This is a genomic window from Alteromonas infernus, assembly GCF_902705815.1.
The window spans coordinates 57672-101298 of record NZ_CACSIG010000068.1; the positions used below are offsets into that span (position 1 = coordinate 57672).

General features: G+C 45.8%; 33 protein-coding genes and 2 pseudogenes (1 of these 35 running past the window's edge). 19 read left to right on the forward strand and 16 right to left on the reverse strand.

Features of this window, described 5'->3' with window-relative positions; all coding sequences use genetic code 11:
• Positions 1-1223: the 3' portion of a protein adenylyltransferase SelO gene (locus tag ACX5J7_RS16670; RefSeq protein ID WP_441296394.1), read on the forward strand. Its footprint begins 556 nt before the window's first position; the window shows 1223 of its 1779 coding nt (coding positions 557-1779); its start codon lies beyond the left edge, outside the window; its stop codon occupies positions 1221-1223.
• Positions 1224-1249: 26 nt separating this feature from the next.
• Here ACX5J7_RS16670 and ACX5J7_RS16675 read toward each other — a convergent pair whose 3' ends face one another.
• The 3 genes from ACX5J7_RS16675 to ACX5J7_RS16685 all read right to left on the reverse strand — a co-directional run bounded on the left by ACX5J7_RS16675 (position 1250) and on the right by ACX5J7_RS16685 (position 5524).
• Positions 1250-2455: a M24 family metallopeptidase gene (locus ACX5J7_RS16675; protein WP_498707580.1), complete on the reverse strand. Its 1206-nt coding sequence runs from the start codon at positions 2453-2455 to the stop codon at positions 1250-1252.
• Positions 2456-2595: 140 nt separating this feature from the next.
• Entirely contained in the window at positions 2596-3714 is a 1119-nt protein-coding gene (locus ACX5J7_RS16680; RefSeq protein WP_498707581.1) for an adenosylhomocysteinase, read from the reverse strand.
• Positions 3715-3781: 67 nt separating this feature from the next.
• A complete protein-coding gene (locus ACX5J7_RS16685; protein ID WP_498707582.1) occupies positions 3782-5524 on the reverse strand; it encodes a sensor domain-containing diguanylate cyclase in 1743 nt (580 codons plus the stop codon).
• Positions 5525-5797: 273 nt separating this feature from the next.
• Here ACX5J7_RS16685 and ACX5J7_RS16690 point away from each other — a divergent pair, with 273 nt between their 5' ends.
• Positions 5798-6730: an AEC family transporter gene (locus ACX5J7_RS16690; RefSeq protein ID WP_498707584.1), complete on the forward strand. Its 933-nt coding sequence runs from the start codon at positions 5798-5800 to the stop codon at positions 6728-6730.
• A 142-nt stretch (positions 6731-6872) separates the two neighbouring features.
• On the opposite strand, the gene pedF is transcribed toward ACX5J7_RS16690, so the two are convergent.
• From pedF to ACX5J7_RS16705, 3 genes and pseudogenes are all read right to left on the reverse strand, one after another.
• On the reverse strand, positions 6873-7370 hold the full coding sequence (gene pedF / locus ACX5J7_RS16695) for a cytochrome c-550 PedF (protein ID WP_015067999.1): 498 nt from the start codon (positions 7368-7370) through the stop codon (positions 6873-6875).
• Between the two features lie 296 nt (positions 7371-7666).
• Positions 7667-9453: pseudogene (locus ACX5J7_RS16700) on the reverse strand (PQQ-dependent methanol/ethanol family dehydrogenase).
• Positions 9454-9826: 373 nt separating this feature from the next.
• Positions 9827-10735, reverse strand: coding sequence for a substrate-binding periplasmic protein (locus ACX5J7_RS16705; RefSeq protein WP_015068001.1), 909 nt, complete (start codon positions 10733-10735; stop codon positions 9827-9829).
• Between the two features lie 184 nt (positions 10736-10919).
• Here ACX5J7_RS16705 and ACX5J7_RS16710 point away from each other — a divergent pair, with 184 nt between their 5' ends.
• The 15 genes from ACX5J7_RS16710 (at position 10920) to ACX5J7_RS16780 (ending at position 28028) form a co-directional block, all read left to right on the forward strand.
• A complete protein-coding gene (locus ACX5J7_RS16710; protein ID WP_498707586.1) occupies positions 10920-12269 on the forward strand; it encodes a type 1 periplasmic-binding domain-containing protein in 1350 nt (449 codons plus the stop codon).
• The gene (locus ACX5J7_RS16715) at positions 12266-13243 is read left to right on the forward strand and encodes a PQQ-dependent catabolism-associated beta-propeller protein (RefSeq protein ID WP_498707587.1); all 978 of its coding nucleotides are present in this window, start codon (positions 12266-12268) and stop codon (positions 13241-13243) included. The genes ACX5J7_RS16710 and ACX5J7_RS16715 overlap by 4 nt, the downstream gene beginning before the upstream one ends.
• Entirely contained in the window at positions 13234-13956 is a 723-nt protein-coding gene (locus ACX5J7_RS16720) for an ATP-binding cassette domain-containing protein (RefSeq protein WP_498707589.1), read from the forward strand. The genes ACX5J7_RS16715 and ACX5J7_RS16720 overlap by 10 nt, the downstream gene beginning before the upstream one ends.
• Positions 13956-14738 carry an ABC transporter permease gene (locus ACX5J7_RS16725; protein WP_015068005.1) on the forward strand — a complete coding sequence of 261 codons (783 nt, stop codon included), beginning with the start codon at positions 13956-13958 and terminating at the stop codon, positions 14736-14738. Before ACX5J7_RS16720 ends, ACX5J7_RS16725 begins: the two co-directional genes overlap by 1 nt.
• 156 nt (positions 14739-14894) lie before the next feature.
• Entirely contained in the window at positions 14895-16571 is a 1677-nt protein-coding gene (locus tag ACX5J7_RS16730; RefSeq protein ID WP_498707590.1) for a leucyl aminopeptidase, read from the forward strand.
• 104 nt (positions 16572-16675) lie between these two features.
• On the forward strand, positions 16676-16747 hold the full coding sequence (gene pqqA, locus ACX5J7_RS16735; protein ID WP_071953288.1) for a pyrroloquinoline quinone precursor peptide PqqA: 72 nt from the start codon (positions 16676-16678) through the stop codon (positions 16745-16747).
• A 72-nt stretch (positions 16748-16819) separates the two neighbouring features.
• Positions 16820-17740: a pyrroloquinoline quinone biosynthesis protein PqqB gene (gene pqqB, locus ACX5J7_RS16740; RefSeq protein WP_498707591.1), complete on the forward strand. Its 921-nt coding sequence runs from the start codon at positions 16820-16822 to the stop codon at positions 17738-17740.
• 2 nt (positions 17741-17742) lie between these two features.
• A complete protein-coding gene (gene pqqC, locus ACX5J7_RS16745; RefSeq protein WP_020746571.1) occupies positions 17743-18498 on the forward strand; it encodes a pyrroloquinoline-quinone synthase PqqC in 756 nt (251 codons plus the stop codon).
• Positions 18498-18902, forward strand: a complete 405-nt coding sequence (pqqD, locus tag ACX5J7_RS16750; RefSeq protein WP_015068009.1) for a pyrroloquinoline quinone biosynthesis peptide chaperone PqqD — start codon at positions 18498-18500, stop codon at positions 18900-18902. The genes pqqC and pqqD overlap by 1 nt, the downstream gene beginning before the upstream one ends.
• The gene (gene pqqE / locus ACX5J7_RS16755; RefSeq protein ID WP_474376827.1) at positions 18892-20052 is read left to right on the forward strand and encodes a pyrroloquinoline quinone biosynthesis protein PqqE; all 1161 of its coding nucleotides are present in this window, start codon (positions 18892-18894) and stop codon (positions 20050-20052) included. Before pqqD ends, pqqE begins: the two co-directional genes overlap by 11 nt.
• A gap of 74 nt (positions 20053-20126) precedes the next feature.
• Positions 20127-21911, forward strand: coding sequence for an insulinase family protein (locus ACX5J7_RS16760; protein WP_474376828.1), 1785 nt, complete (start codon positions 20127-20129; stop codon positions 21909-21911).
• Between the two features lie 120 nt (positions 21912-22031).
• Positions 22032-24524, forward strand: coding sequence for a TonB-dependent receptor (locus ACX5J7_RS16765; protein ID WP_498707593.1), 2493 nt, complete (start codon positions 22032-22034; stop codon positions 24522-24524).
• 281 nt (positions 24525-24805) lie between these two features.
• Positions 24806-26035: a porin family protein gene (locus tag ACX5J7_RS16770; RefSeq protein ID WP_020744234.1), complete on the forward strand. Its 1230-nt coding sequence runs from the start codon at positions 24806-24808 to the stop codon at positions 26033-26035.
• Between the two features lie 200 nt (positions 26036-26235).
• Positions 26236-27096 (forward strand): hypothetical protein, encoded by an 861-nt coding sequence (locus ACX5J7_RS16775; protein WP_498707595.1) that lies wholly within the window; start codon positions 26236-26238, stop codon positions 27094-27096.
• 272 nt (positions 27097-27368) lie between these two features.
• On the forward strand, positions 27369-28028 hold the full coding sequence (locus ACX5J7_RS16780) for a response regulator (protein ID WP_014950680.1): 660 nt from the start codon (positions 27369-27371) through the stop codon (positions 28026-28028).
• A gap of 56 nt (positions 28029-28084) precedes the next feature.
• Here ACX5J7_RS16780 and ACX5J7_RS16785 read toward each other — a convergent pair whose 3' ends face one another.
• The 8 genes from ACX5J7_RS16785 to ACX5J7_RS16820 form a co-directional block, all read right to left on the reverse strand.
• Positions 28085-29356, reverse strand: coding sequence for a sensor histidine kinase (locus ACX5J7_RS16785; protein WP_498707596.1), 1272 nt, complete (start codon positions 29354-29356; stop codon positions 28085-28087).
• A complete protein-coding gene (locus ACX5J7_RS16790; RefSeq protein ID WP_498707597.1) occupies positions 29340-30599 on the reverse strand; it encodes a PAS domain-containing protein in 1260 nt (419 codons plus the stop codon). The genes ACX5J7_RS16785 and ACX5J7_RS16790 overlap by 17 nt, the downstream gene beginning before the upstream one ends.
• Positions 30586-31776 carry a nitric oxide-sensing protein NosP gene (nosP, locus tag ACX5J7_RS16795; RefSeq protein ID WP_498707599.1) on the reverse strand — a complete coding sequence of 397 codons (1191 nt, stop codon included), beginning with the start codon at positions 31774-31776 and terminating at the stop codon, positions 30586-30588. The genes ACX5J7_RS16790 and nosP overlap by 14 nt, the downstream gene beginning before the upstream one ends.
• The gene (locus ACX5J7_RS16800) at positions 31745-33841 is read right to left on the reverse strand and encodes a 4Fe-4S binding protein (RefSeq protein ID WP_498707600.1); all 2097 of its coding nucleotides are present in this window, start codon (positions 33839-33841) and stop codon (positions 31745-31747) included. Before ACX5J7_RS16800 ends, nosP begins: the two co-directional genes overlap by 32 nt.
• A gap of 39 nt (positions 33842-33880) precedes the next feature.
• Positions 33881-35398, reverse strand: a complete 1518-nt coding sequence (exaC, locus tag ACX5J7_RS16805; protein WP_020746578.1) for an acetaldehyde dehydrogenase ExaC — start codon at positions 35396-35398, stop codon at positions 33881-33883.
• A gap of 136 nt (positions 35399-35534) precedes the next feature.
• Entirely contained in the window at positions 35535-36218 is a 684-nt protein-coding gene (locus ACX5J7_RS16810; protein WP_024016921.1) for a response regulator transcription factor, read from the reverse strand.
• Positions 36215-37474 (reverse strand): sensor histidine kinase, encoded by a 1260-nt coding sequence (locus ACX5J7_RS16815; RefSeq protein ID WP_498707602.1) that lies wholly within the window; start codon positions 37472-37474, stop codon positions 36215-36217. Before ACX5J7_RS16815 ends, ACX5J7_RS16810 begins: the two co-directional genes overlap by 4 nt.
• A gap of 144 nt (positions 37475-37618) precedes the next feature.
• A complete protein-coding gene (locus ACX5J7_RS16820) occupies positions 37619-38503 on the reverse strand; it encodes a LysR family transcriptional regulator (protein WP_498707604.1) in 885 nt (294 codons plus the stop codon).
• Positions 38504-38601: 98 nt separating this feature from the next.
• On the opposite strand from ACX5J7_RS16820, the gene ACX5J7_RS16825 reads away from it, so the two are divergent.
• Together ACX5J7_RS16825 and mmsB are read left to right on the forward strand one after the other, a co-directional pair.
• Entirely contained in the window at positions 38602-40101 is a 1500-nt protein-coding gene (locus tag ACX5J7_RS16825; protein ID WP_020746581.1) for a CoA-acylating methylmalonate-semialdehyde dehydrogenase, read from the forward strand.
• 14 nt (positions 40102-40115) lie between these two features.
• Entirely contained in the window at positions 40116-40991 is an 876-nt protein-coding gene (gene mmsB, locus ACX5J7_RS16830; protein WP_498707606.1) for a 3-hydroxyisobutyrate dehydrogenase, read from the forward strand.
• A 138-nt stretch (positions 40992-41129) separates the two neighbouring features.
• Here mmsB and ACX5J7_RS16835 read toward each other — a convergent pair whose 3' ends face one another.
• Together ACX5J7_RS16835 and ACX5J7_RS16840 are read right to left on the reverse strand one after the other, a co-directional pair.
• Positions 41130-43160, reverse strand: a complete 2031-nt coding sequence (locus ACX5J7_RS16835; protein ID WP_498707607.1) for a BCCT family transporter — start codon at positions 43158-43160, stop codon at positions 41130-41132.
• Positions 43161-43347: 187 nt separating this feature from the next.
• Positions 43348-43627: pseudogene (locus tag ACX5J7_RS16840) on the reverse strand (D-lactate dehydrogenase); the annotation flags it as partial.

A 43627-nucleotide genomic window follows, 5' to 3' on the forward strand; every position in this document is an offset into this window, starting at 1 on the left:
CAGACGGTCGCGCCGTATTGCGCTCTAGCGTGCGTGAATTTTTAGTGCAAGAGCACATGCACGCCTTGGGAATCCCCACATCACGCTCGCTGAGCTTGTTTATGTCTGAATCAAACACGGTAGACCGCCCGTGGTATCGCGAAGGCTCTCACTCCTATGAACCGGAAGTAATGGTCGAAAACATAACGGCAATCTCCACCCGCGTTGCACCGTCATTTTTACGCGTCGGGCAAATTGAGCTTTTTGCACGACGTGCTCGCTGTGATGAACATGAACATGCACGAGACGAATTAAAAGCCATCGTGATGCACCTTATCGAGCGAGAGTACGCGAAAGAAATTGATACAACTGCTCCGCTAGAAGAGCAAGTGATTAGGCTTGCTGAGCTATTTCGAGACCGATTAACCAACCTTGTCTCACAGTGGGTGCGCGTGGGTTATTGCCAGGGCAATTTTAATAGCGATAACTGCGCAGCCGGAGGGTTTACGCTAGATTACGGGCCATTTGGTTTTTGTGAATTTTTTGAAGCAGACTATCAACCATGGACAGGCGGCGGCCGCCACTTCTCGTTTTTAAACCAGCCGATAGCGGCGCAAAAGAACTTTGATATGTTCTGTCGCTCACTGATGACTTTACTTGAAGAGAACAGTGCTCAGCTATCACAGCTTAACGCTATTAATGATGGCTTTTCCGGCGTGATGGAACGGGCGATGGAGCGCATGTGGGCAGCGAAGCTCGGCCTAGAAGCCTATGATCATGATTTGCTGATCAAACTTCTGCAGTTAATGCTGCGCACTGGCGTCGACTACACTCTGTTTTTTAGAGAGCTATCGTCGATACCTCGCGATATGTCAGGTTTAACCAAGAGCTTTTACTACCCGCCGAAAGCAGAGGTAATGACAGAATGGGAGGCTTGGTTGCAAAGCTGGCGTGAGCGGATTGAAAAGGACGCAGAAGCACAAGGCAATCAAACAAACGCTATTGCTACTATTGCAGAGAACATGCAGCAAGCAAACCCTAAATTCACATGGCGTGAATGGCTTATCGTACCTGCTTATAAAGCCGCAGAGAAAGGTGACTTTACTCAAATACACGAACTTCAGAACATCCTCACCGCGCCTTATGATGAGCAATCAGAAGAGGTAGAGAACAAGTATTACCAACTGCGCCCACTTGAATTTTTCAGTGCTGGCGGTGTTGCACACTACAGCTGCTCTTCGTAATAAAGAGCAGCTTTAATTTAGTTTACTTACAAAGAGTCGATAGATTCACTAGGCTCAGTAAACCATACTGGGCCCTCGTCGGTCATATAGAAGTGGTCTTCTAAGCGAATACCGAACTCGTTTGGCACCACTATCATAGGCTCGTTACTAAAACACATGCCAGGTGCTAACGGATGAGGATTGTCTTTAAGCAAATACGGCCATTCGTGAATATCCATACCAATGCCATGCCCTGTTCGATGGGGCAAACCCGGTAAATTATAATCTGGCCCTAAGCCGTCTTTCGCTAAGCTATCTCGGGCGGCTTTATCCACGTCACCACAAGGTACACCGACCTTTGCAGCGTTAAATGCCGCAAGCTGAGCGCGCTTTTCGCTTTCCCATAGTGCACGCTGTTTATCTGTCGGCTCACCGAAACAATAGGTTCGAGTGATATCAGAGAGGTAGCCATGTACTTTACAGCCAGTATCAATCAATACTAAGTCGTTTTTCTTTAATACTTGCGGGTCTTTAACGCCGTGGGGAAACGAGGTTGCTTTACCAAACAGCACAATGCAAAAATAGTTACCGCTGGCCCCCACTTTCTTATGCGCATCGTTAATAAATGCTTCAACTTCTGTGGTGGTAATACCTTCATAAAGCATACTGGCAGTGGCTTTGTGCACAGCAAGGGTCATGTCCATGGCCCGCTGAATTAGCGCAAGCTCATTTTCTGACTTGTGCATGCGGCAATGCGCGGTAACCTCTGAACCATTCACAATTTGCCAAGGTTCATTCAGCACCTTGGTAAACCCATCAACAATAAAAAATTGGGTAGATTCATCAACGCCTAATTTTATGCCACCCGCCGTATTGACGGTATTCAGAATAGACATGGCAAGTGCGTAAGGGCTTTCGTGCTCTTGCCAACCGATAATTTCCCCTTCCACTACTTTGCGTTCGTTCAAAGAGTCAATTTCAAACGCAGGAGCTAGGTAAACAACGTTCCCCTCTGCGGGTAGAAGCGCCCCCACTAAACGCTCACTGGCGTACCACTGCATGCCTGTAAAATACGCTAAGTTAGTGCCCGCGTTTAAGTAAAGCGCGCCTATGTCATGCTGTTGCATGTAATGCTGTGCTTTGGCAATTCGGGCCTGATACTCAGCAAGAGTGATGGGTGTTAGGTCGCCTGTCATGTCGACAAGACTATCTAGTGCTTGTTGTGCTGTCTTTGTGCCGATAACTGTGTTCATCAAAGCCCGCCTTAGGTCTGAAATTTTAAAACGGGCTCACTTTACAACACTCAAAAATAATGTCGAGATAGCAGTCGCTCCCCCGACAATTCGTTTAGTTCTTGCGTATTAATTAGATTACACGCCTCACAGCTTGAACTTTAAAGCGCGCCTTTCCATGCCTTTTCAGGCAGTAAATAAAGGCCCTTTTCACTCTTCGCACCTTCATTGACGATAAAGCCTATACCAGCAGCCATAACCGCTAACGTCACGTCAAACGCATTGATGCTGTCGCCATAGCCCGCGGTTAAGTTAAACATAGAACCATCAGCCAGCAAATAAAGCGTTTTATCACCCAGTTTATAAGCATTTACATAAGGCATTGGCTCGCTGTGGGACGCGTTGTTTTTAAGGTACGGCACATCGATTTCTTGCGCTACATGACCTACGTTTAAAATAAACGCCCCGTCTTTCATGCTGTCCAGGTGTTTCGAATTTACTACGCCGTAGGCACCTGTTGCTGTGGCAATAACATCAGCTTGGCTAGCAGCCTCGTCTAAACCAACCACTGGCCAACCGTCGTATTTCGCCTGAAGCGCTCTTGCAGGGTCAAGTTCCGCTACTTGAACCTGTGCCCCGAAAGCTTTGGCCGATGCCGCCACGCCCTGCCCAACTAAACCATAACCAATTACGACAACCAGCTTTTCGTGCAGCGTTAAATGGGTGGTTTGGAAAAAGGTTTGCCATGCGCTTAAACCCACCATGTGGCGATTGTGAAGGCCTTCTTTTACAGGCAAATCGTCCCAGTTAAAGATGGGGTAATTGGGCGCCATACCGTTTAGTCGGTTAATGCCTGATCCCGTTGCCTCCAAGCCCGATACTATGCTTGGAACTGGCTTATTGGCTTTGATATTTTCATGCAGTCGGGTAGTGAGGTCCGCGCCCATTTCACATAAATGGGTAGGCTGCCACGCCAGTGCTTTATCGAATGATTCAGACCAGTCAGCGTCACTCATATCACGCCACGCATGAGCTGTTGCGCCTTTATCTACAAGGTAAGACACAACGTCATCTTGTACTGTAGTAGGGTTGCAGGTAGTAAGGAATATATCGCAGCCACGTGACAGCAGCCCTTCAACTAAAGGCGCCATCTTTAAGTCTAGGTGCATGTTACAAGCAAGTTTTACGTTAGACAGGTCAGGTAAAGAAGCGATAGCGTGGCGAGTGCGCGGCATATGCAGGCTGGCCCACGCCAACTCTGCTTGAAAATCTTTGTACATGAGAGACTTACCTAGAAAAAAAGAAAACAGAATAATACGTGAGATTTCTGTTTTTATAAATCAGCGATTACTCTTTCCTCTCATTCCAAAGCACAACCTTATTTCGCCCTTGGGCTTTGGCTAAGTAGAGCGCTTGATCAGCCTCTTTTATCAAAACGTTCAGATCATCTTCTCCCGGGTACGAGCCAGAAACGCCAATACTCACTGTCACCCTAACCAACTTATTAATATCATGGCTAAATAGGTGTAGCCTTAAGTTCTCTGCAATTTGCTTGGCGTAATTAGCTCGGGTATTGGGTAAAAACACCAAAAATTCTTCACCGCCCCAGCGAAAGGTTATGTCCGACCCTCTCACTTGGCCCTTTATTTCTTTAGCCACGTTTTGCAGCACTTTATCGCCCATATCGTGGCCAAATTTGTCGTTGATACGCTTAAACCAGTCTAAATCGATAAGTAAAACCGACATGTGTTTATTACTGCGCTTTCCTAATTCCCAAATGGGATAGACCAAATCTTCAAATGCCCGTCGGTTATAAAGCGAGGTGAGCGGGTCTAATCGCGCATCTCGTTCGGCACTCAAGCGTGCCTGTTGTACTTGCTTGTAATTGAAGGCCAGAGAAATCGACAGCAAAGACATTTCTAAAACCATACCAATTTCGATACCGCGAAATGCCCATTTCGAATAGCTCACTAGTCCCCACGTAGCGAGACTTGATACCGTCGCGCCCCCAGTTCCACAGAGTACCGCAGGCAGAAAAAACTTAGCCAGTGTATCGCCATTTCTGTAAGCAAAAATACCGATAGCTAACATCCAAAGTGAAATTGTAGTTAGCACAACAAGTTGTGACATAACAGCGAAAGAGCGACTACCGACTAAAACAATCAATACTGCCAGCGCCCCTAACCCTCCGTAAATGTACTTCCTGTTTCGGTAAAGCTTAGGTAAGTAAAGTTGAGTGTTGAGAAACTCAATGGTGAACCGTACGGCGCTAAAAAGGTAAAAGAACATTAGCGTGGGCATAAGCCACTGCTGAAGGAATACAGAGTCAGACCATACCCACCAAAAACCGTGCCCCGTATAGGTGAAATTAAAAGCCAGAAAAGAAAGAAGGTACAAGGAATATAGTAAATACCTTCGCTCTTTTAGGTAGCTATATAAAACCAAGTTGTAAACCAAAAGAATAACCAATGAACCATAAAGCGCACCATAGAAATAGGCGTTTTCAGTAGACTTGTCGTTGGCGATTACAGGCTGGCCTAGATAAACCGGAATGGTCATGGGGTCTTGAGATGAGAACCTGAAAACAACGATAGTTTGTTGCTGGGTAAATAGATAAAAAACGGAAGGCATTCTAGCGCGCTCGGCCCGCGCGCTGTGTATTTGGTTATCGCCCAATGTAACGTGATGCTTTCTTTCGCCGTTTTCAAAGAAATACACGTCAATATCGTCCAACCAAGCGTTGTCTATTTCTATGACTAAAGGCAAGAAAGGAAAACTTTCTGATAGATTATGGGGATCGCTTGTTACGGGTTCACCGTAGGTATTGATATCAACAGGCAAAACACCCCATATAGTGTTGTTCGTAAACCCATAACTCACTTGCCCTGCGGTGTTTTTAGTGAGCAACCGGCCTTCATATTTAGCCATAACCTCTTCGGCAGTGAGTGCACTGCCACTTTCCTGCAACATCCACAGCTCGTCATTAACTAGCTGCATCCCTCCTGAAGGGTCTATGCTTTTCGCATGCGCAAGTTTGCACAATAGGATGCTAATAACAACAAAACCAGCGAAGAAAAGAAAAGCTCTCATATATCTATTCTTTCTAATGTCGGGGTAATTTGCAGGACGATTCTCAATAACAGCAAATCTAACTCTGAATAAATATTAACTTACGCTTATTAAACACGTTTGTGAATACTTATAAATCACAAGATGCGGGTCACTGCGCATTTTTCTTATCGTATCTTGAAATTTGTCTTATGCATCAAAGAAGAACGTTGGCATACTGTGTTATCACGCGCTGCACTTCAGTTCAGCCCCAGATCATTCATTTTGAAAACAATAAAAGGCCTGGTTCTTTTTATGCTCAGCTTTGTCACCACTACGCTTATTCCTGTCCTTATTTTGCTGTTAATGGGGTGGCTTTTTTTTAGAATTAAATGGCTCAATGAAGGTTTTATTGAAGCAGGCTCAAAGCTTGTCTTTAACGTCGCCTTACCGGCCTTGCTATTTTTGTCTATCGCGAGGGCAGACTTTTCCAAGGCCGCCAACCCAACCCTTATTGGTGTAGGGGTAATAGGTACACTACTTGTGTTTATTGTCTTAATGATAACTTCCCATGTAGCGGTTCAGCCCTATAAAGCACGAGGCGTTGTGGTTCAGGGAGGCTTTAGGGCTAATATGGGCATTATAGGTCTTGCGTATTGCGCCAATACCTACGGACAAGAGGGCCTCGCTGTAGCCTCGGTCTATATGGGATGTATCACCATATTATTTAACGTATTGTCAGTCTTTGTCCTTAATTTTTACCAAGGTACGTCACGCTCATTGCTCGGACAAGTATCGGGTATGGCAAAGAACCCATTAATTATCTCCATTGCTGCTGCCCTGCCCTTTTCCTATTTTGAATGGCAGCTTCCCGAAATGATTGTTAAAACCGGTGAGTATTTTGCGCAGCTTACCCTGCCCCTTGCTCTCATTTGTACCGGCGCGTCATTGCAGTTTCGCTCATTTTCCAGTGACTGGTTTAATATTGTATTGAGCACCACGAGCAAATGCGTCATTTATCCTACGGTGTTAGTTTCTATTGCCTATGCTTTTGGTTTTAAAGGGATGGAGCTTGGCATTGTTCTTTTATTAGCCATCTCACCAACCGCTGCGGCAAGCTATGTCATGGTGAGGAACTTAGGTGGTGATTACCGCTTAGCGGCAAGTATTATCGCAGTCAGCACATTGGCGTCTTTACCGATTACCGCCCTCGCCTTTGGGGTACTGAGTAAATTACAGTTAGTTTAAAAAAGACGCATCTTCGCTAGACGTACTGCGGGGCTAAAAGGTTAACAAACAGCTGCGGTGAACCCGTTGCCACATAGCTTAGAAACGAAAAGCGCCGGGCAACTTGACGTTAACTCGGCGAAAAAGCGTAACAGACGCCGCCTTAATCTGCTTCTATCTCACCCTCTTCAATGGCCACAACACGGCGTGCTTCAACGTAGGTTTTAATAGCCCAAAGTGTCTCTTGATCTAAGATAGGATCGGTTTGACCTTCAGGAATACCGCCAAGTGCAGGCATGCCTTTCGCCGAACCGAAGCGCAAGCGCTCAACGAACCATTCGTCGTCTTCAAAGCTTTCAGGATCAAGTTCACGAAGGTCTGGGTTTATTCCGCCAGACTGCGCGTGCAAGCCGTGACAACCTGCACAGTTATTTGCATAAGCTGATTCACCAAATTTGATAACTTTTGTTTTGGTGTCGTCGTCTAGGCTTCGGTAGGGGTTTTCAAACACCCAGCCATTTTCAGACTCATCGCCATCGGTGATTGGCGGCATTTCTGAGCTATCTGCTCCTTGAGGGATAACATTTCCGTGTGCAAGCACGTGGCCAGACAAGCCCGTTACCACGAGTGCAGCAAACAACATCGATATTTTTGTTTTCATAATTCATACATCCTCAAAAGACTATGAATTAAGTATACGTACGAGGAAATAAGGGGTAACTCTACTTTGGTTTTGAAAGGCTCCTCCTTTGGTAGGAGGCCACAATGATAGTCCCTGGAAACGCCTGGCTTACTCTTGCTGCTTCAACATTAATACTAAAGTTAGAGTCGAAATAACGCTCATAAAAATGATGAAGACTTACCTTGCCAACAGATGAATGAAAAGGTGATGAATAAAATGGCCAGCGCACGTTGGCGCAGGCCATGTATTAATCACTATATACTGCTCAGCTAAGGTTAGTTTTTTGCCACCTGCTGATAGCGCTTGGGCAATTTAAACGTCCACACGGTGCCGCCTTGGTTGAAGTGCTTAACGCGTTTTGCAACTTCACCGCCCCATAATGGCACTGCGCCGCCCCATCCAGATAGTACAGAGATGTACTGCTCACCATCCATTTCCCATGTCACTGGAGAGCCAACAATACCTGAGCCAGTTTGGAACTTGTAAACCATTTCGCCGGTTTTGTCGTCAAAAGCCATAAGATAACCTTCAGGGTTGCCAGTCCACACTAAGCCACCGCCTGTGGTTAACACACCGCCCCATAGTGGAGAGAAGTTGTTATAGCGCCACACCGTTTTACCTGTTTTAGGGTCAATCGCTTTAAGTACACCAATAAAATCTTCATCCACTGATTTAATGGTGAAACCCGCGCCTAGGTACGCTGCCCCTTTTTTGTAAGCGGTAGGCTCATTCCAAATATCCATCTCCCATTCATTTGAAGGCACATAAAACAGCTCTGTGTCCTTAGAGTAGGCCATTGGCATCCAGTTTTTTCCCCCTAAAAATGCAGGGCGCGCTACAACTTGCTCCCCCTGTTTGCCATCAGCAGATTGTGCAGGGCTTCCTGGGCGGTTAGCGTCAACGTAAATGGGTCGCCCTTTTTCATCGAGTCCCTTTGCCCAGTTTAGCTCGTCGACAAATGGAAAGCCGCGAATAAAATCACCGTTCTCGCGGTTAAGGACGTAGAAAAAGCCGTTTCTGTCGGCGGTTGCTGCCGCTTTCACTGTCTTGCCGTTTTCTTGGTAATCAAACGAGATAAGCTCGTTTACACCATCGAAGTCCCAGCCATCGTGTGGCGTAGTTTGGAAGTGCCACACAATCTTCCCTGTATTAGGGTCGATAGCTAAGCGTGACGACGAGAAGTAGTTATCGCCAGGGCGTAGGTGAGAGTTCCACGGTGCAGGGTTACCTGTTCCAAAGAAAGTAAACCAGTGTCCGAATCGTAAGTGCCGCCTAGCCACGTTGCTGCACCACCGGTTTTCCATAAATCAGCAGGCCATGTTTTACCTGGCGCGCCACCTGAAATACCATTCTCGGTTTTCTTACCGTCTTTCCATAGATAACCCATGTGCCCTTCAACGGTAGGTCTAACCCACAGCTGTTTGCCAGACTTCGCGTCGTAAGCATACACTTTACCGACGATACCGAACTCACCACCGGAGATGCCTGTAATGACTTTTCCGTCAACAACAATAGGCGCCGCAGTAATGGCGTAGCCCGCTCGGTAGTCTTCAACTTTTTTCTTCCAAACAGTTTTACCCGTGTCTTTATCAAGTGCTACTAACTTGGCATCCAAGGTGCCGAATATGACCAGATTATCGTAAAGCGCAACGCCACGGTTTATAACGTCACAGCAAGGCATAATGCCGTCTGGCAAACGCGCCTCATATTGCCATAGCTCTTCACCAGTTCTCGCATCGATGGCCCACACACGAGAGTAAGATCCGGTTACATACATCACGCCATCTTTGACCATGGGCTGGGACTCTTGCCCCCGCTGCTTCTCACCGCCTAACGAAAAGGCCCATACAGGACGCACCTCTTCTACGGTATCGCGGTTAATAGCGGTTAACGGGCTATAGCGCTGAGCTTTTAAGCCCATTCCATACGTCACTATATCGTCAGTAGTATTGTGGTCATTTTGAATATCTTTGTCGGTGACAACAGCATGGACAGGAGTTAACGCACTTGCACAAATCAACATTGATAGGGCAAGTTTTTTAATTGGCATATTATTATTCATAACGGTTCCTAGTTGCATGTAGGCCATAAATGGTCTGTTTCAGACTATTCGTTAGGATTAGCATAGCTAGGGGGGATGTCGATGCCTATGCAACAGCGGAGTGATTTGACTCCTCCTTTAGGAGGAGGAATGAAGGGCTATTTTCCCTTTCGTTTAACGCTTTTACGCTTTCATGTTTTTTAAAGTAATACGTTTTTGATAACGGCGCTAGAGGTAAGAAGGCAGTTGGCCATAGAAGTATTGCCTAAAGTGCTACCGGTTAACATACTATTGTTCGAAAAGCTGTAATTCGAAGCCTGTTAACCAGAGTGCTATTGCTTAAAGTGCCATTGTTCTGATCGCTATTGGTCAGATGCCTTTATACTGAATTATCTTATTCTGAACTTTCATTCCCCGCAAAATAGGGCGGCATCTCATAAATGGTTTTGTATTTCTCAAATAGCCGCTGCATATCGCCCTCTACCACCATTCGCGTAATTACATCACCAATTTCATAGCCTAGCGCGCGATAATTAGTATGAACAGCAAGTCCTATATCCCACTTTTGCTTTCCAATAAGCGGAAACGCGTTGCTTGCAAGGCGATATTGCTCGTTATCAACAAACTGACTGAGGTAGGATATTTGCGAGCGCAATCCCATTACCGCTTCGACGGTTCCCGCTTTCATCGCGTCAAACGCTTCTGCGTTTGAGCCATAGTGCGATGTTTTTTCTCGCAATCGGCCGCCAAACGCTGACGTTAGGTAAAAGTGGGGAATGCTGTCTATTTCCGCACCAATCGTGTGATACTGAAACATGCCCATGGTTTCCACTTCGGGCAAGGTTTGCGTGTTGTGAATGATTTGCCAGCTTTCACGCTGATAGGGGGCAAACATATGAACGAGCTCATTAACCAACAAGCCCACATCGTCACGTTTTTGAGAAAAACTGGGGTCGTAAGGCGCGCGCATCATCACATCAGCCTTAATGCGGTGGATAATATGGCCCTTCCATAGGTAATTTCTGAAATCGTCTTCTGTCGTTTCACCTGGTGTCATCCATATCAGTTCTAGCTCAACATCAAGGGCGCTCGCGATTTCACGGGCGATATCAATATCAATACCTGTGGGGCTATCGTTTTCAATAAATGAAAATGGAGGATAGTCGGTGTACACCGCAATTCTAATTAAACCGCTGTCTTTAATATCGTCTAACGATCTTGCTTCCCCGAAGGCAGAAAGCGCAGAACCCGTTATCAGGCAGAGTAAAATGAAAATAACTCGAAAAGGTTTAACTAACTGCACAGCTTACCCACTTATTCAATCGAACTTCTTAAGCATACTAAGGGGTTAGCGTGATTTTACTAATGCTACTTTAGCGCCATAGCATTCCTCCTTTAGGAGGATGTTCTTCGGGAAAATTGCCATATACCCTTATGTCAGACAAACAGATATCAGCAAAAGCATGCAGCTGAGCTCGGGGTGGTATATGGCAAAGGGTGTAAAAAACACGGTTGAAAGGCGATTAACCGGTAAGCGCTATCAAAAATGTGTAGCTTCACTTATTTGTTGCGTTCTGTTGTCGTTTTTTAACAGCGCGCTCGCGTTTAATGAAGTACAAGCTTCACAGTCTCAACAAGCTGCACTACAGGCCTCTTTTGCCACTATTCCGGTCATTTACATAAAAGTTGCGGGCACATCTCCACCAGGCACACCAGACTATTTAAAGTCCCCCAGCAATGAGGGGACAGCTGGCGCAAGTGTGGCGATAAAGGATGCCAATATCACGGGAAAATTTCTTGGTTATCAGTTTGAGTTAACTGAAATCAGTGTGCCTTCTATCGGCGAACTGCAAGCTTCTTTAGCTAAAACTCGCCAGCACCCTGCTTCAGGTGCTAACACAAATCACAAAGCAAAAAGCAGCAATCAGCAAGGCAGCATTGCACCTGTTGTTCTACTGGATATTCAAAGCAGCGATGAGGTAAAGGCTGCCTCAATTGAGCAGTTGATTGCCACTATTCAAAGCACGCTTCCTAATGCCGTATTTTTTAACGTAGCTAATAGCGATGATCTACTGAGGCAAAATTCATGTCGCCTGCCCTTGTTTCATACAATCCCCAGCTATCAGATGAAAGCCGACGCGCTAGCCCAATGGTTTCGCACTAAGCGTATTGGCGAGATATTCGCAGTTTACGGAAAAACCGCTGACGATGCTGCATACCTAGCCGCGTTCAAACGCAGCGCTAAAAAATTTAAGCTTTCACTTGTTGAAACTAAACAGTGGCAGGACAGTTTTGATTTACGCAGGGCTGCCTTTGCTGAAATTCCTCAATTTACGCGAACAACAGAAACCTATCTGGCTGTTTTTACCGCCGATAGCGCGGCACAATTCGCGTATAGCCTACCCTTTAACACCTATTATCCCGTACCTGTGGTAGGCGCTGCCGGCCTAAAAGCACTAGGTTGGCACTTTACCCACGAACAATGGGGCGCCCGTCAGCTTCAAAGCCGTTTTAACGACGGGTTTAACAGACACATGAATGAAGTCGACTTCGCCGCGTATCTTGCGGTAATGGCCGTAGCAAATGCTGCGCAGCAAAGAAGCGATTTAAAGCAGCAGGGAATACTTAACACCTTGCTTAGCGACGACTACACGCTGGGTGCCTATAAAGGCCGCCCTCTTTCTATTCGCCCCTACACCCACCAATTTCGTCAGCCTATTGCGCTGGCTCACGAAGACGCACTGGTGACTCATGCGCCCCTTGAAGGCTTTCTGCACCGAACCAACGAACTGGACACATTAGGCGCAACACACACTACCTGTAAGGACAAGTTATGAGCTATCGCTTTGCACTCTTGCTTGGCAGTTTAATGGCAGCCTTTGCACTTCCTCAAGCATTTGCACTTCCTCAAGCCTATGTCACTAACGAAAAAGACAACACGCTATCTGTCATTGATATGACAACATTTGATGTGGTTGAAACTATCGAGGTTGGAGAGCGACCCCGAGGGTTTATTTTAAGTGCAGACCAGTCCCACGCGTATATCTGTGCCTCTGATGCTGATCGCATTCAAATTATGGATTTGTCTACCCATTCCATAGTGGGCGATCTTCCCTCAGGTGCAGATCCTGAAACCATAGCATTACATCCTAACGGCACCACTATTTACACGGCTAATGAAGACGATGCCCTTCTTACCGTTATCGACATTCCAACGGCTCAGGTCATTTCTCAGATAGATGTAGGCGTAGAGCCTGAAGGGCTGGCTGTGAGTCACGATGGCAGCATGATGGTCGTCACATCAGAAACCACTAACATGGTGCACTGGATAGATACCAAAACGCACGAAAATATTGCAAATAGCTTGGTTGATGCAAGACCCAGAGATGCTCACTTTACCAGAGATGACAAGTACCTTTGGGTAAGCTCGGAAATAGGTGGCACCGTCAGTATTTTCGATACAGCCACCAAGCAAAAAGTGAAGACCCTTTCCTTTGCCATTAAGGGCGTTTATCGCGACAAGATTCAGCCAGTGGGTATTGTGCTTATGAAAGATAAGCCCTACGCCTTCGTGGCGCTTGGCCCAGCGAATCGCATAGCGGTCATCAATACCGATACCTTCGAAGTGGAAGACTACATTTTGGTTGGGCGACGAGTGTGGCAATTAGCGTTTAATCAAGATCAGTCTTTATTGCTGACCACTAACGGTGTGAGCGGTGATGTTTCTGTCATCAATACCCACACGTTAAACGTAGAGCAAACGGTAAAAGTGGGGCGATACCCTTGGGGCGTGGCGGTTAAATGGAAATAGCGGTTCAAGCGGTTTCACATCAGTACGGCAGCCACAACGCGCTGGACAATATAAGCCTTTGCCTAAAGCCAGGCTTGACTATGCTACTTGGGCCTAACGGCGCAGGCAAAAGCACCTTGTTTGCGCTTATTACGGGCCTGCAAAAACTCACAAAAGGTAGCATTACCTTTGATGGTGCTAGCCTGTCTCAATCTCGCACAAGTATTATGGCGAAAATGGGCGTGGTATTTCAGCAAAGTACCTTAGATATCGACTTATCAGTAAAACAAAATTTGTCTTACTTTGCTTCGCTTCACGGCATAAGCACCGCTAGCGCGCTTTCGCATATTCAAGGTTTGCTCGACGAACTCGACCTTACGAGCAAGCTCAACACAAAAATTCGAAACTTAAATGGCGGGCACAGACGTCGGGTCGAGTTAGCTCGCTGCCTTATTCACAAGCCATCCTTACTCCTACTAGACGAGCCTACCGTTGGCCTAGACATAGAATCCCGTCATCTTATTTTGCGGGTAGTACAAGCACTCGCTCATTCCCAAAACGTAAGTGTACTGTGGGCCACGCATTTATTTGAAGAAGTGAAGCACAACAACAACTTGATAGTCTTATCAAAAGGGCGAGTGTTAGCCCACGATAAATGTGAAGCCTTGTTAGCCAAATATCATCAACAGGATATTGAGCACCTTTGGCAGCATTTGATGCAGGAAGGCTCCTGATGTATTGGCGCTGTTTTGTGGGCGTACTTACCAGAGAGATGCTGAAGTTCTGGCAGCAGCGCACACGCCTGTTGAGTGCATTGGTGCGGCCATTACTTTGGCTATTTGTTTTTGCCGCGGGGTTTCGTTCGGCCCTGGGTCTTTCAATGACCGAGCCTTACGAGAGTTATATTTTGTACGAAGAGTACATTGTACCTGGGCTTGCCGCCATGATAGTACTTTTTAATAGTATGCAAAGTTCACTGTCCATGGTGTACGACAGAGAAATGGGCAGCATGAAAGTTTTGCTGTTAAGCCCGGTTCCCCGCCCTTTTCTGCTAGGCAGTAAGCTGATAGCCAACACCTTGGTAAGCGCTATTCAGGTATATATCTTCTTTGCTTTTGCGCTATTGCTAGATGTACGCTTATCTGCGTTGGGGTACGTTTATGCGCTGCCTGTTATCGCACTACTGTCATTGTTTTTAGGTTCGTTAGGATTATTACTGGCAAACTATATTAAGCAGCTAGAGAACTTTGCCGGGGTCATGAACTTTGTCATTTTCCCGTTGTTCTTTCTATCAAGCGCCTTATACCCGCTTTGGAAAATGCGTGAGGCCAGCGAATGGCTGTATCAGATTTGCGCGTTTAACCCCTTTAGTAGCGGCGTAGAATTACTGCGATTTGCGCTCTATGAAAAACTCGAACACAACGCGCTAGCTGTTGTACTTTGCCTTACAGCCATCACGTTTATTTTCGCTGTGAGAAGCTTTCGCCCCAAAGCCTCAAAAGGGCGCTTTTCGTGATAAAAGCAAACCTAATCTGGGCTAATGAAAGCAATAAATTTGAAACGTTAGAAGATAGTGACTGCTTACTTATTTTAACTACGCCCACGTTGTTGGCGAGCCAACTTTTTCACTTTTCAACACCCGCTAAGGCATACATTGGGCAGGTTTTTGACGATGAAGGTTTTGCAGGAAATAAGGGCGAATACGTATTCGTACAAGGCCTTAAGGCGTTTAAAAAAACGTTACACCCCAGACACTGAAAAAACCGGACAAAACAGTATTAGCCAACAATTAGCTGATGTTAAACGTGTGCTGTTTTATGGTGTCGATTTTGCGCTTTTTGAAGCGTCAGATGCACCCAACGTCTCTAGCCGTGCCTCGACTTTATCTAAAACTAATGACCCCTCCATGGTTAACCGCTCAAGCTACGCTAGCGATTCAAACTCCGCGTTTAATTCGAAAAGCATCAGTGACGTGAACCAAACTAACGCGTTAGCTTTTCGCTATGCAGAACAGCAGTTCGATGCATTATTTAAGAAGCTTAAAAGCATGTCGGTAACCTTGGAAAAGCTGTCGTTAATGGCGCTTTCTACCTCTGAAACAGCAAGCAGTGACCCTGTTAACGTCGTTGCGAGCCATTCACAGTTTCTAAGTGCGCTACTTAGAAGCTATTTCAAGCACGGCTATCACTTTAAAGGCTATAAAACGAATAATCGATCGGTTTCCAACAGTCAGCCTCTCAATGACAACATCAACGCAAATAATGAAGCAATTAATCAAGCAATTGATATTAGGGGCACACTGTCTCTTGCATTAGATGCCAAGCATTTTAATACCGCGCAAAAGCGTCTCGCTTCACACACTATCCGCTATGAATCCGCCCTTAATGACGCGATGACCTGGGCTAAAGATCTCGCCCACATGCCGGCCAACTTATGTACGCCGTATTATTTGGCCGAACAAGCTCAACACCTGGCACAAACCTTTAGCACGGTTTCCTGCGATATCCTTAATGAAAGCACGCTAAAGCAGCTAGGTATGAATGGTTATTTAGCGGTAAACGCAGGTTCACAGTTCGCCGCCTCCATGCCTGTTCTTCGCTATGCAGCCAATGGTTTAGAGGATGCACCGCCAGTAGTGCTAATTGGCAAGGGCGTCACATTTGACAGCGGCGGCATCACGTTAAAACGCAGCCCGGATATGCGCCATATGATTTACGACATGGCGGGCGCAGGTTGCGTATTGGGCGTTATTCAAGCTGTTGCCACACTAGGGTTGAATGTAAATATTATTGGTATTGTGGCAAGCGCCGATAATGCGATTGATGGCAAAGCTTATCGTCCGGGTGACATTATTACTATGCACGCAGGAAAAACCGTGGAAGTCATGAGTACTGATGCAGAGGGGCGTATGCTTATGGCCGATTCAATCAGCTACGCGAAACAGTTCTCCCCCTCGGTTATTATTGATATAGCAACGCTAACCGGCGCGGCTATTAGCGCACTGGGGCACAAAGCCACTGCGCTTTTTAGCAACGCTCCAGCGCTTGAAAGTGCGTTAATAGAAGCGGGGGAACTGGCTAATGACAGGTGCTGGCCTTTTCCACTGTGGCCAGAATATCAAGACGCCATCACTTCTCAACACGCGGATATGATGAATACGGGCATAAACTCTCCCGGTGCTATTTCGGCAGGCTGCTTTCTCTCTCGTTTTGCTGACGGCACCCCGTGGGCTCACCTCGATGTGGCAGGAACCGCTTTTACCTACACCAAATCGTTATCGGCGACCGGTCGCCCTATTCCTTTACTTTTATCTTACTTAAGCCGCTGCGCTAAAAAAAATAGGCGATAAATCATCAAAATTCATGACAGTTCTCCTCCCTTAGGAGGATATCTGTTAACACATATTCAACATATACTCAGTCATGCGTTTAATCATAAAGAAGAGGAACAACTATGTGGACTAAACCCCAATACACAGAAATGCGCCTTGGTTTTGAAGTAACACTTTACATCAATAACCGCTAGGCAACGCCCTCTGGGATGATGAACAAAAAGGCTGCCGATGCAGCCTTTTTTTACTTGTAGTATGGAGTTGTTATGCACGTATTGATTCTTGGTGCTGCCGCCGGAGGTGGATTTCCGCAATGGAACTGTCACTGCGCAAATTGTAAGGGATTACGGGAAGGAAAAATAAAGGCTAAAAGCAGAACACAGTCGAGCATTGCTGTCAGTAGTGATGGTAAAAATTGGGTTCTCATTAATGCCTCCCCCGATTTGCGGGAGCAGATAAATAGCCACCCGCAGCTGTGGCCCGAGGACCATGTGTCTCGCGGCACACGCATAAGCGCAATTGTGCTTACCGACAGTCAAATAGACCATACTACAGGCCTGCTAACATTGCGCGAAGGCTTACCCCTTCCCGTTTATTGTACCGATGTTGTGGCCGAAGACCTAACCACCAGCTTCCCGCTTTTTACCGTATTAAAACACTGGCACGGCGGACTACAGCAGCATTCAATTAATACCGATTATCATCAACACTTTGTACCAAAGGGGGCAGAAGGCCTGACTTTCCAACCCGTGGTATTAGAGTCTAATGCCCCCCCTTATTCGACGTATCGCGACAACATTGTGCCGGGCAACAATATCGGCCTGAAGATAACTGACGACACCACGGGCAACGTGCTTTTTTACGCGCCAGGATGTATGCAGGCAAACGACACAGTAAAACAAGTAATGCGCGAATCTCACTGCGTGCTATTTGACGGTACGCTGTGGGCCAATGAAGAAATGATAGCTCACGGCTTTAGCAACAAGCTGGGCACTGATATGGGACACATGCCGGTTAATGGAAAGGGCGGAGCCATTGCGCTGCTAAATGAATTTAACGTTGAGCGTAAAGTGCTTATTCATATCAACAATACAAATCGCGTGCTAGACGAAGACTCCAGTGCTTATCACAGCCTGTGTGAGCAGGGTATTGAATTGGCTTACGACGGCATGGAAATTGAGGTGTAGTAATGACAGAACACGCATGGTCTAGACAAGAATTTGAACAAAAACTGAGAGAAAAAGGCGCTTACTACCATATTCATCACCCCTTTCATAAACGTATGAATGAAGGGCACTGCAGCGTTGATGAAATTCAGGGCTGGGTGGCCAACCGACTGTATTATCAAATGGCGATTCCGGTTAAAGACGCGGCAATTTTAGCAAATTGCGAAGATCAATCGGTACGCAGAACTTGGATCCAACGAATAATCGATCATGATGGACGGAAAGGTGAAGACGGACTTGGCGGCATAGAAGCCTGGTTGCGATTGGGCGAAGCGGTAGGCTTAAACCGCAGCGAGATGCTTGATGAAACACACCTGTTGCCAGCGGTTAAGTTTGCAGTGAATGCCTATGTGAATTTTGCCCGCCGTGCGTCGTGGGAAGAGGCTGCCTGCTCATCGTTAACTGAAATGTTTGCCCCTGAAATACATCAAAGCCGATTAGATACCTGGCCTGAGCACTATACATGGATTGATAGTGAAGGCTTTACCTACTTTCAAATGCGGTTAAGTCAGGCGCGCCGTGATGTAGAGCATGGCCTGCAGATTACCCTTGACCACTTTGTTACCCGACAACAGCAAGAACATGCGCTCAATATACTGCAGTTCAAAATTGATATTTTGTGGAGCATTGCTGATGCCATTTGCTTTGCCTATGAATATAAGAGAAAGCCGTTCGATGGTATTGCCGACCAGCGGGTGTGCCATAAAGGGAGGTTTTAATGATGTCGAATTTACAATCACAAACCCAACACCACTTAGATGCTGATAGCGTCGGTGATGATGACATTGGTTCAAATACCCCGGAAGACAACATTGAAAATAGCAGCAGTCACAACAACGAGGGCTGCGGCACAAGAGACAAAACAGCTTCTTTAAATCCGCTTTTTCGCATGCAGTACGAGAAAGCTCAGGGTTGTTATGTTTTGTTGTTCCCCGAAGGAATGATCAAACTTAACCCTTCTGCAGCAGAAATTCTTAAGCGTGTAGATGGCAACAATACGGAAAATGCCATTTGTGCTGAACTTCGCCAGGCATTCCCTGATGCACCTGATGACTTAGAAGAAGATGTTCATGTATTTCTGGTTCATGCCGAGCAAAAGAAGTGGATCCGCTATGACGAATGATACAGACGTTGATTTACAAACCGACGAACCAAATAGCATAACGCCACCGCTGTGGCTCCTAGCCGAAATTACCTATCAGTGCCCATTGCATTGCCCGTATTGCTCCAACCCAGTAAACATGGAAGAAACATTCAATGAGCTCTCTACTGAGCACTGGGAGCGAGTGCTGCGTGAAGCGCGGGAAATGGGCGCCGTGCAATTGGGCTTTTCTGGCGGAGAGCCATTGCTTCGAAAAGACTTGGAGCACTTGGTCGCTTATGCGCGGGCTTTGGGTTTTTACACCAACTTGATCACCTCTGGCATTGGCATGACAGAGAAACGTATTGCCAAACTCAAAGAAGCCGGGCTCGACCACATACAGCTGAGCTTTCAAGCAGCCAATGCTGAAGTAAACGACTTAATAGGCAATAAGCGCCATTCATTTGAACAAAAACTTAAAATTGCGAAGCTGGTAAAACAATACGACTACCCTATGGTGCTTAACTTCTGTATTACCGCGCAGAACATTCACGAGATAGAAGACGTGATGGCGCTCAGCGAGCAGCTAAACGCTGATTTTGTCGAGCTGGCTACCGTACAGTATTACGGCTGGGCCTATGAAAACAGAGACCATTTGCTGCCTACGTCACAGCAGCTACAGGACGCTGAGGCCGCAGTGAACCGCTATCGAGCGCAGCAAAACGGTAAAGGGCCTACCTTCATATTTGTATCGCCCGACTATTACGAATCTCGCCCTAAGGCTTGCATGAATGGCTGGGGCACCACGTTTTTAACCGTAACGCCAGATGGCAGTGCCCTTCCGTGTCACAGCGCGAAGATATTACCTCTGTCTTTTCCCAACGTGAAAGAACGTTCATTGCACGATATTTGGCATCAAGACTTTAGCTTTAATCATTTCCGTGGCGATAGTTGGATGCCGTCGCCCTGTAGGGACTGCGATGAAAAAGATAAAGACTTTGGCGGCTGCCGATGTCAGGCCTACCTGCTAACAGGTGATATGTATAAGACGGATCCGGTTTGCAGCAAGTCGCCCGATCACCATTTAATGAAAGGCATTACCGATAAAGCAGGTACTGCACCGTCGAAGGCACTACAGTATCGAAAGGTGGAAAAGCCGATTCCCATCTTGGAAGTAAGTGCTACGAGGTAATTACTAGGATGTAAATGGGCTGCAATAAGTACGAAACAAAAAGAGATACCGTTAACCCGTAATGATAAAAGTGTATGTCTGAATTTCATTTCATTGATGCCGGCTCTGGGTCAAAAGTGCATAGCGTTGTTTTTGCGCTAAAAACCCCTGCAGCAGGCCACACTGGGTTGTCTCATTTAGCTGAGCACATGAGCTTTCGACGCTCTCACCCATACCCCGCTGCCCACGAGCTTTTTACGGCTAATACACTTCTGCCTGTCACTATTAACGCTACCACACTCGCCGAGTACACCTTCTTTTTCGCTTCGTCTGAAAAAGCGAACGTGCTGCTTGATGCTGTAAATTACCTATACTGTGGCCTGCTTAACCGGGATTACGGTACCGATGAGGTTACCTTAGAGCGTGACGGGGTTATTTTTAACGAGCTCGCCATGCTAGAGGCAAACAGCGACTATGCATTAAACGCCGCTATTCGATTGGCCGATACCCATAAAAATGCCTATAAACACGCGGGTGGTTTTACACAAACCATAGGCAGCAACAGCATTCAAGCGCTTCAAGACTACAAACGCCAGTGGTATCAGCCAAGCAATATCACCACGCTGGTTTACAGTAATTCAGCCCACTTTTTTGAGCAGTGCAAGGAGGTTGTTACAGCCGTGAGCGCAATGAAAGCGCAGAGCGCGGAAACAGCCTTGAGCGCGGAAGCTGCTTTGAGCGAAGAATCAACACTGAACAGGAACGCTGCACTGAGTCAGCACGCATCTCAACGTGAACACTCACATTTAGACAAAGAAGCCTCTCTTGATGCGCAAACGACAAAAGGCGAAAACGAATCAATAAGGCATGTATTAACCTGGTGGTTTCCTCAGTGCTTTTTAAATGGTTTACTACAGCAAGACGCAACACTTAGCACCGTAGCAGGCCTTGAAAACACTTTATTTATCGACCCCGAAATCAATCAACAAGGCAATTTTGCAATTCGCCTCGTCACAAACGAAGCGATGAAGGAAGTAGCAAGCGAGCTTTCGATAGAAGCACTTCCAAAGCTTTCACAAAATCTGACACACAAGCTCGTGAGCGATGATAATGATAAAAGGCTGCGACAACTAAAACATGTGGTATCCGCGTGTCTTGCCTCATTTGATATTAGACCTTCAAAGCCAATGCCAGACACTGATAAACACGCAGAAGGTGTGGGGGCGGCTATTCGCTATTTTGCGCAACTAACAGATGCATTGGGTTCGAACAAGTGCGCCGCCAAAGATTGTGCCACCAAAAGCGCTTATTTGGCGAGTGCTAATAAGGTATCGCTCTCCTATTTGGGGGCTCTACCTTCACCTGAAAAGTCAATCGCTCGCGAGCGGATTAGAAAGGCACGCAAAGACTTTTCCGCGCAAGCCAGCGCTTCCAATAGCGACCAGTCACTTTTAATACCGCGTCTTACCTCTAAATACCGACATTTTATTGCGTTAGAGCACTTGCCTGCACTTCCACGTTTATTGCGGCCACTCGCCAACAAGACCACCAATTTGAAACGCTTTAACGCTGAACACATTGCTTCGCACTTAACGCCGTTTTCCATTCCATCGCCCTCAATAACTCTAGAGTCGGCTTCTCTAAATTCTGATTCTGGTTATTTAGCCTCGCACTGGGTGTATCGCATCGCGTTCTATCAACAGTCAAGACTACAAGCGGTACTTGCACACCACCTTTTCTGGCAACCAAGAACCTCGGGGGAATGCTACGCACTGGGCGCTGCAACCTTTGAAAATAACCTTTTTCTATTTGGTGCCAGCGATACAAATATCACAGAGCGTGAAAACTGGTGTCATAAGGTTTTATCGATTCTCTCGTAGGGAATTCGGGAAAAAACACTGCTACCAATTTATGATACTTCCTCCCACTTAAGGAGGATATTTTTAGGGAATGGTTAAGGCAATACTGAAAGTATAAATAATAACGAAGCAGTCAAGACCATGCCTACGCGAATTTCTACTAAAAGCTCTAGCCAAAACGTTGCACAATTCCCAACACATCAACTTGCCCGTTCACCATTTGCTCTTGCGATTATTGCAAGCGCTGTAACCTATGCGTTTAGCTCTGCTGCAGAAGCTAACGATGCAATGGACCACTACGAGGTTATAGAGGTACAGGGAGCGACACCGCTTAGCGCCAACAGCAATAACTCTGCCGTATTTGGTAACGTTCAGACACTCACTCAAGACGACATTGAAGGGAGCGTCAACCGTTCACTACCGGAGCTACTCAAAACTCAGCTGGCAAGCGTGAACCTAAACGATGTTCAAAACAATCCGTTCCAACCCGATCTGCAATACCGCGGGTTTACTGCCTCTCCGCTGCTTGGTCTACCTCAGGGCATTTCGGTGTACTTAAACGGCGGTCGGGTTAATGAAGCGTTTGGCGATACTGTACATTGGGACCTAATGCCTCTAGATGCTATAGATACCGTTTCTTTGTACTCTGGTTCAAACCCTCTGTTTGGCCAAAACACGCTAGGCGGTGCCCTTGCGCTAAGAACGAAAACAGGGTTTAGCTTCAACGCCAACGAAATAGATTTACAGGCTGGACAATTCGGCCAGAAAGCCGCGTCTGTGGAATCTGGTGGTCATAACGATCATTGGGCGTATTATGTGAACCTGAATCATTATGAGGAAGATGGCTGGCGTGACTATTCGCCATCTGAAGTGCAGCAAGTATTTACATCGCTTGCCTATAAAAGTGACAAAATGCATCTCGACATGAACCTCTTTATGGCCGATAACGAGTTACTCGGAAATGGTGCGTCGCCTATTGAACTGCTGGATATTGAAGGAAGAGAAGCGGTCTACACCCACCCCGATCAGACCAACAACGAACTTACGCACGTTAATATAACCGGTGATTTCGTTTTAACTGACACCTTATCTTTAACCGCCAATATGTTTTATCGCGACACACAAACTCAATCAATCAACGGCGATGACAGTGATTTTGGTGCCTGCCAGTTCGCTGATGGACGCGTAACACTGTGTGAATTTGAAGATGATGACGACGATGATGATGCTCCGCTTGATAGTGATGATGATGGCGACGACGATGATGACGATGATTTGCCTGTTGTAGGAGAAGACGACGATATAGAAGCGGTTGAATTTATTGGCTTTGATGACGACACCGCGCTTGCCGAAATATCAGATGTGGACGCAGATGAACTTGATGGAACATACAATACGGGCCGCACAGACGCCAAAGCTACTGGGTTATCTTTTCAGCTAGCAAAACAATATGCCTTAAGCGGCTTCAGTTCAGAGTTAATTGTTGGTGCCAGCTACACCAAAGGAGATGTTAACTACGCCGCTGATACTACATTTGGTATTTTGGAAAACGAATCTGCACAAGACTCACGCACCGTTTTACCCATCGACGGGCTCATGGCACAAGAAGCCAGAGTTAGATTAGATGTAGACACCACCGCATGGTCGCTATTTTTCATGAGTAGCACACAGCTCTCTTCAGTCGTATCACTCAATCTTGGTGGACGTTTTAACCGAGACCATATTGTTATGGAAGACCTGATTGATGACGGTGAAGGTTCATTGGACGGCAATCACCGTTTTACCCAATTTAACCCAGCGGTAGGGGTAGACATTACTATAGATGAGCAAAGCCAGTTGAATCTTGCAATCAGCCAGTCTTCAAGAACGCCAAGCCCAGCAGAGTTAAGCTGTGCAGATGAAGACGACCCGTGCCGCTTACCGAACGGTTTTGTGGCCGATCCTCCTCTTGATCAGGTGGTCACCCAAACTATTGAAGCGAACTACACCACACGCATTGATAACATCGACCTGATGCTAAATGTTTTTCACAGTAGAAGTAAGGATGACATTATCTTCCAACAAGCAGGCTCTGTTGCCTCTCGCGGATACTTTATTAACGTTGATGAAACCCAGCGTCAGGGCGTAGAATTCAGCGTAGGTTCAACGTGGGAAAAACTAACCTACCGGTTAAACTACAACTATCTTAACGCAACCTATGAATCAACATTGACGTCGTTTAGCCCCTTTAACCCTCAGGGTCCAGACAGACTCGTAACACCAGGTGACAAAATTCCAGGCCAGCCAGAGCATCTAGTCAAGCTCTATGCAGATTACGCCTTAACGGATAAAGCGCGTTTGGGGGCAGAAGTTATTTCAGCATCTAGTCAGTACTTTAGGGGCGATGAGGCTAACGAAAATGAAAAGATTGACGGATACGTTATTGCAAACATTTATGCATCGTACCGTTTCAACGACACATTTACCGCATCGCTACGTGTGAACAATGTGTTCGACAAGGACTATGAAACCTTTGGCACTTATGGCGAGGCCGATGAGGTGTTAGAAGACATTTACCCCGACGTAGAAGGTGCACAGTTCGTGGGCCCCGCACAACCGCGAATGGTCAGTGTGAATCTAAAAGCAAGATTCTAATAAGATAGCAGTTGTTACCACACGCGTTTTTATCGACATAAAAGCTGAGACAAAAATCAAAAAACGCGACTTACTTTCTCACAGTGGTCGCGTTTTTCATGCTTTATACATTTAATTTTCCCGCTACTAAAGAAGGAGATTAACACGCCTTACGGCCGATGGTTCAAAATTCAATAAAACCTATTATCAATTTACTGGACACCGAAAGCATTAAAACCAGTCGAAAATAAAAATAAAAAACCACTGTAATTAATCAACACTTCCAATATTGGGACAGTAAAATGAAAAAGAATACATTTACAAAAACCTGTTTATCTATTGCCATTCTAAGCACGGTCAGTAGCCATAGCTTTGCCCAAGACGAGCCCTATTCATGGAATATCTCTGGATGGATAAATGAAGGCTTAACCTATTATGACGACGGTGTGGGTAGTGATGTGGCACAACTATCAGACAATGGTACAACCCTAGGCAGCCGTATTACGCTTTCAGGGAACTACAAACTGGAAGAACAAGGCATGGACGTAGGCTTTGAGGTCATTATCGAACCTCTTTCAGGCGCACCTAACTACGCCGGTGGTGGCCATCAAACCCCGCTTTTGTTTGCCAATCAGGATAACTTAGACACCTTCAATGGTGGCGACATAGGCTTATTAGGGAGCAGCCTCTACTTTGGCGGCGACTGGGGTAAAATCACCATTGGTTTACAAAGCCTTCCCACCGATAACATTGCCGTTCTAGCCGATCCTTCTGGCACAATCTGGTCAGGCATTTCACCATTATTTAGAGCAAATGGCTTCTTTATTCGAGGCCTAGAAGAAGGTTCAACCAATGTCGCGTGGGGTCAATTTGCTCAGTGCTTAGCTACGCCTGGCTTGGGTATTGGTATTGACTGTAACGGCATATATCGCAACGGCGTGCGCTACGATCTTCCTCAAATGGGAAACGTGAGTATTGCGGTCGGTTATGCAAACGACGAAATTTACGATATTGCGGTTAAGTATGCGGCTGAGCACGAAGGCTTCAAAACTAACCTTCACGCAGGCTACTCAGTGAATAAAGATGGCGGTAGCAATGTTGGCGGCAACAGTTCAACTACGCTGCAACTGCAAGCTGGCGTCATGCATCTTGAATCAGGAGTATTTGGGGTAGCCACTTATCAGATGGAAGAAGCTGACGATGCGATTGTTGGGTCGGGTGACGATACGGATGCTTATTACTTTAAAGCAGGCATAAGAAAACAGTTTAATCGCTTTGGTGATTCTGCTTTCTATGCTGAATATGCCAGTTATAACGACCAATACGGCATGGCTCATTTAGATGGCGTTACCGGCTCAGAGCTTAGTCAGTGGGGCGTTGCAGCAGAACAATATTTTGGATCGCGCTTCTTGGTGTACGCGAAATACGAAAACCTAAGTTTAGATATTGATGGTTCAGAATCTGCGCAAGGAATTTATAACAGCGCAGAAGACTTAACCCTAATTCAACTAGGTGGCACTGTGTTCTTTTAATTGAGAATTAAAAATCAGTCATATTTTAACATTGAACTTATATCTAATTACTCTGAAATTTAAAAATTACTCGACTCATTTAATTAATGATAAAAAACTGATTAATTTTGCACTTAAATAAGAAATTAAAATTAAGCTAAAATATATGACATAAAAAAGCGAGATTCACTCTCGCTTTTCCTATTGAAAAAGGAAAGATCATGAAAAATATATCTCTATTTTCATTACGTTCAGCTCAACCCATTCTGTTAGCCCTACTCTTCATAACGACAGTACATATCGCAGACGCACAGGTCATATTTCAGGAGGACAAAAACAATTTTATTCGCCTTGTTGAAAAGCCGAGCAAAGTAGACAGCGGCATGCGTGCCAACCAACACCCCTTTACGCTACACGAGCAGGATGTATCCGCCATACTTAGCGCTATTCAGGTGGTTAAAAACAAAAATACGTCGACGCCGCTTTTTTCCAACGAACAAGTTGCGTTACTTGCCGCCTATCTGCCTGAGGCGCTGCGAACAGCGACTGCTCAGCAAGACGTAATTTTTGCCCTTAGTAAAGAGAAGCGCTATTTGGCAGGCCTTAAAACCCAAACGTATTACGTTGCAGGCAGTATTTTCGTTGCAGACGACCAGCTCAATATTCTTATTGGCGAGTTCGATAAAGTAGCCAATAAAGCCTACGAAATGGCTTATGATCCTACTTCTCAGGGCTTGGTAAAATACGACTTTGATTTTGGTAACCGGAAACAAGCAAAGTTCTCATTCGATTCCCCACTCTCTTTTTCCGCACCTGGTATAGAACTGAAAACGAAAAATCGCTTCGATTGGGTGGTCGCACCGAGTCAGCTGGCATTTGAAGCACCTGTAGAAAAGGAAACACTTTCCCCAGCGAATAGGGAAAACACACCCAGTAAGAAAGACGTAGCTGGCTCGGCCCCCTTACCAGCAGAAAACGATATCGTTGCTCGTTTTAAACGGTTAGACGCACTAAAAAAGGCAAACCTAATTAGCGAAACAGAATACGCCGAAAAAAGAAGGCAGTTACTTGACGAGTTATAGAACGAAAGTCCCGTCAGTACTGGTCTTACGTGCTTTTTTATTATAAGCCATTGGTCTTATTAGGCCTGACTTAATGTTATATTAATGTTAACATTGTAAACACGTGAAGTGACTGTTTAGCTTTTAATATTTCGGGGAATTTGGTCACTTTGAAGCGTTTCATTTACGCCATAATTTTGTCTTACTAAAAGGCTTATGTGTGAATAAAACGCCAGCCCAAATAAGTCACAAGGCCAGCGGCAAATGTCGCTTTTTTAGCTGAGGGAAAGACCATGCACCGTATCCTGATAATTGACGACCACCCTATTTTTCGTCACGCAATGATTACTATCTTAGGGAAAAAGTTTCCCGACTCAGAAACCCTCGAAGCCAATTCAATTTCTGAAGCGTTAACGTTACTAGAGCAAGACGCGAAGTTCGACTTAATCATGCTTGATTTAAATATGCCGGAAACCTGTGGCCTAAACGGACTTTTAGAAATTCGAAACCAACACCCTAACGTACCTGTAGTGATTATTTCCGCTGAAACGGAAAAGCAAAATATACTGCAAACCATTTCTTATGGTGCCGTTGGCTTTATTTCAAAAAGCAGCAAGATTGAAGAAATCGCCACATCTATCGAGAGTATTTTTGAAGGGAACGTGTGTTTACCATCAGAGATATTGAGAACGCCGTCTACCAGAACACGCATGACCAATGACAACGGTATTTCGCCTGAGCAAATTCGTTCATTAACACGAAAAGAGCTGACTGTACTGAAATATCTAACTCAAGGGTTAGCCAATAAAGTGATTGCCTACGAGCTTAATATTTCTGAAACCACGGTTAAGTCTCACGTCTCATCTATTCTCAAAAAATTAGGCGCCAGCAACCGAGTAAAAGTTGTGGCCAGTGCCGCGAATATCGACTTTAACCAATACGTATTTAATTAAGACCTGTTGATCTTTGCTGTGCACCGAAGATTAACAGGCCCGATGTTCCTATACTTTTAGCCATTCAAGCTTGAGACTAGCGCCGCCTTAAGCACCGCGGAGTTAACAGGTTTGTGCAGCAGCTGAATGTCGGTGCCTTCAAGTTCATTCGCTAACGCTTTTGAGTGATTAGCGGTGCAAATCATAATGGGCATTGAAGGCGCGATTTTTCTTACGCGTTTCGCAATGTCTAAACCGGTTTCTTCTTCATCTAGGTGGTAATCGACAATAAGCATGTCGCACTCGTCAAAACTGCCATTATTTACAGCACTGCATTGTTCAAAACCTGAGAAAGTGTCTACTTCCATGTCCCAGTTTGCGAACAATGTTTGCATAGCAATGCGCATATTCGCATCGTTATCAATGTGCCATATATGCTTATCCAAAACGTAATCTGGTAACGATGGCTCCAAAGTATAAAGATAGTCTTGTTCCTGACTCGTATCACACACTTCGGTAATAGGAATGGTCACCGTGAAACATGCGCCTACGCCCTCTTTCGAGCGCACTCGAATATCGTGCTCTAGCAACTTACTCATTTTATCTACAATGTATAATCCCAGACCCAAACTGTAAGAGTAGTTAAAATCGTTTTCTAATCTGGAAAACTCTTTAAAAATAACTTTCTGATCGTCTTCGCTTATACCCACACCTTGATCATAGATGCTAATTTCTAGGTTCTCATTCACCTTTCGTGCTGCCAGTAACACCTTGCCGTTGGCACCGTATTTCATTGCATTTATTAATAAATTTCGCAATATTCGAGAAAGTAAGTTCACGTCTGTCACCACGAAGGCTTCTTTCAAGCGATAGCGAAAATCTACACTGTAGTCTTTACTGATATGCGTAAACTCTTCGGCTAGCTGCATAAGTAACGGCAATACATTTTCTTGCTGCTTATCGGGCTGTAACACCCCAGCGTCCAGTTTGGATGTTTCAATAAGCGTGCGAATAAGGCCATGTAAATCAGACAGTGAATTATCGAGGGCGGCAACAATGGGGCTGGATGAACTATCCACTTGATCTTTCAATGTTTCGTTGAACAAGATGGCAGCGCTAAGGGGCTGCATAAGATCGTGGCTAATAGCAGCCAAAAATTTGCTCTTTGAATCAATGGCTTCTTGAAGGGCGATGTTGGCGTGATTGAGTTCACGGGTACGCTTTTCTACATTCGATTCTAATTGGTCTTTAGCCGCTTTAAGCTGGAGTTGGCTTTCTACCTGCTGCGACACGTCTGTTGCCAAGACAAAGTGCCCGGTGATATCGCCAGATTCATTGAAATGAGGCAAATAAACTTTCTGTAAAAAGCCAACGTCGCCATGAGCATTTTTTTTCTTTGCTTTGAAAGCTCACCACTTCGCCTTGGTTAACACGGCGCAAGTACTGAATAAGATTGGGGTAAACCTCTTTCAGATGGCTTCGATCCATAGGCATATCATTAATGTCTTGCTCACTAACGCCATACCAATCGCGATAACCTTTATTGGTGTATTGAAACTTTTTATCGGTACCAATGTAAGCAATAAGCGCCGGTACATTATCGGTTATCATGCGGATCCAGCTTTCGTTTTGCTTCAGCGTTTCTGCGTAGTGATGCTGCGATGTAACATTGGTGAACGTGCACAGCGTATTGCCGTCGGGCAGTGTAGTGATGTTGCGTTCAACCACCAATTGCTCGTGTATAATCTGGGTACTTGGCCCCACCGGGTTTAGGTTGAGCCCGCTCCAGTGACGGTTATTTTGAAGGGCATAAATATTCTTACTGTTTACCAGTACGTGCTGGGGCACGTTTGACTGGGTCAAAAACGTGTTATTCCAAAACGCAATGCCACCTTCTTTATCAATGAGCAATATTCCAACATCAATATTATCGATAAGGCTTTGCAACAGCTTGTTTTTCTCTTTAATGACTTGCTCGTAACGATTCGATTCAAGCAGTTTTACTTCAGTGATGTCGTTAAACAGAATAACGTTCCCGCCTTCTTGAGTCGGTCGGTTTGTCAGCTGATACCAGCGTTTGTTCGACAACTGGTAAATCATCCTACCTTCCACGTCGGCAGGCAGTGCACGGCGAATAACCCCGGAATGCTTGGCAGCTTGGGTGATATCGTAATAGTTATCGCCAATTTTAGGGGTAATGGAAAGGTCATCCCAAACGGTTTCAAAATGCCGATTAAAGAAAATGATCCCGCCCAGTCTATCTAGCAACACCATCGCCTGATTGGTGCTTTCAATGGCGTCGTGTAAACGCTGCTTCACCTGATGGGTTTCTTCGTGAGCACGCACCAGTTCGGCGTTTGACTGTTCCAGCTTTTGCAGTACTGACTGTAGCTCCTCTGTTTTCTGACTCACTTTTTCAGAAAGTTGAACTGAATGTTCGAAGGCGCGGTAGCTGTGATGATTAAAACCACCCTCTTCCATGCGATACATCAGCGCTGCGTTTATTTTTTCAAGCTTTTCGTTTTCACGCCGTTGTTCGTAAAGGGCCTTTTGGAGCGCTTCCACGTCGGTAAATTGATTATTGGGCTGCAAAATACACCCCCGTAAACGTTTGGTTCAAGTGAACCGAGTGAATATGCTCGCCATAGGCATTGAAGCCCGCGACATTGTACCTTTGCTGTAGCCGTCTTATTTCGTGGTCGTTTTTGCCCTGTTGAATTTCGAGCCTTCGCAAAAAGCAATCGCAAGCATAAACAAATTCGGGCTCGCCAAGCTGAGCACGCAGTTTGTCTAGTTTACTTTCTAATGCTTCAATGCAGTCACCCAGCTGAACAAATGTAAGAATAATGCCAATATCTACCGCGCAGTAGAAGGTAATGCCGTTAGTGGCCAAATCTACTTTTTGAATAGAGCGGATGAAATATTTGCCACCTACCATCACTGCAAGGGGAAACATGGAAAACACATCCGGCGTTAAGTCTTCAGCTTTCATTCCCAATAAACTGGCGTAATACTGCGCAGCAGGTTCACCGTTAATCTCATACACGGTTCGCGACTCAGGGTCGGCGTGGGTGACCACCAGCTTCGATACGGGAGAGTTAATGTGATCAATGGAGAACACGGTGAAGGGCTTTCCAGTGCCAACAAGCAGCAGTACTGCTGCGTCTCGATGAAATTCACCGTTGTAAAACACATAGGTGGCTTCAAGCTTTAAATCGTCGCCAGCGCTACCGCCTAAGTGTGGAATATTGCCAAATGCGGTCGCAAAGGTTTCTAGAAAATGTTCCTCATGGCGGGTAAGTCCATCGAGCACAGAAATAACGAAGTGCTGCTCTGTATCGTAACGACGCTCCCTCCCCTGTAAGGCTCGGCGCAAACCACTGGCAATATCGTGGGCTTCATCAAAGTTTATTTCGCCTAAATTAGGCACCAATGCTGTGGCAATAGAAAATTCGTTTTTCAAAAACGCGACGGCCAAAAGTTTTTCTGTTCCGTACCCATTTTTATTAAATTCTCCAGCACTGGTGCAGCCAACAATGTTCACATGCGGAAAGCGTGCGGTGATTTCTTTTGCTACGGCATCTAAGTCAAACAGCGTGCTGGTATGAAAGAGTAATAGCTCTATTTCATCGCACTTAACGTTAGCTAAAATCTCATTGGCCACATCGCGACAGGCTTCTTTAGCACCGTATAAGCTAGCTTGGTTGTCATTGTTAACCTGGCTATTAGCAGGTTGACTAAGTGCGGACAGGATTGAGGTTTTTGACACGCGTTGGCACCTTTTTCTTTTTATATTTATCGATTTTGCACAAGTCAGGGTTATCTAACGTAACCACACACTCAAGGCACTGAATACATTCAGCATAGTCAATGCTGCCGTCTTGTTCTATAGCATCAATACCACATTTCTTTTGTTTGCACAGCTGACACGGATTACCGCAGGCATCTTTACGTGTAAGCAATTTAACTAAAGGGAAACGCCCCAGAATGGCAAGCCCTGCTCCCAGTGGACACAAATAGCGGCAGTACACTTTATGAATTTTTAAGCTAAGTAGCAGCAATAAAACCGAATACAGCACAAAGGGCCAATATCGAACAAAGTGTAGGGTTATGGACGTTTTAAACGGCTCTATCTCAGCGAGCTTCTCCGCAAGGTTTAGCGAATAGAACGAGCACGCAACTAGGCCTATAAGCAATACATATTTAATTTTTTGCGCCCGTTTGTGGTGCTGTGGCTTAATTCTAATTTGTTTTATCCTGAGCTTTTCAGCCAGTATTCCCATCATTTCCTGGAGTGCGCCGAAGGGGCAAAGCCAGCCACAAAATAGTCCCCGCCCTACGATAAACAACGAGACAAATACAAAGCTCCACAAAATAAAAATGACCGGGTCGAGAAGATATACCTCTAAGGAAAATCCATCGACAATATCCAGCAGCAGCGTGTATATGTTGACAACAGACAGTTGCCCTTGAGCGTAAAAGCCAATAAAAAACAGCACGAACACAAGGGAAAATGCCCGCACTGTATGCACAAACTTGGTGTAAGGCGTTAGCCTTTGCTGGAATGCAAAAAACAACGACAGCGCTACAAGATAAACAACGGTGATGCTTATCGTTAAGGTTCTGTCCCTCCAAGTTTTCTGCCACAACGGAATGGGCTTCGCTAACTGAGCCTCAGGATTTTCCATAAATAGTTCTTTAGGCAGTGTCACTTTCAAAGGGAACAGATGCTCATCTTGCTCGAAGAAACTTGGCTTAAACGGCACACTAATCGCTATTTCCATTTCTTGGTCAAGTGACAACCCGCCCTTCGACTTTACTCGTAGTACTTTAATCTCATTGTAGTCGGGCAATGTCTGTGAAAATGCAGGGGCATAGAAGCTATAAAAATCGATATCGCGGATAGCTGTGGGAAAGCCGCCTTGAGACACCCGTAAATGCTCAGGTGTGGTTTGGGGAATAAACTCATCGCTGATAAAACTGAAACCTTTCGTATTCAGCACCATCAGTGCCATTTCACCCGGATTTAGATTTTCCTGTAACCGAGCAAATTCCTCTTCATCTAGCAGGTTTTTCCCCACAATAGGAAGACTTAAAAACGCATAGTAGTGCTCGGCAATGATGTCACCATCAAGAGCAAACTCGCTTTGGATATCGTCAACCGCCCGAACCACTTCTCTCGAAAGGCCTTCGGTATTTTGCTGAGTAATCTGGTGCTTTTGAATGTAGCCCTTGTCCACCAATTCGCTAAAAGTAAGAGGTTCGTAAAAGTCTGGATTAATAATATTATTACTAGGCGCAACAAAGCCATCGAGCTTAGCTCTGGCGACGGCTAATGCAGATGTCACGATGGTATCGTTGATAACCAGCACCGATACGGTGGCTTTCGTAACCCCATCAAAATAGGTAGCGTCTTTGCCTACATTGCTTTTCCCACCAATGATAAAACGCTCTTTGACACTGTGCCCTTGATATTGAGCAACGAAATCAAACATGGATTTCTCGCCAAGCCCATGCAAAAAAATCGGCTCGTTGTGCTGTTTGACGAAAAGATCAATAAAGTTACCTTGGGGGTCTAACCCTATCACTACGTTAACAGGTTTACCTGAAAAGCCAATGAAGTCGACAAAGTCATTCGACTCAAAAACGTATCCGAGTAGCTGCTGAAGCTGATAGACCGGGGTTACCTTGATGTCGGTGTGCATTTCCCCCACGCGTGTAGCGTTGGGAAATATTTTGTTAATGTCTGCTGGAATGTCTGTGGCGTCAGATTGCGCCAACACATTGGTACTGAGAAACAGCAAGAAAATGATTGAGATAAATGCGATGCGCATAAAAGTAGCGGGCGGCAGTAATCGCCGCCCTATCTCTACTTAGAAGAAACCAAGTGGGTTGATGTCGTAGCTTACCAATAGATTTTTTGTCTGCTGGTAGTGATCTAGCATCATCTTGTGGGTTTCGCGGCCAATGCCCGATTTTTTGTAGCCGCCAAATGCAGCGTGAGCTGGATACAAGTGATAACAGTTCGTCCATACGCGACCTGCTTCAATCGCTCGACCTACGCGGAATGCTACATTCGCATCGCGGCTCCATACGCCTGCGCCTAAGCCAAAGCTCGTGTTGTTGGCAATTTCAATGGCCTCTTCTTCCGTTTTAAAGGTTTGCACCGCGATAACAGGGCCAAAAATCTCTTCTTGGAAAACACGCATGTGGTTTTCACCCTTCAAGATAGTCGGCTGAATGTAGTAGCCATCGTCGAAACCCGGTAATTGCTCTTTCTCACCACCGGTGACAACTTGCGCGCCTTCAGACTTACCAATATCAATATACTTAAGGATTTTTTCAAACTGCTCGTTAGATGCCTGCGCCCCCACCATGGTTTCTGTGTCTAGTGGGTTACCGCGTTTGATCTTCTGAATTTTTTCCAATACTTTTTCCATGAAGGCATCATAAATGTCTTCTTGGATAATCGCGCGTGAGGGGCATGTACATACTTCACCTTGGTTGAAGTAGCCAAGCACTAAACCTTCGGCACACTTATCGATAAACTCAGGCTCATGGTCCATGATATCTGCGAAGAACAGGTTCGGCGACTTACCGCCAAGCTCTACCGTAGATGGAATAAGGTTTTCAGCGGCACAGCGAAGGATATGTCCGCCAACGGGTGTAGAACCCGTAAACGCAATTTTTGCAATTCGAGTGCTTGTTGCAAGGGCTTGCCCCGCTTCTGCGCCGAACCCGTTAACAATGTTAAGTACGCCCGGTGGCAATAAATCCTGAATGAGCTCTGCAAACAATAAAATAGATACCGGCGTTTGTTCCGCAGGCTTTAAAACCACTACGTTACCGGTAACAAGCGCTGGCGCAAGTTTCCATGCCGCCATCAGCAGTGGGAAGTTCCAAGGAATAATTTGACCAACTACACCGTAAGGTTCATGGAAGTGATACGCCACCGTATTTTTATCAATTTCACCAATAGTGCCTTCTTGGCTGCGAATACAGCCAGCGTAGTAACGGAAGTGGTCGGCGCAAAGCGGGATGTCTGCATTTAGGGTTTCACGAACGGCCTTACCGTTATCCCATGTCTCAGCTACGGCCAGAAGCTCAAGGTTTTCTTCAATGCGGTCAGCAATTTTGAGTAAGACATTTGAACGTTCGGCAACAGATTTTTCTGCCCATCCTTTTTTCGCAGCATGGGCAGCATCGAGTGCCAGCTCGACATCTTCTGATGTCGAGCGCGGAACCTGTGCGATATCACTGCCATCTACTGGAGATGTTGCAGTGAAGTACTCACCTTTAACCGGTGCGACCCACTCGCCATTGATAAAATTACCGTAGCTTTCTTTAAAGCTTACTACTGAACCTTCACTACCTGGCTTTGCATAAATCATAAGAAATACCTTTTGATATCGTTGCGCGTACCCCGCGCAGTAACTTGGTTTGTTGTGTAGTTTGATAATGGTACTTTTAGGCCGCGCTCACCATGATGCAATAGGCCGATTTGACTCCTACTTTAGGAGGGGAAACCTATGACGACTTCTCACTATTTTTAACAAATGACACAGATGCTGACGCAGAAAGTTCCGTATCTCCGATATAACCGTGCTTGGCGGCAATGGCAGAAAACTGAGAGGGCACCGCATTGAGTTTACGCTTAATCACCGTCAGTCCATTTGACACGGTTTTGGCAGACAGGCCTAGCTCGTTAGCAATATCGAAGCGGGATTTATTCATCGCTATCGCTATAAATATCTCGAACTCTCGTTTTGTTAGTTTATCGGCAATATCCACACTGGTATCGAGAAGCTGATTGGCTAAATTTACCGCCAGCCCGCGCTCAATATACTTTTGCCCTTTTGCAACAACCTTAATAGCTGAGATAAGAATTTCTGGGGAACTACTTTTACTGATGTAACCCATGGCCCCCGTTTGCATGGCGCGGTGAAGGATGACACTGTCTTCGAACATGCTGAAAAAGATGATTTTTAAATCTGGATGTCGCTTCAAAAAAATCTTGGCTAAAACAAGGCCACTTTCATTTGAAAGGTTTATGTCTAGGATTAAGATCTCAATGTCACTACTGGCTAATAAACGATGGGTTTGCGCGCCGTTTTCAGCATCAAAAATACGACAATCAGGCATCATGGCGTTAAGCAATGCTTTGTAGCCCTCTCTTACCACGGCGTGGTCGTCTACAATGAGGATATTCATGCGACATTTGCGCCTAACATAGGCGGCTCTTTTCTAAGTGTTAGAGAGAGCGACACGGCAACTCCGCCTTCATCGGGCGATGCGACGCTACAATTTGCGCCAATACAGCGTGCCCGACTTCGCATTGACGACATTCCAATATTTTCTACTATATGATTTCCAAGGCCTCGACCATTGTCTTTAACTGTCACAGTGACGCTATGCGTATCGCCCAAAATTTGAATGCTAACCTTTGTGGCTTTAGCGTGTTTAATTACGTTGTTAATGGCTTCTTGAACAAAACGATAAAGGTGGATGTCGCGCTCGGTATCCTCCTGATAACGCTTCAGGTTAATTGATACGTCCCATTGCGTGTCAGGTTGCGCTACTTCTTGTTCATATACTAAGCGCTCAAGCGATGCCTGTAGCGATACTCTATCTAATACAAGAGGGTGAAGGTGAGCCGTGAGTTTTCTTATAGCGTCACTTATTTGGTGTGACATCACCTGCACTTTCTGGGCCGAAAGCTCTACCACCGAACGCTCTTTAGTGTTGACTAGAATATACGCATGAGCTTTTATCGTAGTCAGCAATTGCCCCACGTTGTCGTGAAGCTCCCTGGCTAAATAGTTCCGCTCTTGCTCTTGAAGTAGCGCCAATTGTTTGTCGATTTTAATCAGCTGCTTTTCTTTGGCATCTAGCGCGCTTTTTAGCTGCTGGAATTGGTTAATTACCCTGTTCATTTCAGCAATATCTGAGTGAGGAAGCGGTTGTGTGGCTTTTCCTTCTCGTAACTTCGAAAGCGCGTCGCCAAGCTGTCTTAATGGCACAAGCCGCTGCCTGACGGCAATGCTTAATGTAAACAGTAGTAAAACAAATGTTGCAAAGAAAAGGCCTGCCACTAAAGCAAAAAACGTAAGGTTTTGGGTTAACTCCGTATTCTCGAAAGGAGTGACAATAAGGTACTGATTCTCTTTTATGGGGATAATAACGGGCACTAATACATTTTGCTGGTTAACGATGTTTACTTGAGTTTGGTCTGTGCTCAAGCGCCCTGAAAAGTATTTGGCAGATAAATGAGGACTTGGCTTAACAATAGCCTCAATGTCAGAAACAGGTACATTGCGTCTGACCATTTCCCGCACTTGGTTAAGTGCGCCTGTCATTTCTTCTTCAATATTGTTTTGTATATGAAAATAAACAAGACAGGTAAAGAGTAAAAAACAGCTAATGAAAACGGCCACTATCGCTGTAGATATTTTTGTAAAACCCGACATAACTGCCTCTGCAACCTCTTTAATACAGAGTCATGCTATACAGGCCGCGGTGAAAAGCACATCCTGCAATAGGGGCGAATTCATCCTACCAAGGTAGGATAAATTCCCCTTTAAATAGTGGAATGTAGGGCTTAGTCAGTTCGCTTAATCAATAAATCTCGACTGATAACGCTCAACCTTTTCTTGAAGCCACTGCGTAAATACTTGGAAACGGGCTTGAGAGTGAGTTTCCTTATGCGTTGCCAACCAGAATGTGCGCTTAATGTGAATGTCGTTCTCGATTAGCCTAACTAAACCTGGCTGAGTTTCAGCCATAAATTTCGGCAAAATGCCTACGCCAGCGCCATTAATAAGCATTTGATACTGCGCGTTAATACTGGTGCTGCGAAGCGCACTTAACTGTGACAAAGCGGTCTCTTCAATGAACTTTAATTGCGGCGCGTATACCAAATCGGGCACATAGCTGACGAGATTATACGATGTTAAGTCCTGCAAAGTTTCAGGCTTTCGTTTTTTGATAAGTGACTGGTGAGTGTAAAGGTAAAGATTGTAATCGGTAAGCTTTTGAGTCACCAATAAGCCTCTACTGGGCTTTTCCAACAGGATAGCCATATCGGCTTCCCGCTTATTCAGGTTTAAAAAACCACTGGTTGCTACAAGCTCAATACTTATGCCCGGATACCGCTTTTTAAAATCTGGTAGTAAAGGCGCTAAAAACCAGCTACCAAACCCTTCTGAAACGCTCACTCGAATACTACCGGCTAAGTGTGAACGCTCATCGTCCAGTTCATTTTGCGCTTCTAAAAAATAATGCTCGGCTTTCTCAATATACGTGACCAACTCTGTGCCATGCGTGGTAAGTACATAGCCTTTTTTGGTTAGCTCGAATAATTTACAGTTTAAAGAGTCTTCCAGCTTTTTTACACGACGAATGAGCGTTGTAGGATCTACCTTCATCCCCTTAGCTGCAATAGCTACCCGCCCATTTCTTGCTAAACCAAGAAATAACCGCATGTCATCCCAATTCACCTAAGCACCTGCATTTTTACAGCATAATACTGCAAGTATATGTATTGCTATTGCAAACACAAGGTTTCAATATTGTTAAAAATTACAGGAGCCAGATCATGAGAAAGATTGTTCACTTTATTGCAGGTAAAGACTTTGAAGATAGCAGCGAAAATACCGCATCGGTATTTGCGCCTAATACTGGTGAAGTTCAGGCAGAAGTAAGCCTAGCCAATGCTTCAACGCTAAGCCACGCTATAGAGACAGCCCAAGCTGCACAAGTTGAATGGGCGGCCACTAACCCTCAGCGACGTGCTCGTGTCATGTTTAAATTTAAAGAGCTCGTTGAAGCCAATCGCGACCGTCTAGCGGCGCTGTTATCAAGTGAGCACGGCAAAGTGTTGGTTGATGCGCAGGGTGATATTCAGCGTGGCCTTGAAGTTATCGAGTTTGCTTGCGGCATTCCTCATGCGCAAAAAGGTGAATACACGGAAGGCGCAGGTCCGGGCATAGACGTATACTCAATGCGCCAAGCGTTAGGCGTTGTAGCCGGTATCACCCCGTTTAATTTCCCTGCCATGATCCCTATGTGGATGTTCGGCGTGGCCATTGCCTGCGGTAATTCCTTTATATTAAAGCCATCAGAGCGCGATCCTTCTGTTCCTATTGAATTAGCGAAACTTATGATAGAAGCGGGCCTTCCTGCAGGCGTGCTTAACGTTGTTCACGGTAACAAAGAAGTGGTAGACAGAATTTTAGATGATCAAACCATTAAAGCAGTAAGCTTCGTGGGTTCTTCTGATATTGCTAACTACGTGTATGAGCGCGGCGCTCGTGCAGGAAAGCGGGTTCAAGCAATGGGCGGCGCGAAAAACCACGGTATCGTAATGCCTGATGCCGATCTTGATCAGGTGGTAACGGACTTGGTAGGTGCTGCCTATGGTAGCGCCGGTGAACGCTGTATGGCACTACCGGTTGTGGTTCCTGTCGGCGATGAAACCGCCGAAAAACTCAAAGCTAAACTTATTCCGGCTATCAAAAACATCATGGTAAGCCATAGCGAAGATCCTAACGCCCACTATGGCCCTGTCGTTACCGCAGCCCACAAAGAGCGCGTTGAAAGCTATATCGACCTTGCTATAGAAGAAGGCGCAGAGCTTGTTTACGACGGCAGAACAAGTCAAATCCCAAGTGACAGCCACGGCTATTTCATCGGGCCGACGTTCTTTGATCACGTAACCAAAAACATGCGCTCATACCAAGAAGAGATTTTTGGCCCCGTGCTGCAAATGGTTCGCGCCAAAGATTTCAATGAAGCCGTTAATTTAGCAAGTGACCATCAATACGGTAACGGCGTTGCTATGTACACCCGAAACGGTCATGCAGCACGTGAATTTGCACAGCGCGTTAACGTGGGAATGGTAGGTATCAACGTACCAATTCCAGTGCCGGTTGCCTACCATACATTTGGCGGCTGGAAACGCTCAGCCTTTGGCGATACTAATCAACACGGTATGGAAGGTGTGAAGTTCTGGACCAAGGTGAAAACCATTACACAACGCTGGCCTGATGGCTCAGATACGAACGACAACGCCTTTGTTATTCCAACCATGGGCTAAGCGAGGAGACTATCATGATCACTGTTGCATTTATTGGCCTAGGTAACATGGGCTCAGGCATGGCAGACAACCTTGTTAAACACAATTTCAAGGTAATGGCCTTTGATTTAAGCGAAGCGGCACTGGCAAAAGCCAAAGATGCAGGCTGTATTATTGCACAAAGTACCGAGCAAGCTGTATCTGAAGCTGACATCGTCATCACCATGCTGCCTGCGGGTAAACATGTTAAGGATATCTATTCAAATCAGATCCTCGATAACGTGCGTGACGGCACCTTATTAATTGACTGTTCGACCATCGATGTAGAAACGGCCAAGAGCGTATCAGAGCTCGCTGAGAAAAAAGGCCTTAAGATGCTTGATGCCCCTGTATCAGGTGGTGTTGCCGCTGCTGCGAGCGGCACACTTACCTTTATGGTGGGAGGAGATGCTGACGCGTTCGATAAAGCCCAAGGCGCACTTGGCGCCATGGGTAAAAAGATTGTTCACGCAGGCGGCCACGGCGCAGGGCAAGCTGCGAAGATTTGTAACAACATGTTACTTGGCGCGACCATGATTGCGACGTGTGAAAGCTTCCAGCTCGCCCAGAAACTCGGGTTAGACGCGCAGGTATTCTTCGATATTGCATCTAATGCGTCGGGCCAAACGTGGTCAATGACCACCTATTGCCCTGTTAAAGGTGTAGGCCCACAAAGCCCTGCTGATAACGATTTTGCCGGCGGTTTCGCTTCTGCACTTATGCTTAAAGATTTAGGTCTTGCCGTGCAAGGCGCGAAGGGCGTAAATGCGCAAGTGCCAATGGGCGAACTAGCCGCCAAATGGTTTGAAATGCATTGCGATGAAGGCAATGCAGGGATGGATTTCTCATCGATAATTAATCGACTGGCATAGTATATAAGCTTTTATGTTTCATTACGATGAGCGTAATAACGGGAAAAAAGCGCTGAGGTCAACACCCAGGTACTAGGGGATAATAAGGGAAAGCAAGTTTGCTTTCCCTTTATTTTACAAGGTGTAAAAACGGCTTTGCTACCTTTCCGGTTTTTGCAGCATATCGTCGTAAGCATCCATTTCCCAAGGAAGTTCCCCTGGACTGGTATCAAGGAAATGCAAGTAGCTTTCAAACTGATCCAAGATATCCTTAGCTATACTCTCCTTTTCATAGCCATAAATATCGTAGGCTTGACCGCCGCGACGCAAGAACACTTCAGCGCGATAGTATTTCTCTGACTCATCATCTTCTGAGCGCACTTCAGCATAGCTGAAACCTGGGACTAAATACTCGGTTATGCGGATATCATAGATGAAGTCCATATGATCATGTCGTTCCACAGTGAAGGTCGCCCTTACCATGTCTTCATCAAATTCAACGTGCGCTTTCCACTCCCGTGCCTTAAGCGCAGACTGTACGTCTCTCATCGCTTCAGTCACCGTATTTTTAATGAAGTCATGAACCAGGTCACGACTAGGGTATTCGACCATCGCCGCCAGTCGCCCTTTGAGGTTTGCCGCTCGACCGCGGTTTCTGTTCAATGTATTAGCTTGCAAGCTGCTATTTCTATAGCCTTCGATGACGAGCGCGCGCCAAAGACCGGCGGCAGCGATAAGCATGATAAAAGCAAATGGCAAAGCACTGGCTATAGTCATGGTTTGAAGGGCGTTGAGCCCACCCGCTAAAAGCAGTACCGCTGCGACCGTACCTTCTAAAAACGCCCAAAATATACGTTGCCATACAGGGCTTTCTTCTAGACCGCCAGATGCAAGAGAGTCAATAACTAACGATCCCGAATCTGATGACGTTACAAAAAAGGTGATGATAAGTAGTACCGTCAGCCCCGACATAATTGACGCACCAGGGAGCAGGTCGTAAAGCTTGAATAAGGCAACGGCTTCGTTTTCTTGGACGTCGCTAATAAGTGTTGTCACGCCTTGATTCATTATTGCATTAAGGGCTGTATCACCAAACACTGAAAACCAAAGGAAGGTAAAAATAGTGGGCACCAGCATGACACCGAAAACAAACTGACGAATGGTTCGACCGCGACTAATTTTGGCGATGAACATTCCCACAAATGGTGCCCAGGCAATAGTCCAACCGAAAATAAACAGCGTCCAGTTACCAATCCAGTCGCTGCGACTGTAGGCCTGCAAATTAAAAGTACGCTCGACAATCCCGCTGATATAGCTTCCAGTGTTCTGAAGGAAGGTTTCCAGAATATGAATGGTTTCACCCATAATAAACACAGTACTCATAAGAGAAACTGCCAGTAGCATATTAATAATTGATAGCCGTTTTATGCCCTTATCCATCCCGGCAATAACCGATATAGTGGCTGCGATAGTCACAATAGCAATAGTGCCTACCTGCACCATGATATCAATTGGGATATCGCCAGAGAGATAATTGAGCCCTGCATTTATCTGCGTAACAGATAGCCCTAACGTGGTAGCAATACCAAACAGGGTGCCGAGAATAGCGAATACATCTACCGCGTGCCCAATAGGACCATAGATTTTATCACCTATTAGCGGATATAGCGCAGAGCGAATAGATAGCGGCAATCCATGGCGAAAGGCAAAGTACGCAAGAACGAGGCCCACAAGCCCGTAAATCGCCCATATATGAAACCCCCAGTGGAAAAACGCGATTTGCATTGCCTGTTTTGCTGCATCAACCGTTTCAGCGGCACCGGCGGGCGGTGATGAATAGTGTAGTACTGGCTCTGCCACGCCAAAGTAAAGCAGCGCCACACCGTACCCTGCCGAAAATAACATTGAAAACCATTCTGGAAAACTGTATTGCGCTTCAGCGTGGTCGGGGCCTAACTTGATATTTCCCCATCCCGACGCTGCAACCGAGACAATAAACACAAGGAAAATTGCCACTGATAACATATAAAACCAGCCAAAGGTCTGAGTTATCCAGGCTAACGTACTGCTGAAAGCTTCGCCGGCAAGTTCAGGGTCACTGATTGTTCCAATAACCAGAAGTAAAATGATCGCGACCGCGGGGATAAATACAGGAAGCAGAATGGTAGAGCTTTGTACTTTGCCTTTCATATCAAGTCCTTTTTAATTGACAGGAAAATCAAACCCTGCAACTACATAATAAACTTCTTTTTTCTACTGAAAGGTGGTTAGTTTGGTTCAGATTGGTTTACGTGATGGGTTGATAGAACATGAGGCGGCTGACTTTTGTTTAACACAAAAATCAGCAGCCTTGTCGTATTTAACGCTTAAGTTAAGCCTAATGGTGTCCGCCGCAGCATCCGCCGCCCTGCTCGGCCCAATTTTTACGCTTGGTGGTTTTACCTATACCCGGGTTGAAGCTGTTGGTAGGGTCTAACTCTCGGTAGAAGTTTTTAAGCGCGTCTTTCGCAAAATATTCGTGCCCCACGTTATGCTCTGCGGGGTATTCCGCGTTTCTCGCGTCAAAGGTTTCTAAAATTTTCCCTTTCAGCAGTTTGGCATCAGCCCCTTTTTTCAACACGTAGTTTTGGTGCATAACGTGGCAAAACAAGTGGCCA

Bases quoted from the DNA above. Each gene is read 5' to 3' on its own strand.
- ACX5J7_RS16765 (WP_498707593.1), top strand. From the start codon at position 22,032: ATGCCTACGCGAATTTCTACTAAAAGCTCTAGCCAAAACGTTGCACAA.
- ACX5J7_RS16730 (WP_498707590.1), top strand. From the start codon at position 14,895: ATGAAGGTTTTGCAGGAAATAAGGGCGAATACGTATTCGTACAAGGCC.
- ACX5J7_RS16680 (WP_498707581.1), bottom strand. From the start codon at position 3,714: ATGTACAAAGATTTTCAAGCAGAGTTGGCGTGGGCCAGCCTGCATATG.
- ACX5J7_RS16810 (WP_024016921.1), bottom strand. From the start codon at position 36,218: ATGAATATCCTCATTGTAGACGACCACGCCGTGGTAAGAGAGGGCTAC.
- ACX5J7_RS16825 (WP_020746581.1), top strand. From the start codon at position 38,602: ATGAGAAAGATTGTTCACTTTATTGCAGGTAAAGACTTTGAAGATAGC.
- mmsB (WP_498707606.1), top strand. From the start codon at position 40,116: ATGATCACTGTTGCATTTATTGGCCTAGGTAACATGGGCTCAGGCATG.
- ACX5J7_RS16835 (WP_498707607.1), bottom strand. From the start codon at position 43,160: ATGAAAGGCAAAGTACAAAGCTCTACCATTCTGCTTCCTGTATTTATC.
- ACX5J7_RS16775 (WP_498707595.1), top strand. From the start codon at position 26,236: ATGAAAAATATATCTCTATTTTCATTACGTTCAGCTCAACCCATTCTG.
- exaC (WP_020746578.1), bottom strand. From the start codon at position 35,398: ATGATTTATGCAAAGCCAGGTAGTGAAGGTTCAGTAGTAAGCTTTAAA.
- pqqB (WP_498707591.1), top strand. From the start codon at position 16,820: ATGCACGTATTGATTCTTGGTGCTGCCGCCGGAGGTGGATTTCCGCAA.
- ACX5J7_RS16760 (WP_474376828.1), top strand. From the start codon at position 20,127: ATGTCTGAATTTCATTTCATTGATGCCGGCTCTGGGTCAAAAGTGCAT.
- pqqE (WP_474376827.1), top strand. From the start codon at position 18,892: ATGACGAATGATACAGACGTTGATTTACAAACCGACGAACCAAATAGC.
- ACX5J7_RS16685 (WP_498707582.1), bottom strand. From the start codon at position 5,524: ATGAGAGCTTTTCTTTTCTTCGCTGGTTTTGTTGTTATTAGCATCCTA.
- ACX5J7_RS16675 (WP_498707580.1), bottom strand. From the start codon at position 2,455: ATGAACACAGTTATCGGCACAAAGACAGCACAACAAGCACTAGATAGT.
- ACX5J7_RS16720 (WP_498707589.1), top strand. From the start codon at position 13,234: ATGGAAATAGCGGTTCAAGCGGTTTCACATCAGTACGGCAGCCACAAC.
- ACX5J7_RS16725 (WP_015068005.1), top strand. From the start codon at position 13,956: ATGTATTGGCGCTGTTTTGTGGGCGTACTTACCAGAGAGATGCTGAAG.
- ACX5J7_RS16710 (WP_498707586.1), top strand. From the start codon at position 10,920: ATGGCAAAGGGTGTAAAAAACACGGTTGAAAGGCGATTAACCGGTAAG.
- ACX5J7_RS16780 (WP_014950680.1), top strand. From the start codon at position 27,369: ATGCACCGTATCCTGATAATTGACGACCACCCTATTTTTCGTCACGCA.
- ACX5J7_RS16815 (WP_498707602.1), bottom strand. From the start codon at position 37,474: ATGTCGGGTTTTACAAAAATATCTACAGCGATAGTGGCCGTTTTCATT.
- ACX5J7_RS16715 (WP_498707587.1), top strand. From the start codon at position 12,266: ATGAGCTATCGCTTTGCACTCTTGCTTGGCAGTTTAATGGCAGCCTTT.
- ACX5J7_RS16800 (WP_498707600.1), bottom strand. From the start codon at position 33,841: ATGCGCATCGCATTTATCTCAATCATTTTCTTGCTGTTTCTCAGTACC.
- ACX5J7_RS16690 (WP_498707584.1), top strand. From the start codon at position 5,798: ATGCTCAGCTTTGTCACCACTACGCTTATTCCTGTCCTTATTTTGCTG.
- ACX5J7_RS16770 (WP_020744234.1), top strand. From the start codon at position 24,806: ATGAAAAAGAATACATTTACAAAAACCTGTTTATCTATTGCCATTCTA.
- pedF (WP_015067999.1), bottom strand. From the start codon at position 7,370: ATGAAAACAAAAATATCGATGTTGTTTGCTGCACTCGTGGTAACGGGC.
- pqqC (WP_020746571.1), top strand. From the start codon at position 17,743: ATGACAGAACACGCATGGTCTAGACAAGAATTTGAACAAAAACTGAGA.
- pqqD (WP_015068009.1), top strand. From the start codon at position 18,498: ATGATGTCGAATTTACAATCACAAACCCAACACCACTTAGATGCTGAT.